This window comes from Constrictibacter sp. MBR-5 (assembly GCF_040549485.1).
GTDB lineage: Bacteria > Pseudomonadota > Alphaproteobacteria > JAJUGE01 > JAJUGE01 > Constrictibacter.
In genome coordinates this window covers 223,839-280,201 of sequence record NZ_JBEPTK010000003.1, presented here as the reverse complement: position 1 = coordinate 280,201, position 56,363 = coordinate 223,839, and the positions used below count along the sequence as shown (strand labels likewise).

Sequence of the window (56,363 nt, the reverse complement as noted above, 5' to 3'; positions counted from 1 at the left end):
GCGCGCCGACGGGATCCCGCTGTTCGTCGAGGAGCTCACCCGGGCGGTCGTCGCCTCGCCGCTGCTGATCGAGCGGAACGACCGCTTCGAGGTGGGGGCAGCCGGCGCGCCGGCGATCCCGATGACGCTGCGCGACTCGCTGATGGCGCGCCTGGACGCGCTCGGCGGCTCGAAGCAGGTGGCCCAGATCGCCTCGGTGCTCGGCCGCTCCTTCCCCGAACTGCTGGTGCGTCTGGTCGCGGACCTCCAGCAGGCGCTGCTCGAGGAGCATCTCCGGACCCTGGTGGGATCGCAGTTCTTCTGCCGCGAGGACGAGCCGGAACTGCCGTCCTATGCCTTCACCCACGCGCTGCTGCAGGATGCGGCCTACGATTCGCTGGTGCGGCAGACGCGCCAACTCTACCACCGCCGCACGGCCATGGCGCTCGAACAGGCGTTTCCCGAGACGACGCGCCAGCAGCCGGAGATCCTGGCGCGCCACCACGCGCTGGCCGGCGACGCGGCGAAGGCGGCAGACCTGTGGGAGGCGGCCGGCAGGCGCTCGGCCGCACGGTCCGCCAACGTCGAGGCCGCGGCGCAGATCGCGAACGCGCTGTCAGCGCTGGCGGAGCTTCCCGACAGCCCCGACCGGCAGCGCCAGGAGCTGCGGCTGCAGATCGCGCTGGGCGGCCAGATGATCATCACCGCGGGCAACGCCGACCCGCGGGTCGAGCGGGCGTTCGCGCGCGCCTTGCTGCTCAGCGAGGTCCTGGCCGAGCCGGGGATGCTGTTCCAGGCGCGGCGCGGCCTGCTCTCCTATTATCAGGTGCGCGGCCGCCCGCGGGTCGCCCGCCGGTTCGGCGAGGAGATGCTGCAGCAGGCGGAGGATCTCGGCGACGTGAACCTGCTGATCCAGGCGCATCGCGCGCTCGGCCTCTGCCGGTTCTTCATCGGCGAACTGTCCGACGCCGCCGATCATCTCTCCCGCGCCCTCGACATGTGCCGCACCAACGGCGCCGGCGGCGAGACCGTGGTGTTCATCTCCGATCCGGCCGTGCTGGCGCAGTGCAACCTGGGCTGGGCGGAGTGCGCTCTCGGCCGCCCCGACAGTGGGCTCGCACATTGCGAGCAGGCGGTCGCCCGCGCCCGGCTGGTCCGGCATCAGCACAGCCTGGCCTACGCGCTCAGCATCGCCGCCGCCGTCAGGCAGATGCGCCGCGAACCGAAGCAGGTGCGTCTGATCGCCGAGGAGATTCTGTCGCTCGCCGGTCGTGGCGGCTACACCTACTGGCGCGGCTGGGCGCAGGGACTGCAGGGCTGGGCGCTCGCCATGCTCGGCAATCCGCGCGGCGGGCTGGAAGCGCTCGACACGGCGCTGACCGAATATGCCGCGACGGGCGCCGAGATCATGCGGCCCTACTTCCTGGCGCTGAAGGCGGAGGTGCTGAATCGCTGCGGCGCCGCGAACGAGGCCGTCACCGCCCTCACGGCGGCGGAGGCGGACATCCAGACGCACGGCATGGCATTCTGTCACGGCGACGTCGTGCGCCGCCGCGCGGTCCTGGCGGCCGGCAGCGGCGACACGGCGACGGCGGAGGCGCTGTTCGCCCGCGCGCGCGCCATCGCCGACGAGCAGGCCGCGGGCCTCCTGCGCCTGCGCATCGCGATCGACCGCGCGCAGGCGTTCGGCGGCGAAGCCCTCGCCGATCTGCAGGCGCTGTACGCGTCGCTCGCGGAGGGGCACGAGACCGCCGACGCGGTCGAGGCGGCGACCCTCCTGAATCATCTCTAGCCGGCGCGGGGCCGCATGTTCGTTCTGTCGAAAGTCCTGGGGTGGCTCGCGTCCGCCGCCAACCTGATCTTCCTTCTGCTTGCGGTCGGCACCCTTCTCCTCTGGACGCGATGGCGCAGGACCGGGCGCGTCCTGGTGACGGTCGCGGCGCTCATCCTCGCGGCCGGGCTGGTACTGCCGATTTCGGACTGGATCGCCTCGCCCCTGGAGCAGCGCTTCCGTGCCGCCTCGGTGCTTCCGGAGCGGGTCGACGGCATCATCGTGCTGGCCGGGGGCACGCGTCCCGACATGACCGCGGCGGTCGGCCAGTCGAGCCTGGGCGAATCGGCGGAGCGGATCGTGACGTTCGTGATGCTGTCGCGCCGGTTTCCGGAGGCGATGCTCGTGTTCGCGGGAGGATCGGGATCGCTCGGCGGAGGGCGGTCGGCCGCGGTGGAGGTGCAGCCTCTCCTGGCGGATCTCGGCGTCGACCTGTCGCGGGTGGTTTTCGAGGGAAAGTCGCGGACGACGTACGAGTCCGCGCGGGCGCTCGCCGCGATGATCGAACCCGGTCCCGAGGAGACCTGGCTGCTGGTGACCAGCGCCCAGCACATGCCGCGGTCGATGGGGGTGTTCCGCAAGGCCGGTTTCGACCTGCGGCCCTACCAGGTGGATTATCGGGTCAATCCGCGGCGGCCGCCGTTCTTCAGGCTGGATCTCACCGAGGAGCTGTGGAACCTGGAAAGTCCGGCGCACGAATGGGCCGGATTGGTCGCCTACCGCCTGTTCGGCTACACGTCGGAGCTGTTCCCCGCTCCCCAGCCGCAGGCCGAAGCGGATCAAGCGCCCGGCCGGACGGCCTTCCGTCGGCCGATTCAGCCCCGGAGCAGGTCGCGGGCGGCCGCGTGCAGCGCGTGGTCGGCCGCGGCTAGAACGCGGCCGTCGCTGTCGGCGCGCAGCGGGCGCCCCGCCCAGTCGGTGATCCGCCCGCCGGCGCCCTCGACCACCGCGACCAGCGGAAGGTGATCGAACGGCTTCATCTTGGCCTCGACGACCAGGCCCATGAAGCCGCTGGCGAGGAGTCCGTAGGCGTAGCAGTCGCCGCCATAGTGCCAGCCGCCGACGGCGGCGCGCAGCCGCGCCGTGGCGGCGACGTCGGGGCCCGCGAACATGTCGGGGCTGCTGCTGTTGACGATCGTCGATCCGATGGGGCCGGGGCGCGTCCGGACCGGGCGGCCGTTGAACGTCGTCGGGCGGCCCTCGATACCGATCCAGCGCTCGGCGAGGGCCGGCGCGTCGATGATGCCGATGACCGGCCGGCCGCGGTGGAGCAAGGCGACCAGGGTGCCGAACAGCGGCTTGCCGGTGATGAAGGCCTTGGTGCCGTCGATCGGGTCGAGGACCCAGACATACTCGGCGTCGGGACGGTCCGAGCCGTGCTCCTCGCCGATGATGCCGTGATCGGGAAAGACGTCGGCGATGAGGCTGCGCATCGCCGTCTCCGCATCGCGGTCGGCGCGGGTGACGGGACTGAGATCCGATTTCGTCTCGACGTCGAGGTGCGCGCGAAACCAGCGCCGGGCGATCGGCCCGGTGGCGTCGACGAGCCGGCCGGCGAAGTCGGCGAGCGCGTCGAGCGTCATTGGTGCGTATCCGCCCGGGCCGTGCTCATCCGTCAGCGCTGCTGCGGCGCCGGGCTGGCGTCCTGGCCTTGCGGCGCAGCCTGGTTGGACGTGCCGGACGAGGCGCCCGGGGTGGGCGACCCGGCGCTCTCGGCCCCCGTGCCGGCAGCGGCGCCGCCCGGGCTGTGGGTGCCGAGGCCCTGCGCGCCCGTTCCCTGGGCGCCGAGGCCGGTGCTGGAACCGCCGCCCGAGGCGTCGCCCGCCGCGGGCGCCTGGGGCTGCACGCCCGGCTGCGCGGGGACCGCGTCGGCCGGCTTCGCGTCCTGGCCTGCGGGTGCGGCACCGGCCGGGGCGGCGTCGCCCGCGGGTGCGGCGGCCGGCGCGGCTTCCGCGGCGGGCGCGGCGACCGGCTCCGGCAGCGGCGGCGGGTTGTCGTTCAGCGTCCGCAGATAGGCGATGATGTCGGCGCGGTCCTGCGGCTTGGACAGGCCGGCGAAGCTCATCTTGGTGCCCGGCGCGAACTCCCGCGGCTTGTACAGGAAGTGGTCCAGCTTGTCGTAGTCCCACGTGCCTTCGAGGCTCGCGAGCGTCGAGGAATAGGAGAAGCCCTCGTGGTGAGCGATGTCCGCGCCGACGACTCCGTAGAGGTTCGGACCGACCTTGTTCGCGCCGCCCTTCTCGAAGCCGTGGCAGGCGGTGCATTTCGACGCCACCTTCTGACCGGCCTCCGGGGAGGCGTCGGCGAGCAGGTTGGCGATCGGCGGCATTTCTTCGGCGCCACCGCCGGCAGGCTGTGCCGCCTCCTGGCCCGTCGCCTTGATGATGCTCTCCACGTGATGCGGCTGGCTGACGAGCAGCTTCGCGATCAGTCCGGTCGTCATCGCGATGACGCCGGCGAGCAACACGGCGGCGGCGACTTTGTTCAGCTCGAAGGCGTTCATCCGGTCACTCTAAGCTTGCTGGTGCGGCGGCGCGAAGCCGCGGGAGATTACCCGCGGCCTGCGGGTCGTTCAACAGCCGCCGGCCGACTTGCGCATGTGGTCCCACACGTCGGAAACTATTTCCTCTCGCGCAGGCATCGCTATGCGGCGATGGGTCGCGCCGCATCTTTAGCCCCTACAGGACCGGAATCCCGTGTCAGCAACAGCCATCGTCGTCATCCCCGCCCGCCTCGCCTCCACCCGCCTGCCGAACAAGCCGCTCGCCGACATCCACGGCCGGCCGATGATCGTGCGGGTGTGGGAGCGCGCCGTGGCCGCCGGAATCGGACCGGTCCTGGTGGCCTGCGCCGAAGAGGCGATCGCCGAAGCGGTGCGGGCGGCTGGCGGCGAGGCCGTCCTGACCGATCCCGACCTGCCGTCGGGGTCGGATCGGGTGGCGGCCGCGCTCCGGGCCTTCGATCCCGCGGGACGCTACGATGCGGTCGTCAACGTGCAGGGCGACCTGCCGGCGATCGATCCGGCGGTGATCCGCGCGGTGCTGCTGCCGCTGTCGGACCCGGCGGTCGACATCGCGACGGTCGCCGCCGAGATCGTCGATCCCGACGAACGCACCAATCCGAACGTCGTCAAGGCGGTGTTCGTCCCGGCCGCGATGGACGGGCGGGGGATCGCCGCCGGGCGGGCCCTCTATTTCACGCGGGCGACGGCGCCGAGCGGCGAGGGGCCGCTCTTCCACCATATCGGGATCTACGCCTACCGGCGCGCCGCGCTCGAACGGTTCGTCGCCCTGCCGCCGGGCGTCCTGGAACAGCGCGAGCGGCTGGAGCAGCTTCGCGCCCTGGAGGCGGGCATGCGGATCGACGTCGCGGTCGTGCGGACCGTCCCGCTGGGCGTCGATGCCCCGGCCGACCTGGAGCGCGCGCGGAGCCTGCTCGCCCCCTGACCCGCCCGCATTCACCCCGCCATGCTTGACCGGCCGCGCGGGATCGCGGCAATAACCGGTTCGACCGACACCGAGGCGGCCCATGACCCGAGACGTCGACCCCGCGCGCACGATCGCCTTCCAGGGCGAACCCGGGGCGTATTCCGACCTCGCATGCCGGGCGGCCTATCCGGACATGACGACCCTGCCCTGCGCCTCGTTCGAGCAGGCGTTCGCCGCCGTCGAGGAGGGTCGCGCGGCGATCGGCATGATCCCGATCGAGAATTCGGTCGCCGGTCGGGTGGCGGACATCCACCAGCTCCTCCCGGAAACCGGGCTGCATATCGTCGGCGAGCATTTCCAGCGGGTGCAGCATCAGCTGCTGGCGCCCCGCGGCACCGCCCTGTCCTCGGTCAAGCGGGTGTACAGCCATGTCCAGGCGCTGTCGCAATGCCGCCGGTCGTTGCGCGCGCTGGGGCTGCAGCCGGTGACCTATCCCGACACCGCGGGTGCCGCCGCCTACGTGGCGCGGCGCGGCGATCCGGAGGAGGCCGCGATCGCCTCGTCGCTCGCCGGCGAGATCTACGACCTCGACGTGCTGAAGCCGGATATCGAGGACGAGAAGCACAATACGACCCGTATGATCGTGCTGTCGCGCGAACCGCGGGTCCCGGATCCGAAGAGCGGGCGCCTGATCACGACCTTCGTGTTTCGCGTGCGGAACGTGCCGGCCGCTCTCTACAAGGCCATGGGCGGGTTCGCGACGAACGGCGTGAACATGACCAAGCTGGAGAGCTACATGGTCGGCGGCGAATTCTCCGCCACGCAGTTCTATGCCGACGTCGAGGGCCATCCGGACCATCCGAACGTGCGGCTCGCACTCGAGGAACTCGACTTCTTCTCGCGCGAGGTGCGCATCCTCGGCGTCTACCCGGCGCATCCCTTCCGCCAGCGCGAATCGCACTGAGCGACTTCCGCGTCGAAAGTTCCGCGAAGGCTTAAGACGCGTTTTACTCCTCTCCGGTACCGTATCACGAGATTTTGACCCGGCCGCCCACCCGAGCGCGAGGCTCGGTGGCTCCGGACGCCGGACAATGCGAGCGTGAGGCGGAACGATGCTGAAGGTCTTCAGGAAGAGGAAAGGGGCTGCGTCGTCAGCCCCGGCCAAGGATGACGTTGCCCCGACGGGAGCCGTCGCGGCGCGCCAGGGCAGGCGGGCATTCGGCATCAACGCGCGTCTCATGCTCGCCTTCGCCGGCGTGGCGACGACCACCGTCGTCGCGTCGGGTGTCGCATGGTGGTCGTTCGGCCGCATCGAGACGACGATCGACAGCGTGACCCGCAACAGCCTGCCGGCGATCACCTCTTCGCTGCAGCTGTCGGAGAAGGCGACGTCCATCACCGGCGCCGCGCCGCGCGTTCTGGCCACGGCGACGCAGGAAGAACGCCAGGCCGCCGTCGCGGCGGTCCAGGAGGGTGTGAACGAGGCCCGTGCGGAATTGGAGGGCCTGGCCGAGACCGGCGTCGACGGCGAGGCGGTCGCTCGCATCGGCACGCATCTCGACACGCTCGAGACACAGATCAAGGAACTCGACCGGCTGCAGGCGAAGCAGATCCAGCTGAACGAGGCCTGGCGGGAGGTGTCCAACACCGCCGTCCAGATCCAGCAGCGGTTCCGCAGCGCCATTACCCAGGTGGCGGACGACGCCTTCTACAACATCACGATGGACCTGGGCGGCGCCGTCACCAGCAGCACCAGCGCCGACGACGGCGCCGCGGGGGGCATCCAGGCGGCGGTTTCGAGCGTCGTCGATCTGCAGCTGCCGATCTACCAGACCAGCTACGAGCTGCGCGCCGCAGCCGACACGCTGGTCAAGTATCTGATGGAAGCCCACACGGCGACGCCGGAAGAGCTGAAGCGGCTGACCGCCGGCTTCGATGCCGAACAGCGCACCTTCATCAATCGGATGGTCCTGATCGAGGATGCGGAAGGCATGGACGCCGCCCGCAAGGTCGGCGAACAGCTGGTCGGCTTCGGCGAGGGCGGCGGCGGCCTGTTCGCACTGCGCGGCCAGGAACTGCAGGTGGCGAGCGACGCGGCCGCCGTGCTGCAGGCGACGCGCGAGCCGGCGGCGGCACTGGATGCGGAAGTCCAGAGCCTCGTGGCCGCCGCGCGCACGCTGGCCGACGACGGTTCCGCCAGCGCGGCCGAGGCGGTCGTCGCCGGCAAGAGCTGGCTGGTCGCGATGGCGGCAGGCTCGATCCTCGCCGCGTTCCTGATTGGCTGGCTGTACGTCCGCCGCAACCTGACGCGTCGCCTGAACGCGCTCGCCGACAGCATGCGGGCCGTGGCGGCAGGCGACCTGCAGGCGCCGATTCCGAGCGGCGGCAGCGACGAGATCACCGACATGGCCCAGGCGCTGGTCGTGTTCCGCGACACGTCGGCCGAGGTCGAACAGACCCGTGCCCGTGCCGAGGAGGAGCGCCGCGAGGCGTCGGCGCAGCGGCGGGCCGAACTGCACCGCCTCGCCACCGCCTTCGAGGAGAGCGTCCAGGGCGTCGTCGAGACGGTGCTGACCGCCGCCCGCGGCATGCGCGGCACGGCGGAGGGCATGGCGTCCCTCGCCGACGAGACCAACGGGCAGGCGAACGCAGTGGCCGCGGCGTCGGCGAACGCCTCCGGCAACGTGCAGACGGTGGCGTCGGCGGCGGAAGAGCTCTCGACCTCGATCGAGGAGATCGGCTCGCAGGTCTCGCAGTCGACGCGCATCGTCCGCCAGGCGGTGGAAGAGGCACAGCGCACCGACGCGATCATCCGCACGCTCGCCGAGGCGGCGCAGAAGATCGGCGAGATCGTCGACTTCATCAACAACATCGCCGGCCAGACCAACCTGCTGGCGCTGAACGCGACGATCGAGGCGGCCCGGGCCGGAGAGGCCGGCAAGGGCTTCGCGGTGGTGGCGAGCGAGGTCAAGGGCCTCGCGAACCAGACCGCCAAGGCGACCGAGCAGATCGCGGCGCAGATCACGGCGATCCAGGGCTCGACCACCAAGGCCGTGGACGCCATCGCCGCGATCGGCCGCACGATCGCCAATGTCGACGAGATCGCGTCCGGCATCGCGGCGGCGGTCGAGGAGCAGGGCGCGGCGACCCAGGAGATCGCCCGCAATGTGCAGCAGGCGGCGATGGGCACGCAGGAGGTGTCGTCGCACATCACCGGCGTCACCGGCGCCACCGAGCGCACGGGTGCCGCGGCCTCCGAAGTGGTCGACGCGGCCGGCAGTCTCGCCGGCGAGTGCGAAAAGCTCCGCACCGAGGTGGAGCAGTTCATCGGGCGGGTGCGCGCGGCCTGATCCGCGAGCACAGTCCATCGGTCGACGATCGGCCCCGGGATCCTGTCCCGGGGCCGATTCTTTTGCGCTCTCAGTTCGTCGACGCGGCGCCGGCTTCGCGCAGGAGCCAGTCGCGGACCATGCGGAACGCGCGCTTCTCCGCGTTGCCCTCGGGGTACATCATGTGGATCGGCCGGCGAGAGCGGCGGACGATCCCGAAAGGTTCGACCAGACGGCCGGAGGCCAGGTCTTCGCGCACCAGGGCCTCGATCGCGATCGCCACGCCCAAGCCTTCGATCGCCGCCTGAATCGCCAGGTTCAGGCTTTCGAAGCGAAGTCCCCGGGTGGGATCGATCGACGCCACGGCCGCCCCCAAGCCTGCCGTCGACAGCCACCGCTCCCAGTCGCGCGGTCGCGGAGCCCCGTGCAGCAGGGTGGCCTGGGCGAGATCGTCGGGTCTGTGCAGGCGCACGGCCACGTCCGGCGCCGCGACCGGGATCAGGTCCACCTCGATCAGCTTCTCACCCACCAGCCCGGCCGGCGCTTCGCCGAGGGGCGGCACGCAGATGGCGATATCCGGCCTGCCGCGCAGGAAATCCACCGGGTCGAGCGAGGTGGTCAGCTGCAGGTCGACCTGAGGGTGCCGGTCGTAGAAGCGGCCCCACCGCGGAATGAACCAGCGGATCGCGAAGGTCGGATAGGCGACGACCGAGACGACGGCGTTGTCGCCGCGCCCGCGTATCCGCTCCGTCGCGGCAGCCAGCTCCGCCAGCGGCAGGCGGATCGCGTCGCGGTAGGACCGGCCGGCATCGGTGAGGGAGACGCGCTTATGGCTCCGTTCGAACAGCTTCACATCCAGCGCCGTCTCCAGCGACTGGATCTGCCGGCTCACCGCCCCCGGAGTCAGGTTCAGCTCCTCGGCGGCCTTGGAGAAGCTCAGGTTCCGTGCGGCCGCCTCGAACACGCTGAGTGACATGGTCGAGGGTATCCGCGGCATGCAGGGGCGCCTTGGTTGCGCAACACTCACACACTGTATCCGGCAAAGTCGTTTGCGCCGTCAACGCCGCGGCGGGATCTTCCTGGTACGGAAACGAACCGAGGGACCGTCGACATGGTCGTCACACGCAGGCTCACCCCCGGACCGGTCGCGCACCGGCCGACGAACAGCGACAGGTTGGCTCCCGATTGCCACGGCCTCGACTTCTTCGAGATCGACACCAGCCTGCGGAGCCTGATGCCTCTCTACATGCCGGCCGATCTCCATGCGCACATGCTGCCGCATTATCGCCGCCTCGGCCGCATCGCCGGCGGGCGGCTCGACGAACTGGCGCGCATCTGCGACCGGCACGCGCCGACCCTTCGGGTCCGCGACGCCTTCGGCCGCGACGAGGACGCGGTGGAGTTCCATCCGGCCTATCACGAGATGGAGCGGATCGCGCTGAGCGAGTTCGGCATCCACTGCATGTCGCGCCGGACCGGCGTGCTGGGCTGGAACGATCGCGTCCCGCCCGTCGGCAAATACATCTTCCAATATCTGTTCGTGCAGTCGGAGTTCGGCCTGATGTGCCCGATCTCCGCCACCGAGACCTCGGCGCTGCTGATCGAGCGGCACGGCGACGAGGCGCTGAAGCGGCGCTTCCTTCCCGGGATGACCAGCCAGACCCAGGGCGAAATCCTCATGGGCGCCCAGTTCATGACCGAGAAGAGCGGCGGCTCGGACGTCGGCGAGGCGGAGCTGGAAGCCAGGTTCGAAGACGGCGAATGGCGCCTCTACGGCGACAAGTGGTTCTGTTCCTGCGCCGACGCCGACGTGGCGATGCTGTTGGCACGGCCGCAGGGTGCGCCGTCCGGCAGCGGCGGGCTCGGGCTGTTCGTGCTGCCGCGCCGGCTCGACGACGGCGCCCGCAACGCCTACCGGATCGTCCGCCTGAAGGAGAAGCTCGGCACGCGCTCCATGGCGTCGGGCGAGATCGTGTTCGAAGGCGCCGTGGCCTATCCGATCGGAGAGGTCGGGCCGCACGCCAACCGCGGCCTCAAGCAGATGATGGATCAGGTCAACATGTCGCGCCTGTCGCACGGGGTGCGCGCCGCCGGCATGATGCGCCGCTGCCTGAACGAGGCGATGGTCGTCGCCCGCGCCCGCCACGCGTTCGGCGGCGCGATCATCGACAAGCCGCTGCTGCGCCGGCAGCTGATGAAGCTGATGGTGCCGACGGAGCAGGCGCTGTCGGTGATCCTCCACATCGCGGTCCAGCTCGAGCGGGCGGAAGCGGGCGATCCCCGCGCCGAACGGCTCACACGGATCCTGACGCCGCTGCTCAAGTACCGCACCGCCCGGGACAACATCGCCGTGGCCACGGGTGCGATGGAAGTGCGCGGCGGCAACGGCTACATCGAGGACTGGGTCGCCGCACGGCTGGTGCGGGACGCGCATATCGGCGTGCTCTGGGAGGGCACGTCCAACATCAACGCGCTCGACATCGTCACCCGCGCCGTGGGCAAGGCCGGTGCCCACGAGGACCTCGGCGACGCCCTGCAGGAGACGCTGGACGGCGCGCGGGCGCTCCCCGGGCAGTTCCGCGGCGAACTCTCCGGACTGGTCGACAGGGCGGTCGCCTTCGCCGAGAAGACCGCCCGCGACGGCGACGAGCCGCTCATGCGGACCGCCTCGAGCGCCCTCTACAACGTGGCCTCCGCCACGCTCCTCGCGTCGGAAGGCGCGGCGCTGGGTGCCGAGGGCGGCGACGCACGGCGGCTGCTGCTCGCGAGGATGGTCATCGACCACCGGCTCCGCCCGGAAGACCCGCTGGCGGGGCGGGCGAGCGACGCGGCGATAGTCGACGCCTTACTCGGCACGGACCCTGTGGGACTCGACCGGGCCCACACGCTGCTCGCCGCGTAGGGGGGCGATTCCCGGCCGGCGGGAGCCGGCCGGGAAGATCGTCAGACGGAGAAGCCGCCGAGCTTCGTCTCGAGATATTCGCCGATGCCCTCGTGGCCGCCCTCGCGGCCGAGGCCGCTCTGCTTGGAGCCGCCGAAGGGTGCGGCCGCAGCGGTCGGGTTGATGTCGTTGATGCCGACGATGCCGAAGTCGAGGCCCTCGAAGATGCGCATGCCGCGGGCGAGGTTCTGCGTATAGACGTAGGAGGCGAGGCCGTAATGGGTGTCGTTGGCCATCTCCAGCGCCTCCTCCTCCTTGTCGAAGGCGATGACCGGAGCGACCGGGCCGAACGTCTCCTCCCGGTAGATCAGCATGTCCGGCCGCACGTCGGCGAGCACGGTCGGGGCATAGAAGGTGCCGCGGTCGAGGCCGTTGTCCATCAGGCGATGGCCGCCGCACAGCAGCTTGGCGCCCTTGGCGACCGCGTCCTTGACCTGGCGGTCGACCTTCTCGATGGCGCCGTCGTCGACGAGCGGTCCGACCGCAACGCCGTCTTCCATGCCGTTGCCGGCACGCATGCGCGTGACGCGCGAGACCAGTTCGTCGAGAAACGGCTCGACGACGCTGCGCTGCACGAACATCCGGTTCGGGCTGATGCAGGCCTGGCCCGTGTTCAGCATCTTCACCATCGCCGCCCCCTTGGCGGCGTGCACCGGGTCGGCGTCGTCGAACACCAGGAACGGCGCGTGGCCGCCCAGTTCGAGCGAGACGCGCTTCATCTGATCGGCCGCACCGCGGGCGAACATCTTGCCCACCTCGGTCGAGCCGGTGAAGGTCAGCTTGCGGATCTTGCGGTTGGAGAGGAACTCCTCGCCGATCGGCGCCGGGTCGTTGGCGGTGACGAGGTTGACGACGCCCTTCGGGATGCCGGCGTCGTGCAGGACCTTGAACATCTCGATGGCGCACATCGGCGTGGCTTCCGCCGGCTTCAGCACGATCGTGCAGCCCGCGGCGAGCGCCGGAGCGATCTTCCGGGTCAGCATCGAGACCGGGTAGTTCCAGGGCGTGACGGCCCCGACCACGCCGACCGGCTGGCGCAGGACGATGAAGCGCTGGTCGCCGCGCGGCGCGGGAATGGTCTCGCCATAGACCCGCTTCGCCTCCTCGGCGTACCAGAGCAGGAAGTCGGCGCCGTACTGCACCTCGTTGCGCGCGGCGCGGATGGGCTTGCCCTGCTCGCGCGTCATCGTCTGGGCCAGATGCTCCTTGCGCTCGAGCATCAGCGTCCAGGCGCGGTAGAGGAACTCGGAGCGCTGATAGGCGGTCAGGCCGGCCCAGCCGCGGAACGCCGCGTGCGCCGCGTCGATGGCACGCACCGTTTCCGCCCGGCCGCCGTCCGGCACGTCGGCCAGCTTCTCGCCCGTGGCCGGGTTCGTCACCGCAAACGTCGCGCCGCTCTCGGCCGGTTCCCACGCGCCATTGATGTACATCGCTCGATCCCGTCGGTTTCACATAGCGGAAAGCGGGGTTTTCGCGCGACACGCCCGCAGGCGCAAGTGCCGGCCGCGGGGCGACGGTCAGCCCATGCGGTTGATGCCGTCGAACGCCGCCGTCTTGTAGCACTCGGCGAGGGTCGGGTAGTTGAAGACCGTCTGCACGAAATAGTCGATCGTCCCGCCCAGGGCGAGAACCGCCTGGCCGATATGGACGAGTTCGGAGGCGCCGGCGCCGATGATCATCACGCCCAGCAGCTTGCGCGTCTCGCGGTGGAAGAGGAGCTTCAGCAGGCCGGTGGCGTCGCCGATGATCTGGCCGCGGGCGATCTCTTTGTAGGAGGCCTTGCCGACCTCGTAGGGAACGCCCGCCTGGGTCAGTTCCTCCTCGTTCCGCCCGACGGTCGAGATTTCCGGGATCGTGTAGATGCCGTAGGGGAAGTGGTCGGGCATGGTCTCCGCGGCCACGCCGAACGCGTGGCACGCCGCCAGCCGGCCCTGCTCCATCGAGGTCGAGGCGAGGCTGGGGAAGCCGATGACGTCGCCGACCGCATAGATGTGGCCGGCCGCGGTGCGGTAGTGCTCGTCCGTGGCGATGCGCCCGCGGTCGTCGGTGGCGACGCCCGCCGCCTCCAGGTTCAGGCTCCCCACCGCGCCGGTGCGCCCGATGCTGTAGAGGGCCTTGTGCGTGACGATCTGCTTGCCGCTGGCGAGCAGGATGCGGACATGGTCGCCGCGCTCGTCGTGGAACGGCTCGATGCCGCTCACCTCCTCGCCCAGCCGCAGCGTCATCCGGTTGTCGCGCATCTGGTAGGCGAGCGCGTCGGCGATCTCGGCGTCGAGAAAGGGCAGCAGGCGCTTGCGCTTGTCGACCAGCGTCACGCGCACGCCGAGGGCCGCGAAGATCGTCGCATACTCGATGCCGATCACGCCGGCGCCGACGACCGCCAGCGTGCGCGGCAGGTCGCGCAGTTCCAGGACGTCGTCGCTGGTGAAGATGTGCTGGCCGTCGAACGGGATGTGCGGATCCCGCGCGGTGCTGGTGCCGACCGCGATGACGATCTTGTCCGCCGAGACGTCGCGGTAGCCCTGGTGCAGGTCGAAGCTCTTCAGGCGGACGGTGTGCGGATCGACGAAGGATGCGTCCGCCTGGAACAGCTCCACGCCGTTGCGCAGGAGCTGGTGGCGCGTCACGTCGATCTCGTTGCGGATCACATGGTCGGCGCGGAACAGCAGATCCTGCATGGTGATCTTCTGCTTGGCCGAGTAGGACGCGCCGTAGACGCTGCGCATGTGATAGCCGGACAGGTCGATCGCCGCCTGGCGTAGCGTCTTGCTGGGGATGGTGCCCGTGTTGATGCAGACGCCGCCGACGACCGCCCGGCGTTCGACCACGGCGACGTGTTTGTCCAGTTTCGCCGCCTGGATGGCCGCCCGCTGTCCGGCAGGGCCGGATCCGATGACCAGCAGGTCGTATTCGCGCGCTTCCATTCAGGCCCTCCGAGACCAACCCCGTGACGTGCGGCCCGCGGCCCGGGCCGCCGCCCAATCATGTTCCTGCCAGAGTCGTGCCGGCCGGATCGTCTACGCATACCATTGGTAAACCGTGCTTCGTGACGGCTCGGTAACGACTCCGGGTCAGAATAGGATCCGGACCCTGGAGTCAGCATCATGTCGCGCAGAAGTTCCCCCCGGCGGAGCGCGGACCGCCGCAGCCACGAACGCTTTCCGGTCGCCGCGCCGTCCGCCTGCGCGGCCGTCTCGCCCTGGACCACGGTCGCCCTGAACGACCTGTCGACCAGCGGCGCGCGCCTGCTGGCCGACATCCGGCCGCCGCTCGGCACCGGCATGCTGGTCAGCGTCGCACCCGACATGATGGCGACCGGCAGCGTCGTCAGGCACACGCAGGACGGCTTCGCGGTCTCCTTTGGTCCCCTGCCGATGCCCGCGTTGCCGACGCCGCGGGACTGAGTCTTCAAGACATCCACTCAGGATCGGCGGCGGCTGCGGCCGAAGACGATGCCGAGGATCAGCAACCCCGGCCCGACGGTCAGGAACACCGGCGCGAAGCCGAGACTGTCGACGACCATGCCGTAGACCTGCACGCCGGCACCCTGGCCCAGGAAGAAGACCAGCGCGAAGAGCGAGACGCCGGCGCCGCGCGCCTCCGGCGCCATCTGGGTGGCGTTGGTCTGCAGGGTGTTGTGCAGCATGTAGAAGCCGAAGCCGACGCCGGCCATCACGACCGCCACGCCCGGCCAGACCGGCATCCAGGCCAGTGCCGCGAAGCTGGCGGCGAGGACGACGCCGCCGGCGGTGACCATGCCGCTCTCGCCGAGCGTCCGCACGATGGGCCGCACGGAGAAGGTGTAGCACAGGCCGCCGATGCCGAAGCAGCCGAGCAGCAGGCCGATGGTCGCGAAGTCGAGTTCGAACCGGTCGTGCACGAAGGCACCGACATAGGCGAGGGCGCCGAAGAACAGGAAGCCCTCGACGAACACGGCCGCCAGCACGACGCGTGGCCGCGGGGCGGCGAGCATGCCGGTATACTGCCGCATCGCTCGGGCGATGCCGCCCTTGCGCCGGTCGGCCGGGGGCTGCGGCCGGCCGGAGAGCAGTTCGTACCAGAGCAGCAGGGCCACCAGCCCGTAGGCGCAGCCCAGGACGACGAAGACGGTGCGCCAGTCGGTCGCCTCGATCAGCGCGCCGCCGGCGGCCTGGCCGAAGACGACGCCCAGGATCTGGCCGGAGAGAAAGTGTGCCAGGACCGCCTGCCGCCGGTCGTAGGGCACGAGGTCGCCGACATGCGCCATGGCGAGCGGGATGACCGCGGCGGTGATCGCCCCGGCGCCGAGCCGCAGCCATGCGAGGGTCCCCATCGATCCGGCCAGCGCGCCGGCGCCGACGATCAGGCCGGAGACGGTCATCGCCAGGGTGATGAGGCGGAACTTGCCGTAGCGGTCGCCGAGCGGGCCGTAGATCAGTTGGCAGAGGCCGTAGGCGATCGTGAAGGTGGTCACGATCACCCCGGCCTCGCCGGCGGTGGTGCCGAATTCGAGGGCGACGCGCGGGATCATCGGATCGGCGACGCGCATCGTCGCGGCGACGCAGAAGGCGGCCATGCTGAGCAGGGCGATCGGCCACCAGGTCGGACGGGTCGTGGAGCGTCGCATCATCAGCCGCCGAACGCCGGATCTGCGGCGCGTGCGGATGGCCGGGCCGGATGGGCGGACGGTCGGCTGGCTGGGGTCAAGCTGTGCACCGGCGGCTGGATGTTCCCGATGGGCATGCGATAGCGGAGCGCCGACGCAGCCGGCAAGGGCGAGGATAGGGCAAAGATCAGGAGCAAGGATGGTACCGCCGCGTCCGGCGTGGCCGGTCTGCCAGCTGCACTGCGCTTTCGGCGCATGGCCGCCGGAACGGCTTGACAAGAATTCCCGCGCGTGCGGACACTGATCGCAATAAAAAAATGGTCAGGGAAGGGAACTCCGAAGATGCGCATCAATGCGAACGTGCGCCGTACCCTGTTGGCCGCCCTCGCCGCGACGGTAATCGCCGGTCCGGCTCTCTCCCAGGACAAGAAGCCGATTCGGGTCGGACTCATCCACGACTATACCGGACCGTTCGCCGGCGGCGGGTCGGAGCCCGCGGCCGTCGGCACCAAGCTGCTGATCGACCGCATCAATGCGGCCGGCGGCGTCGAGGGTCACAAGATCGAGGCGATCTACGCCGACGCCCAGAGCAAGACCGACGTCGCGATCAACGAGGCGGAGCGGCTGGTCAGCCAGGAGAAGGTCGACCTGATCATGGGCATCTATTCGAGCGCCCACTGCGTGCCGCTGGCGCAGAAGATGGACGCGGCGAAGGTGTTCATGTGGGCGAACATCTGCATCTCCTCCGCCGTCTTCAAAGACAAGAACCTGACCTACGTCTTCCGGCCGACGGCGCACAGCGACCAGTTCGGCCAGGTCTCGGTCGACATGATCGCGCACTACGCGAAGGCGAAGCTGGGCCAGGACGCCAAGGGGCTGAAGGTCGCGATCATCCACGAGGACGGTCCCTACGGCGTCGGCGTCGCCGGTTCGAACGAGGCGCAGGCGAAGAAGCACGGCATGGAGGTCGTGCTGAACGAGGGCTATGCGGCGACGTCGCCGGACCTGTCCTCGCTGGTCACCAAGCTGAAGCGGGCGCGGGCCGACGTGATCTTCCACACCGGCTACAATCCCGACATCACGCTGTTCATGCGCCAGGCGCGCGAACTCGGCCTGCGCTGGAAGGCGCTGGTCGGCCACGGCGCCGGCCACAGCCAGATCGACAAGCTGAAGGCGACCTTCGGCGACGACGTCGACCTGCTTTTCACGGTCGATCCGGCACCGGCGCAGATGATGGACCGCTCCAAGCTGGCGGCCGGCATCCCGGAGCTGATCGACGACATGGTCGCGGGGTACAAGCGCGAGAAGAAGGTCGACGCGATCCCGCCGCACACCAGCATGGGCTACAACAACAGCTGGATCTTCTTCAGCGACGTGCTGCCCCGCGCGATCAAGACATACGGCGGCTGGGATGCCGAGGCGCTGCGCAAGGCGGCACTCGACACCGACATCCCCGAGGGCGGGACGATGCAGGGCTACGGCGTGAAGTTCAATCCGCCGGGCGACCCGATGGCCGGGCAGAACGCGCGCTCCTTCCCGGTGGTGATCCAGTTCGTGAAGGGTGAGCCCAGCATCGTCTGGCCGGCGACGATCGCGGCCGCCGAGCCGGTGCTGCCGCTGCCGGCGGCGCACGCCTACGCGGCGCGCTGACCGACGCGGAGGCGACGGACCCTTCCAGGCAGGAGGTCGCGATGCTCTCCGTAGCGGGGCTGACGAAGCGCTTCGGCGGCTTCACGGCGGTGAACGACGTGTCCTTCGAGGTGGCGAAGGGCGAGATCCTGGGCCTCATCGGGCCGAACGGGTCGGGCAAGAGCACCATTTTCAACATGGTCTCCGGCACGCTGAAGCCGACGGCGGGGTCGATCCGGCTCGACGGACGCGAGATCGGCGGCCTGTCGCCCGACCGCATCTGCCACATGGGCATCGGCCGCACCTTCCAGATCCCGCGCCCCTTTCGCCGGCTGACCATCCTGGAGAACGTCGCGCTGGCCGGCTATTTCGGCCAGGGCGGCACCGTCAGCCGCACCAAGGCCTGGGAGGCGGCGGAGCGGGCGATCGAGGCGGTGCGCCTGCCGAACGACCCGAAGGCGGAGGTCGGGCTGCTGGGTGCGGCCGGCCTGAAGAAGCTCGAACTCGCCAAGGCGCTCGCCACCCAGCCGACCCTCCTCCTCGCCGACGAGAGCCTGGGCGGGCTGGACGAGGCGGAGATGGACCAGGCCGCAGACATGCTCGACCGCATCCGGCGCGAACTGGGCATCACGATCATCTGGGTCGAACACATCATGGGCGTGCTGATGCGGGTCGTCGACCGGGTGATGGTGCTCGACCACGGCGAGAAGATCTCCGAGGGCCTGCCGTCCGAGGTGGCGCACGATCCGCGCGTGATCGAGGTCTATCTGGGCCGCGACAGCGCGGCCGCCCAGGCGACCGTCGCCGCCCGCGCCTGAACCGCAGCCTTAACCGGGGCCTGAACCACCCGGCGCCGCAGCCGCGGCACCGGCCGAACGAGAAGAAGCCGCGCCGGGACGACCGGAGGCCGCCAAGGGAGGATCGGAGCGGGCATGCTGCAGTTGCGCAACGTCGACGCCGGCTATGCCAGCTTCCAGGCGCTGTTCGACGTCTCGCTCGACGTGCGGGCGGGCGAAGCGGTCGCCGTGCTGGGCCCGAACGGAGCGGGCAAGACGACGCTGATGCGCGTCATCTCCGGCCTCATCCCGTCGCGCGCCGGCACGATCGAGATGGAGGGGCGGCGTCTGGCCGACGTGCCGCCGCACCAGATCATCGATCTCGGCATCGCGCACGTGCCGGAGAACCGGCGGCTGTTTCCCGGCATGACCGTCGAGGACAATCTGCGCATGGGCGCCTTTCCCTCGGCCGCCCGGTCGAAGTTCCGCCAGCAGCTGGAGTTCGTCTACGAGCTCTTCCCGCGGATGCGCGAGCGCCGCAGGCAGCTGGCCGGCACGATGTCGGGCGGCGAGCAGCAGATGTGCGCGATCGGCCGGGCGCTGATGTCGTCGCCGAAGCTGCTGCTGATGGACGAGCCGTCGGCGGGCCTGGCGCCGGTGATCGTCCAGCAGGTGTTCGACCTGGTCCGGCGCATCCGGCAGGAGGGCTTCACCGTGCTGATCGTCGAACAGAACGTCCGGCAGGTGCTCCAGGTCTGCGACCGGGCCTACCTGCTCGAGGCCGGTTCGATCCGCGCCGAGGGGACGGCGGCCGAACTGCTCGACAGCGAGCATGTCCGCAAAGCCTACATCGGGGTCTGAATCGGGGCGTCTGAATTCGAGGCGTCAGAACTGGGGCGTGCAGACGCCGCGTTCGAGAACAGGGGGCAGGGCTGAGATGGACGCGATCTTCGACATCTATCTGCTGGAGGCCATCCTGAATGGGCTGCTGCTCGGCGGGGTTCTCGCCCTGCTGGCGCTCGGCCTGAACCTCGTCTTCGGCGTCATCGACGTGGTGTGGATCTGCTACGCCGAACTGGTGATGTTCGGCATGTACGCCGTGTTCTTCCTCTACACCGACCACGGCCTGCCGCTGGCGCTGGCGGGACCGCTGGCGATCGCCGGCGTGGCGCTCATGGGGGCAGCGCTGCACTATCTGGTCATCGCCCCGCTGCTCGGCACGCCGCCGATCAACCAGCTGCTGGCGACCGGCGGCGTGCTGTTCCTGCTGCAGAACCTGGCGACCGTCCTGTTCGGCATCGACTTCCGCAATCTGGGCCTGCGCCTGCCGATCCTCGAATTCGCCGACATGTACATCAGCTTCGCCCGCCTGCTCGCCTTCGGCGCGGCGCTGCTCGGCATGGCCGCCCTGTACCTGTTCCTGACGCGCACCTTCATGGGAACGGCGATCCGCGCCATCGCCCAGGATCGCGAGATCATGGTGCTGATGGGCGTGAATTCGCGGAAGGTCTACCTGATCACCTCCGCCATCGGCGGGGCGCTGGCCGGCCTCGCCGCCTGCCTGCTGGTGCTGCAGTACGACGTGCACCCGGCGATCGGCCTGCAGTTCGGCCCGATCACCTTCATGATCTGCGTGCTGGGCGGGCTCGGCAACATGGTGGGCGGCTTCATCGCCGCCTTCATCTTCAGCGAGATCATCGCGATCGGCGGCTTCTACTTCGCGATCGAGTGGGGCTACGTCGTCGCCTTCGCCTTTTTCATCGTGATGATGATCATCAAGCCCGAGGGCCTGCTGGGGAAGAAATCATGAACCAGGGGATGGCGGCCGTCGTCCTGGGCGTCGGGCTCCTGCTCGTGCCGTTCCTGGGCGTGCCCGACTATTACATGCACATGCTGATCCTCATCCTGATCTGGTCGCTCGCCTATACGGCCTGGTCGATCATGGGGCGGTTCGGGCTGGTGTCGCTCGGCCACGGCGCCTTCATGGGCATCGGCGCCTATGCGGTGGCGCTGCTCTGGAACCATTGGGGCGTCACGCCCTGGCTCGGGATACCGGTGGCGCTGCTACTGGCGGCGGGTGCAGCGGTGCTGATCGGCTATCCCTGCTTCCGCTTCCGCATCGTCGGCCACTATTTCGCGCTGGTGACCCTGGCGCTGACCGAGGTGGTGCGCCTGACCATCGTCGCGATGCGGGATTACACCGGCGGCTCGCTCGGCATGACGCCCCGCCAGGACGGGCAGGGCGTCTCGTGGTGGGCGCTGCAGTTCGCCGACAAGGACTATTTCTATGTCCTGGCGCTCGTCTGCTGGGCGTTCGGCCTGTGGGTCTGGTGGAAGGTCGACCGCAGCATGGCGCGCTATGCGATGGAGGCCATCGCCGAGAACGAGGACGCATCGGCGGCCGTCGGCGTGAACGTCATGGCGCAGAAGATCCGCATCACCGTGATCAGCGCCGTGCTGACCGCGCTCGCCGGCATCCTCTACGGCCAGTACCAGATGTACATCAACCCGGAGACCGTCTCCGGCATCGCGGTGTCGTTGCAGATCGTCTTCGCGGTGGTCGCCGGCGGCCTCTACGTCCTGCTCGGGCCGACCGTCGGCGCGGTGTTCACGATCCTGCTCGCGGAGTCGCTGCGCGTGATGATCGGCACCGACATGGTCGGACTGGACGCGACGATCTACGGCTTCCTGCTCGTGCTGTTCATCATCTTCCTGCCGCGCGGCATCCTGGGCACGGCCCTCGCCTGGGCCCAGGGCCGCCCGGACCGTGCGACCACACCGCTGAACGCGACGCGGGCGAAGCAGGCTTGAGGGGGCCTAGTGGCAGTGAACGACGCCGGTTCGCCTGTCCATGTGGCAGCACTGGCCGGGAGGTGAGCTCTTTCGGCAGCCGCCGCCATGTTCGACCCGGGTCGATGCGCCGCTCGGCACGGCAATCGCAGCCGCGGTCACCTGCCCGAAGCCGCATGCCACCGCAAGGGCAACAGCGACCAACACGACCATCTTCATATGCGGTCCCGCCTCATGTCGCGGATACCGGCCAGGCATCTGATCGTCAGCTTCATGCATGACGATCCCGGGTGGAGCGACCCGGAGCATAAGACCCTGCAGCCCCTCGAGAACCCGTTCCGGACCAGGCTGTCACCCATGTCATAGGTACGGGCCGTTACCTATGTCTCCGGGCCGGACACAGCCGACCGTTGGTGCCGGGTGAGGGACTCGAACCCCCGACCTTCGGTTTACAAAACCGTTGCTCTACCAACTGAGCTAACCCGGCGCGCGTGAGGCGATGGGCAAGGTTCTAGGTCAGGGCGCGGGGCCCCGCAAGCGGGGCGTCAGGTTTTGCGGTGGCGGGCGACGAAGTCCTCGTCGATGGTGACGCCCAGGCCTGGGCGGTCCGGGATGTCGACCCAGCCGTCGATCACCGGGAACTTCTCGACCGCCAGCTCGTGCAGCATCGGGTTGGCGCCCAGGCTGTACTCCAGGATGAAGCCGGTCGACGCCACGGCGGCGACGTGCAGGCCGGAGGCGAAGGTGAGCGCGCCGCCCCAGAGGTGTGGCGCGAAGCGGAGCTGGTGCGCCGAGGCGAGCGCCTCGATGCGCATCGCCTCGGTGATGCCGCCGGCGATCGACAGGTCGGGCTGCAGGATGTCGACGGCGCGCAGCTCGATGAGGTCGCGGAAGTCGAAGCGGGTGAACTCGCTCTCGCCGGCCGAGATCGGGATGTCGGTCGAGGCGCGCACCTCGGCCTGGCCGCGCTTGTCGTCGGCTGTCACCGGCTCCTCGAACCAGGCGATGTTGCAGTCGGCGACCTGGCGGCAGAAGCGCTTGGCCTCGACCACCGTATAGGTGCCGTGCGCGTCGCACATGATGTCGATGTCGGGGCCGAGCGCCTTGCGCGCCGCATGGACGCGCGCCACCGAATGCGACAGCTCGCCGTCGCCGGAGCCGACCCGCATCTTCACCGCCTTGAAGTTGCCGCGATCGATGAAGCTCTGCAGTTCGGCGCCGATCCGGTCGACGGGCGCCCAGCCGCCGGAGGCGTAGGCCGGCATCTTCTCCCGCCGCCGGCCGCCGAGCAGGCGCCAGACCGGCGCATTCAGCGATTTGCCGAGGATGTCCCAGAGCGCCATGTCGATGCCGGCGATGGCGGACACCGTCAGGCCGCGCCGGCCGAGCACGGGGAAGACATGGCCGCGGTCGATGGCGAAGTGGGCGCGCGTGCCGTTGTACATGACGTCCCACAGCCGCGAGATGTCGCGCGCATCCTGCCCGATCAGCAGCGGCGCCATCTCCTTCTCGATGCAGACGACGAGCGCGTGGTTCGTGCCGCTGCTGCCGACGGCCGCCTTGGACTCGCCCCAGCCGACGAGGCCGCTCTCCGTCTCGATCCGCACCAGGGTCGAATCGAAGGACAGGGTCGGGCCGAAATCGCTGACGTGCTGCTTCTCCTTGGGGATCGGCACGTGCAGCCAGGTGGCGGTGACGGACTTGATCTTCATCGGCGGCGTTCTCCCGGGACGGCCGGCTTCTCTCGGACCGCGGTCTTTTCCTCGTGGGGCGGTCCCGGCCGGCGTTCGTGACGGAAGGTTCCTATGCCGTCCGCGCCACGTCAATCGCGGGTCCGTCTGCCGGCGCGTGGCGCCGTGTTCCCAGGCGGCGGTCGGGTCTCGGCGCCCCGCGGCGCCATCCGTGACCGGAGAGGAACCCGGGCGTGGACGGCGCGCGGCCCGGCATAGCGCGTGCATGGAGATCCGTTATACTCTGAGGCTCAATCAGGCTCCGCGAGGAGGTTCCCATGGCCCTGGCAGCTGTTTCCACCGAGGGTAAGTCCATCCGCGACCGTGTCAGCCCGGAGGAGTGGCAGACGCGGGTCGATCTCGCGGCGCTTTACCGGCTGGTCGCCAAGCACGGCATGACCGACCTGACCGCCACTCACATCTCGGCCCGCGTTCCCGGCACGCAGGACCAGTTTCTGCTGAACCCGCACGGCCTGCTGTTCAGCCAGGTCACGGCGTCGAACCTCGTCAAGATCGACCTGGACGGCAAGGTCATCGACGGCGAGTACGGCGTGAACGCGGCGGGCTTCACCATCCACTCGGCGGTGCACTCGGCGCGCCACGACATCGACTGCGTCGCGCATACGCACACGCCGGCCGGGATGGCCGTGGCCGCGCTGCCCGACGGGCTGATGCCGCTGACCCAGGCCTCGATGCGCTTCTACGGCCGCACGGCCTATCACGACTTCGAGGGCGTGGCACTCGACCTGGACGAGCGCGAGCGGCTGATCGCCGACCTGGGCGAGGCCAGCGTCATGATGCTGAAGAATCACGGCATCCTGGTCTGCGGCAAGACGATCCGGAACGCCTGGGTGCTGCTCTACCGGCTGGAGAAGGTCTGCCAGGTGCAGCTGGCCGCGATGGCGACCGGCGCGGAACTGCTGACCCCGTCGCAGGAACTGTGCGAGAAGGCGCTCGGCCAGTTCGACCGCGGCGACAACACCTATCGCCAGGATGGCTGGGAATCGCAGCTGCGGCTGCTCGACCGCGCCGACCCGAGCTGGCGGCACTGAGGGAGGCGCAGATGACCATCGCCCTGCGCCGCAGCGCGCCCTCGTTCGAGACCCCGTCGCTCCGCGACAAGGTGAGCCCGGAGGAGTGGAAGATCCGCGTCGATCTCGCGGCCCTCTACCGGCTGGTCGCGAAGTACGGCATGACGGATCTGGCCGCCACGCACCTGTCGGCGCGCGTGCCCGGTCCCGACCATCACTTCCTCATCAATCCCTACGGGCTGATGTACGAGGAGGTCACGGCCTCCAGCCTCGTGAAGGTCGACATGGACGGCGAGATCGTCCTCGACACCGGATTTCCGGTGAACCCGGCCGGCTTCACCATCCATTCCGCCGTGCACATGGCGCGGCCGGAAGTGGTCTGCGTCGCGCACACGCACACGGTCGCCGGCATGGCGATCGCGTCGATCAAGGACGGCCTGCTGCCGATCAGCCAGTCGTCGATGATGTTCTACAACCGTATCGGCTATCACGACTGGGAGGGCATCGCGACCGACCTGAGCGAGCGCGAGCGGCTGGTGCGCGACCTGGGCCCGCACTTCGCGTGCATCCTGCGCAATCACGGCCTGCTGGCGCTGGGCGTGACGGTCAACATGGCCTGGAACATCCTCTATCACCTGGAGAAGAGCTGCGCGTCACAGCTCGCGGCTATGGCCGCCGCACACGGCCAGGGAAAGACGGTGTCGCTGCCGTCGAAGGAGGTCTGCGAGCACACCGGGCAGCAGTTCGACGCGTTCCGGGAGAGCCTCGCGACGAGCGAACGGCACTGGCCGACCTTCCTCGCCGAACTGGACCGCGAGGACCCGTCCTACCGCAACTGACTTGGCATATATGGCTCGGAGGAAGGGCCGACGGCCCGCCTCCGGCCGTTGGCCCGGTATCGGTTTCATCAGGCGCGGAACTGCCCGGCGTGGCGGCGGCCTTCGGCCCGCGACCTGGGCGCGGCGGTGGGTGAAGCGCGTCGGCATCGCCGGCGTGCTGCTCGCGGCCGTCCTGGGCGTGCGCCAGAACGAGATCTTCTATCCGGTTTCCGTCCCCTACGATCGCGCGCTCTATCCGCACTGGTCGGACACGGACGGCGATTGCCGCGACGCGCGCCAGGAGACCCTGGCGGCACAGAGCCTGGTGCCGGTGCGATGGTCGGCGGACGGCTGCCGCGTGACCGCCGGCCTGTGGCTGGATCGCTGGTCCGGCAGCGAGACCCAGGATCCGGGAGCGGTGGACGTCGACCACATGGTGCCGCTCGGCGAAGCCCACCGGAGCGGTGCGCACGCCTGGAGCCCGGCGCGCCGGGAAGCCTTCGCCAACGACCGGACAGGTGGTCAGCTCATCGTCCTCTCGGCGCGGACGAACCGGTCGAAAGCCGACGGCGACCCGCTCTCCTGGATGCCGCCGCGGCTCTCGACGTGGTGCCGCTATGTGGACGGCTGGCTGGCGGTGAAACGGCGCTGGGCGCTGGAAGCCGATCTGCTGGAGCGGGCCTGGACGGCCGGGCTGGACGCCGCCTGCGGCGCCGGCGGCCGGCTGCGGGTGCGGCTCAGCGCATCGTCCTAGGCTGTGGGCCGAGGGTGGCGCTGGCGTCTTCCGCCCTCTCGCGGATCAGTTCGACGTCGTTCCGGGCCCGTTCGACATAGGCCGTGATGCACTCGGAATAGACCTGCAGCTGCGAATTGTAGGCATCCACCTCGCGGTTGTAGTCGTTGACGGCGCGCGACGAGGTCATGCTGGACGGCCGGACCGGAAGCACCGGCGCGCCGCCGCAGCTGTGCGACGGATAGGCGAAGGACCCGAAATTGGTGGCGGGGCCGTAGCCGCTGCCAGCGCGGGTGCCGTAGGACTGGGCTGAGGACGACGTGGCCGCCGCGCCGCCGAGGGCGACACAGGCGAGCGCCGCCGCAATGAGATCGATCCGCACATCATGCTCCCTGACTGGACTCCGCCGCATATGGCGAGGGCCGCGCGGTTTGGCGACAGCGCGCGAAGGGAGTGCGCTTCATGCGGCCCTCTGCGGGCTTCCGCGATAACGCCGCAGCAGGTCGGCCCGCAGCGCGTCCGGCTCCGTCAGGGGCAGCGAGCAGACCGGCCCCTCGCAGACATAGGCGGTCGCGCGGCCGCCGACCGCACCCTTGCCTGCCGCGGGATGATTCGCCGGCAGCGGCGCGCGGTCGTCCGAGAGGGTCACCACCGCATTCGGCAGCGACAGCGACCATACCGTGCGCAGCATCGCATCGGCACCGTCGGCACCCGCGATCACGATCTGCAGGCCCGATTCGAGCAGTTCCGCCGCGTTGATCAGCGTCGCGAGCGGATAGAAGTTGCGCTCGATCTCACCGGAGACCGACGCAATGGTCCGGCCGGCGCGCTCCGCCCATGCCATCTCGCCGGTGAGCAGCCAGAGCCGCGCCTCGACCTCGGCCATGGTACCGCTGCCGCCGGGGGTGGCATTGTCGGCGGTGCTCTTCGGCCGCACGATCAGGCCATCCGCATCGTCGGCGCTCATGAAATAGCCGCCGGCGGGGTCGGCGAAGTGCCGTTCCGCGGCCTCCGCCCAGTTCCGTGCATGATCCAGATAACGCCGGTCGCCGACGATCTCGAACAGGGTGAGCGCGGCCCGCGCCATCTGGGCATGGTCGTCCAGCGTCGCCGGATGGCGCAGGCGCCCGTCCCGCCAGGAGTGGCGCAGGCGTCCATCGCCGTCGACCATATGGCGTGCGACGAACGCGAAGGCGTCCCGGGCGGCATCGAGCCACGGCGGTTCGTCAAGGGCGACGGCCGCCCGCGCCAGAGCCGCGATCGTCAGGCCGTTCCAGTCGGCGAGAACCTTGTCGTCGCGCTCCGGTGCCGGGCGTTTCGCGCGCGCCCGCAGCAGCGTCTCCCGGGCGGCGGCGAGCCGGGTCTCCTCCGCGTTGGACAGGAGGTCGGGTCGCTCCAGGCGGTTCAGGATGGTGCGGCCTTTCCAGTTGCCGGTGGCCGTCACGTCGTAGATCGACTTGAACGATGCGCTCTCGGGGCCGAGCAGCGCGTCGATCTCGGCCTCCGTCCAGACGTAGAAGCGCCCCTCCTCGCCTTCGCTGTCGGCATCGACGCTGGCGGCGAACCCGGCACTGCCGTCGTCTGCGGCGCCGGCACGCATCTCCCTGAGCAGCCAGGCGGCGGTCTCGCGGATGCGCGCCTCCAGCAGAGGATCGCGCTCGTCCTGCCAGACCGTCGTCAGCAGCTCGAGCATCTGCGCATTGTCGTAGAGCATCTTCTCGAAGTGCGGCACGAGCCAGCGCTCGTCGACGGAATAGCGGGCGAAGCCGCCGCCGAGATGGTCCCAGATGCCGCCCTGGCTCATCTGCGTCAGGGTCGTCAGGACGGCGCGGCGGAAGGGCTCCAGTCCCGTCCGTTTCCAGGCCCGCCAGAGCAGCAGGAATACCGGGACGCTGGGAAACTTCGGTGCCTCGCCGATGCCGCCGTGGAAGGGATCCGTCTCGCGGACCAGCCGGCGCGCGATCCTGTCGATCAGTGGTACCGTCAGCGTCGCGTCGCCGGCCTTGGACGCGGTTGCCTTGTCGAGCGCGTCCCGGATCGCCTTGACGTTCGCCTGCACCTTGTCGGGATCGGTGCGCCACGCCTCGGCCATCGTCCGCAGCACGTCGGCGAAGCCCGGCCGGCCCCAACGGGACTGGGGCGGGAAATAGGTGCCGCCCCAGAAGGGCTCCCCAGCCGGGGTGAGGAACATGGTCAGCGGCCAGCCGCCCTGCTGCCCGAGCAGCGCCAGGGATTGCTGATAGATGGCATCCACGTCCGGGCGTTCCTCGCGGTCGACCTTGATGCAGACGAACAGGTCGTTCATCACCGCGGCGATCGCCGGATCCTCGAAGCTCTCGTGCGCCATGACGTGGCACCAGTGGCAGGCGGCATAGCCGACCGACAGGAGGATCGGCTTCCGCGCGCTTTCGGCCTCCGCCAGGGCGGCCTCGCCCCACGGCCGCCAGTGCACGGGATTGTCCCTGTGCTGGAGCAGGTAGGGGCTCGTTTCGTCGCGGAGCAGGTTCTCGGTCATCGCCGGTCCTCGCAGGCGTCGGTTCAGCTGTTAAGCTGTGGCCTTGGGCGCAGCGTCTCAAGGCACCGGCCGGGATTGACGACAGTTGTTCGGTGCCACGCGATGAACCACATGAGACAGGTGTCCAGCCGCCGGCAGGAGTATCCGATGAAGGTCAGCATCGACATCGACTGCACGCCCGAAGAGGCGCGCCACTTTCTCGGCCTGCCCGATGTGCAGCCGATGCAGCAGGCGGTGATGCAGGAAATGCAGGACAGGCTGCTGTCGAACCTCCGTTCGATGGATCCGGAAGCCCTGTGGAAGGCATGGATGCCTGCCGCTGCCACCGGCCTCGACCAGATGCAGCGCTTCTGGTCGCAGTTCCGCACGGCGGCGGAGGGCAAGCCGCGCACCGAATGAGGTTTCCCGAGCAGGAGGCCTCCCTGGCCGTCGGCTCGGCGGCGGATGCGGCGGCGGTGGGCTGGCACCCGGACATCGGTGCCATCTACGCCTATTGGGACGCCCTTCGCCCGGCGCCGGGACTACTTCCAGCGCGCCGAGACCTGGATCCCGCGCGGATCGTGCGCCTGCTGCCCGACATCTGGATGCTCGATATCCACCGCGACCCGTTCAGGATGCGCTACCGGCTGGTGGGCACCGCCGTGGTCGCCGCGCACGGGCGCGAGTTGACGGGACAGTGGTTCGACGAGGCGCACCCGAACCTCGATGCAGGATATTATAAGCGATATCAAGATGTTGTCGAAACGCGCCGGCCCAGCTGGCGGCGCGGGCCGCCATTCCTGGACCAGCGCAGCCGGATGCTCCGGATCCTCGAGAACATCGTCCTGCCGCTGGCGGAGGACGGTGCCACGGTGGACATCCTGCTGTGCCTGACGCGGATCTACGGCCGCACCGGCGAGGTCAGGTTCTGAGGGAAGACACGATCTTCGCGGTGGCGACGGCCCCTGGGCGTGCGGGGATCGCCATCCTCCGCGTCTCCGGCCGGGAGGCGGTGCACGCGCTGCAGCGGCTGCGCGGCCACGGTGGCGCGGGACCGCAGCCGCGGCGGGCGACCCTGTGCAGGTTCCGCGACGGTGCCGGAGGCGTGATCGATGAGGGGCTCTTCCTCTGGTTCCCGCGGCACAACAGCTTCACCGGCGAGGACGTCGTCGAGCTGCACGTGCATGGCGGCCGCGCCGTGGTGTCGGCAATGCTGGACGAACTCTCCCGCATGCCCGGCCTGCGTCCGGCCGAGCCGGGCGAGTTCACCCGCCGCGCCTTCGAGAACGGCCGGCTCGATCTGACCGCGGTGGAAGGCCTGGCGGACCTCGTGGCAGCCGACACACCGGCGCAGCGCAGACAGGCCCTGCGTCAGCTTTCTGGCCGCCTGGCGGGGGTCTACGACGACTGGACGGGGCGCCTGACGCGTGCTCTGGCGTGGCTGGAGGCGGAGATCGATTTCGCCGACGAGGACTTGCCCGACGGAATCGGCGCGGCGACGCGGACCGCGGTCGCGGCGGTCCGCACGGAGATGGCGGCACATCTGGCGGACGGGCGGCGCGGCGAGATCGTGCGGGACGGTTTCTCGATCGCCATCGTCGGCCCGCCGAACGCCGGGAAGTCGAGCCTGCTCAACGCCCTGGCGCAGCGCGATGCGGCGATCGTCGCGGAGACCGCCGGTACGACGCGCGACGTGGTGGAGGTGCGTCTCGACATCGGCGGCTACGCGGCTGTGGTGGCCGATACCGCGGGTCTGCGGTCCGGCGCCGACCCGGTGGAGGAAGAAGGCATCCGCCGGGCGCTCGCCCGGGCGTCGCAGGCGGACCTGGTGCTGGTGCTGGTCGACGCGACCGACCCCGGAGCCGCTGCCGGGATCCGGGATCGTCTTCGCGATGCGGGCGTCGCGGACATGATGGTTTGCGCCAACAAGGTCGATCTGGTCGCCCTTGAGGGGAAGTCGGCGATCGACGATCACGCGGCGCATCCGCTGTCGGTGCGCACCGGCGCGGGCATGGCGGAACTGCTGGCCGCTTTGGCGCACCGCATCGCCGACCATGTGGGCAAGGAGACCGAGGCGCCGGTGCTGTCGCGGCTCCGGCACCGGCTGGCGATCGAGGCCTGCGTGGACCATCTGTCGCGCTTCGCCGGCGTCACGCAGCCGGACCTCGCGGCGGAGGACGTCCGGCTGGCGGTTCGGGAACTGGGCCGGATCACCGGGCGTGTGGACGTGGAGGACCTGCTGGACGTGATCTTCCGCGATTTCTGCATCGGGAAGTGAACGTTTCACGTGAAACATGCCGGGCCGCTTTGACAGCGTAGCGCCCCGCCCATACATTCCGCCCATGAGCGAAGCCTGGGATGTAATTGTCGTCGGCGGCGGGCACGCCGGCTGCGAAGCGGCTGCGGCGTCGGCGCGCCTGGGCGCGCGGACGCTTCTGATCACGCACAAGATCGAAACGATCGGCGAGATGTCATGCAACCCGGCCATGGGCGGCCTGGGGAAAGGCCATCTCGTCCGCGAGATCGATGCACTCGACGGGATCATGGCGCGCGCCATCGACCGGGCCGGAATACAGTTCCGCATGCTCAACCGGAGCAAGGGGCCGGCGGTCCGCGGCCCGCGAGCCCAGGCGGACCGGAAGCTCTACCGTGCGGCGGTCCAGGCGCTGCTGGCGGAGCAGGCGAACCTCCAGATTCGCGCCGACGCGGTCGAGGACCTGCTGCTCGACGCCGCGGGCAACGCGTGCGGTGTGGTGACCGGCGACGGCATGGGAATTCGCGCCGGGGCCGTCGTGGTGACCACTGGCACCTTCCTGCGCGGCCTGATCCATATCGGGGAGGAGCGCTACCCGGCCGGGCGTGTCGGTGACGAGCCGTCCGACGGCCTCTCGCAGACCCTGTCGCGCGCCGGGTTCACCCTTGCGCGGCTGAAGACCGGAACGCCGCCGCGGCTCGACGGGCGAACGATCGACAAGGCGGCGCTCCAGGTGCAGGAGGGCGAGGATCCGCCCACGCCCTTCTCCTATCTGACCGAGCGCATCGATACGCCGCAGACCGTCTGCCACGTGACGGAGACGACCGAGGCGACCCACGCGATCATCCGCGCCGACATCCACCGGGCGCCGATCTATTCGGGACAGATCCAGTCGACGGGGCCGCGCTACTGTCCCTCGATCGAGGACAAGGTGGTGCGGTTCGCCGACAAGCAGCGGCACCAGATCTTCCTGGAGCCTGAAGGGCTCGACGACGATACGGTCTATCCCAACGGCATCTCGACCTCGCTGCCGCGCGAGGTCCAGGCGCGGCTGGTCGCGAGCATTCCCGGCCTCGAACGGGCGACGATCCTGCGGCCCGGCTATGCCATCGAATATGACTGCGTCGATGCGCGCGAACTGATGCCGACACTGGAGACGCGCCGGATCCCGCGGCTCTTCCTCGCGGGGCAGATCAACGGCACGACGGGCTACGAGGAAGCGGCGGCGCAGGGCTTGTATGCCGGCGCGAATGCCGCGCTCGCTGCCGCCGGGAGCCGGCCCTTCCTGCTGGACCGCGCGGACGCCTATCTCGGCGTCATGGTGGACGACCTGATCACCCGCGGCGCGGACGAGCCGTATCGCATGTTTACGTCGCGGGCCGAGTACCGGCTGCTGCTGCGTGCCGACAACGCGGACCAGCGCCTGACGCCGCGGGCGGTGGCGGTGGGATTGGCGGGCGCGGCCCGGCAGGCGGCATGGGCGGCGCGTTCGGCGGCACTTGATGGGGCAAGGACCGCATTGTCGGCGGTCGGCGGATCGCCCGAGTCGCTGGCGCGCCTGGGGTTTCCGATCAATCGGGACGGCCGGCGCCGGTCCGGCCTGGACCTGCTGGCGCTGCCGGACTGCGACGCGGGGCGGATGGCGGCGGCGTGGCCGGAACTTGCGGAAATCCCGGCCGACGTCCTGGAGCAGCTGCAGATCGAGGCGCTGTATGCCGGCTATGTGGAGCGCCAGGCGGCCGACATTCGGGCTTTCCGGCGCGACGAAGCGCTGGGCCTGCCGCCGGACCTGGACTATCGCAGCGTCGGCAGCCTGTCCAACGAGATCCGCGAAAAGCTGAACCGGGCGCGCCCCGCAACGATCGGCGCCGCCGCGCGCATTCCCGGCGTGACACCAGCTGCCGTCAACGCGTTGCTGCGTTTCGTGCGGCGCGACGCGCCGCGGCGGACGGCCTGAGATGGTCGCGGACCCGGCTCCCGGCGGCTTGGCCGCTACGGGCGATCATGGCCCCGAATGGTTCGCCGAAACGGCGGGCGTTTCACGTGAAACACTCGACAAGCTGACCGTGTTCGTCGACCTGCTCAATACATGGCAGGAACGGAAGAACCTGGTGAGCGCCGCGAGCCTCGGCGACGTCTGGCGCCGGCACATCTTCGATTCGGCGCAGCTGTTTCCGCTGCTCGACGAGGATGACGAGATCGTCGATCTGGGCTCGGGTGCCGGTTTTCCCGGCCTGATCCTGGCGATCATGGGCATGCAGAACGTCCGTCTCGTCGAGAGCAACCACGGAAAGTGCGCGTTCCTGCGCGCCGCGGCGGAGGCGACGGGTACGCCGGTGGAGATCTGGACCGAGCGGCTCGAGACGCTCGGCAAGGGCGCACTGGCCGGCGTCGCCGACGTCGTCACCGCGCGGGCCGTGGGCCCGCTGACGCGGCTCCTCCCCTGGATCGCTCCCGTGATCCGACCGGGTGGCTGCGCCCTCCTCCTGAAAGGTGCCCGAACCGACGAGGAACTGGCGGATGCACGGGTGGGGTGGCGCATGCGGGCCACCCGCCTGCCGAGCCGCTCCGACCCGACGGGCACCATACTCCGATTGGAAGACATCAGGCGTGTCGACACGAAACCCCGACGCCACCGCTGAGCGCCGCGCCGCGCCACGGGTCATCGCGATCGCCAACCAGAAGGGCGGCGTCGGCAAGACGACGACCGCGGTCAATCTGGCCGCTGCGCTGGCGGCGAGGGACCATGATGTCCTGGTGATCGATCTCGATCCCCAGGGGAACGCATCGACGGGCCTGGGCGTATCGCGCGTCGACCGGAGCCTCGGCAGCTACGAGGTGCTGCTCGACGAGACGAGCCTGGATGCGGCCCTGGTCGAGACGGCCTTTCCCGGCTTCTGGCTCATTCCGTCCACCCCCGAGCTCGCCGGCGCCGAGGTCGAACTGGTGCAGGCGCCGCGGCGCGAGCAGCGGCTCCGCGACGCGTTGCGCGAGAGCCGCGCAGCCGTCGACTACGTGCTGATCGACTGTCCGCCGGCACTGGGCCTGCTGACGCTGAACGCCTTCGTGGCGGCCGACGCGGTCCTCGTCCCGCTCCAGGCGGAATTCCTGGCGCTGGAAGGCCTGTCGCAGCTGATGCGCACCATCGACCGCGTCCGCGAGAGCCTGAACGTGCGGCTGCGCCTGCAGGGCATCGTGCTGACCATGATCGACCGGCGCAACAACCTGTCGATCCAGGTCGCCGACGACGTCCGCGCGCATCTCGGCCAGAAGATCTACAGCACGGAGATCCCGCGCAACGTGCGCCTGTCGGAGGCGCCCTCGCACGGGCTGCCGGTGCTGTCCTACGATCCGCGTTCCGCCGGCGCCGTCGCCTATGTGCGTCTGGCGGAAGAATTCATCGCCCGTGAGGAGGCCATTCGATGACCGGCAATCGTCGTCAGCTGGGACGCGGCCTCTCCGCGCTGTTGGGCAACGGTACCACGGAGGCCGCCGCGGCGGATGAACGCGCCCGTCCCTCGCGCACGGTGCCGGTCGAGGCCCTGCGCCCCGGCCAGTTCCAGCCGCGGCGCCGCTTCGATGCGGATGCGATCGAGGCCCTGTCGCAGTCGATTCGCGAGAAGGGCATCCTGCAGCCGATCCTGGTGCGGCGTCCCGCCGACGGCTCCGACGGGTACGAGATCGTCGCGGGCGAGCGACGCTGGCGCGCCGCCCAGCGGGCGCAGCTGCACGAAGTGCCGGTCATCGTGCGCGACCTGTCCGACCAGGACGCGCTCGAGATTGCGATCGTCGAGAACGTCCAGCGCGAGAGCCTGTCGCCGGTCGAGGAGGCCGAGGGCTACAACCGCCTGATCGCCGATTTCAGCTACACCCAGGAACAGCTGGCCCAGACGGTCGGCAAGAGCCGCAGCCACATCGCGAACACGCTGCGCCTGCTCGGCCTGCCGGGCAGCGTGCGCGAGCTGCTCGACAAGGGCGCGATCAGCGCCGGCCACGCGCGGGCCTTGGTGGGAGCGGCGAACCCGGCCGTGCTGGCGGCACAGATCGTCGCGCGGGGCCTGTCGGTACGGGCGACGGAGCGGCTGGTCCAGGGCGCCAAGGCGGACGGTGCCGGGCGCCGCACCGCGCCGCCGAAGACGGCCGATACGGTCGCCCTGGAGCGCGACCTGGCGGACCTGCTCGGTCTGCGGGTCAAGATCAACTGGGACGGCAAGGCCGGGTCGGTGACGCTGCGCTTCTCCGACCTCGACCAGTTCGACGGCCTGCTGTCCCGCCTGAAGGCGCGCGAGACGGGCTGAACGCCGCGCGGACCGCTATTCGTAGCCGGGCGGCGGCACGAAGCCGCCGCAGGTCCGCTCGATCAGCCGCGCCACGTGGATGGCCGTGCGGTCGTGCAGGTGCGGCGCCAGGATCTGGATGCCCACCGGCAGCCCCGATTTCGTCAGGCCGGCCGGCGCCGCCGTCGAGGGCAAGAAGACCACGCCGCCGATGCCGGCCCAGAACATCTGGTCGGTTGTCGGAACCTTCTTCCCGTTGACCAGGATCGTGCGTTGCGCACGATCGCCCGCTTGGTCGTGCGGCCAGGCAGCCGAGGCGCCCACCGGGCAGAGCAGGACGTCCCAGTCGCGAAAGAAGTCGGCCCAGGCGAGCCGCATCTGCCCCCGCTCATTGTTCCAGCGGTGCCAGTCGCGGTGCCGCATCGTGTTGGCGCGCGCCATCATCGCGTAATAGCTCTTGTCGTCGGCGAGTCGTTCGGCGTCGCGCAGATGCTGGTCGAACACGGCCGGCGGCAGCCGGCCGGAGGTGGCCGCGCGAAGCAGGGTGATGTAGACCTCGTGCTGCCGGGCGAGGTCGATCGCCGGCCTTGCCCGGTCGTCCACCCGGGCACCCGCGGCCGCGAGGCGGTCGACCAGCGCCTGCAGGACGTCGAGCATCTCGCCGTCGCTCTCCGCGCAGGGATGGTCGAGCATCACGGCGACGCGCAGGTCCTTCAGCGTCTCGCCGCGCGGGCCCGGCAGGTCCAGTTTCCAGCCCGCCCCGTCCATCTCGTCCGGCCCGGCCATGACCGACAGCGCGAGATCGAGATCGTCGGCGCCACGGGCCAGCGGGCCGATGACGGAGATATCCGACGGCACGACGACGCCGGGCAGCGCGTGGCCGCGCGACGGGCAGATGCCCCAGGTCGGCTTGTGGCCGAAGACACCGCAGTAATGCGCGGGGTTGCGGATGGAGGCGCCGATGTCGCTGCCGGCCTCCAGGCCCGTCAGGCCCGCCGCCAGGGCGGCCGCGGAACCGCCCGACGAACCGCCCGGCGTGCGGGAGAGGTCCCACGGGTTGTTCGTCGTGCCGTAGACGGGATTGAAGCTCTGCCAGTCGGCGAGCATCACGGGAACGTTGGTCTTGCCGAAGGGAATGGCGCCGGCGTCGACGAACCGCTGCACGGGCAGCGAATGGCGTTCCGCCTTGGTATCCTTGTATTCCGGCAGGCCCCAGGTGGTGGGGGCGCCGGCGATGTCGTAGGATTCCTTAAACGTCATCGGCAGGCCGTGCAGCGGCCCCCAGCTTTCGCCTCGCACACGCGCATCGTCCGCTGCTTTCGCCCGTGCGCGGGCACCGTCAATATCCGTCCAGATCAGTGCATTCAACCTTGGGTTGAATCTCTCAACCCGGGCGAGATAGTGATCCAGCAGTTCCAGGCTGCCCACGCTCCCGTCGCGGAGGGCCGCGGCGAGGCTGGTGGCTGTGTCGAAGGCACGATCGGTCATGGAGCACCCCGCATGGTCGGATGTCCCGCTGGGCGGGATCGATGACCGATCGAACCACGCCCTGACCCGACACGGAAGCGGCAGACACGCCGCCGGTCAGCGGCGCTTCGGTTTCGGAGCGTTGCTTGGCCGGCCGGAGGCCGGTTCGTCGAGATCCGGCTTGATGATGTCCGCGCGGACCGTGAACGAGTCCGGATCCACCCGATCGGGCCCCGGTGCGTCGTAGATGACGAGGAGGCTGCCGTCGCGCGCGTCGGAGGCGTGCTCCAGGCCTTCGGGATGATCGGTTTCCAGGCCATAGTGCAGTTCGGCGACGACGCCGATCCGTTGCGGCGCCACGACGCCCGAGCGGATGTCGCGGACCGCGTCGCGCCAGCGCAGGACCAAGGCCGTGCCGTCCAACGCCATCGTCGGCCCGACCAGCAGCAGCAGGTCGTCGCCGCAGAGCCGCAGGTCGCGGACGCCGAGGCCCTGGGTGTCGAGCAGGTGCTTGCGGTACCGGGCCTTGCCCTCGATCCGCCGCGCCGTGAGACGGCCGCTGGACGGCTCCTTAAGCGAGAGTTCCAACACTACGGCATGGCCGCGCAGCACCGGCCCGCGCAGTCCGAGCCAGACGCGGTCGCCGCGCACCGCTATGCCCTCGATGTCGAAGCCGTTCTCCTTCGACGGGATCGAGAGGAAGGCGGCCAGATGCGGATCCTCCTCGAGCCATTCATGCAGCGTCGAGCGCGACTTCCTCAGCTTCAGGCAGGCGGCCTTCCGTCCTCCGACGTCGTCGCAGAGACCGAACATGCCGGCGCCCTCGTCGCGCAGCGGCACCCGTCCGAGAAAGTAGCGGTTGGGGTCGCGGCCGATCTCGGCCATTCGCTCCAGAGCGTCTTCATGGCCGTGCTCGTCCCGCTTGGCCTTCTTGCGCTTCAGCGCGTGCGAACCGACGATCCAGAGATAGCCGTCCGCGGCAGCCAAACCCTCGATGTCCATCTCGCCGGACTGTCCTTCGGGGAGATCGAAGAAGTCGCCGAGCCGGATGCTGGTATGCGCCGCGAAGTCGCCGGCGGCGTTCTCGACGAGACGCTCCACGCTCGCCGTCTCGTCGCATGCGACGAACAGGCAGCGTCCGACCCGGGCGACGGCCGACAGATCCTTGCTCAGCGGATCGTCGATGTGGCGGATCGGCCGCCAGTCGGAAAAGACGAGATCGACCTGGTCGATGGGATCGAGCGGCACCCGGCACTCCTGCAGCAGCGGTCTCCCGTCAACGCCGCCGCGGACGCGATGTTGCCGGCATCCCGCATCGCGCTTGCGCCACCGGGCGCCGCCCTGCACCTTGGTCCGCGCCCGCCCGTCGCTTCGGAGACCATCCTTGTTCGTCCCCACCTCCGACTATCTCGGCACGCTTCCCTTCTTCGCGCTCTTCTTCGCGGCCGCCTGCCTGCTGCTCGCCGTGTTCGCGCTGATCTACACCTTCGTGACGCCGTTCAACGAGCTCCGGCTGATCCGTGCCGGCAACAGCGCCGCCGCGATCAGCTTCTCCGGTGCGATGATCGGCTTCGCCATTCCGCTCGCCGGGGTGATCGAGAACAGCGTCAGCATCGCGGACATGCTGGTGTGGGGCGTCGTGGCCCTGGTCATCCAGCTTCTCGCCTTCCTCGTTGCGCGCCTGCTGCTGCCGGAACTCGTCCGGCAGATCGAAGGCGCGGAGGTGGGCCCGGCCATCGTCGTCGGCGCCTTCTCCATCGTCATCGGAATCCTCAACGCCGCCTGCGTGACCTACTGAGGTAGGGGCGCCGGTGTCGCCGCTGGTTGTAAGGGAACCATAGGCGCCACATCTCTTTTCCCTGATCGCATCCGCGAGGGAAGACAATGCCGCCACGCACGCCCGGCGTCTGGATGTGGGACGAAGCCTGCGAGAGGATCGACCGCGCCGAGCGGTTGCACCGCCAGTTCTTCATGCCCGCGCCCGCCCAGGCCCGCCGCCCCGCCTGGGAGCCGCCGCTCGACATCCTGGAGACCGAAGAGGCGCTGTGGATCGTCGCAGCGCTGCCGGGTGTCTCGTCCGATCACCTGGAGGTGGTCGTCGATTCGGGTGTGCTGATCGTGCGCGGGGAGCGCCGCCTGCCGCCCGGCCTGCGCCGCGCCGCCATCCACCGTCTCGAGATCCCGCACGGCCGGTTCGAACGCCGCATCGTCCTGCCCACCGGGCGGTACGAGGCCGGGCGGCCCGAACTCGAGGACGGCTGCCTCATCCTGAGTCTTCGCAAGCTGGGCTGACATCATGAACGGCGACCAGACGCAGACCTCTCCCGCGGCCGAGCTTCCCGCGGACGCCATGATCATCCTGCCGGTGCGCAACATGGTCCTGTTTCCGGGGATCGTGCTGCCGTTCGTCATCGGACGGCCGCGCTCCGTCGCCGCCGCCCAGGAGGCCGCCCGCTCCGAACGCCCTCTCGGCGTGCTCGTGCAACGGGACGCCAGCGTCGAAGACCCAACCAGCGCCGACCTGCACACGATCGGCACCGTGGCCGCCGTGATGCGCTACGTCACCGCGCCGGACGGCTCGCACCATGTCGTCTGCCAGGGCGAGCGCCGCTTCCGCGTCATCGAGTTCCTGGACGGATATCCGTTTCTCGTGGCGCGCGTCGAGCAGATCGGCGAGAGCGAACTCCGCACGGCGGAAGTCGAGGCGCGCGTCCATCGCCTGAAGGAGCGCGCCGTCGAGGCCGTCCAGCTTCTGCCCCAGGCGCCCGGCGAACTCGCGGGCGCGATCCAGTCGATCCAGTCCGCCTCGGCGCTGGCGGACTTCGTCGCCGCATTCCTCGACCTGCAGCCGGAAGAGAAGCAGCAGGTCCTGGAGACGCTCGATGTCCAGGCGCGCCTCGACATGGTGCTGGAGCGCCTGTCCTATCGCATCGGCGTGCTGAAGCTCTCGCAGCAGATCGGCCAGCAGACCAAGGACACGCTGGAAGCGCGCCAGCGCGAGCACCTCCTGCGCGAACAGCTTCGCCAGATCCAGAAGGAGCTGGGCGAGGAGGACGAGCGCGCGGCCGAGATCGCCGAGCTGAAGGAGGCGATCGAGAAGGCTGGCATGCCCGACGAGGTGCGCCAGCAGACCGACAAGGAGCTGCGGCGCCTGGAGCGCATGCCGGAAGCGGCCGCCGAGTATGGGATGACGCGCACCTATCTCGACTGGCTGATCGGCCTGCCGTGGAAGATCGAGGCGGAGCCGGAGATCGACATCGCCGAGGCCCGCCGCATCCTCGACGAGGATCACTACGGCCTCGACAAGATCAAGCGGCGCATCCTGGAATGGCTGGCGGTGCGCAAGCTGGCGCCGCACGGCCGCAGCCCGATCCTCTGCTTCGTCGGCCCGCCCGGCGTCGGCAAGACGTCGCTCGGCCAGTCGATCGCGCGGGCCACGGGCCGCAAGTTCACGCGCATCGCGCTCGGCGGCGTGCACGACGAGTCGGAGATCCGCGGCCACCGGCGCACCTATATCGGCGCGCTGCCGGGCAACATCATCCAGGCGATCCGCAAGGTCGGCGCCCGCAACGGCGTCTTCATGCTGGACGAGATGGACAAGCTGGGCCGCAGCCATCAGGGCGACCCCTCCTCCGCACTGCTTGAAGTGCTCGACCCGGAGCAGAACTCCACCTTCCGCGACACCTATCTCGGGGTGCCCTTCGACCTGTCGAAGGTGATGTTCATCGCGACGGCGAACGTGCTCGACCAGATTCCGGGCCCGCTGCGCGACCGGATGGAGGTCATCGAGCTGGCCGGCTACACGCAGGAAGAGAAGCTGGCGATCGCCAAGCGCTATCTGGTGAAGCGGCAGCTGGAGGCGAACGGCCTGAAGCCCGAACAGGTGGAGATCGGCGACGACGTGCTGGCGGCGATCATCGCCGACTACACGCGCGAATCCGGCGTGCGCAATCTGGAGCGGGAAGTCGGCACCGTCTTCCGCCATGCGGCCATGCGCATTGCCGAGGGCAAGGACGCGAAGGTCGTGGTGACGGTCGACGATCTCGCCGCGATCCTGGGACCGAAGCGCTACGAGGGCGAGCTGGCGATGCGGACCAGCGTGCCGGGCGTGGCGACCGGGCTCGCCTGGACCCCCGTCGGCGGCGACATTCTGTTTATCGAGGCGACGCGGACCCCGGGCGCGGGCAAGCTGATCCTCACCGGCCAGCTCGGCGACGTGATGCGCGAGAGCGTCCAGGCCGCATTGACGGTGGTGAAGGCGCGCGCCGCCTCGATCGGTATCGACCCGGCGATCTTCGAGAAGAGCGACATCCACGTTCACGTGCCGGCGGGCGCCATTCCCAAGGACGGGCCGTCCGCCGGTGTCGCGATGTTCACGGCGCTCACCTCGCTGCTGACCGACCGCACCGTGAAGAGCGACCTGGCCATGACCGGCGAGATCAGCCTGCGCGGCCTCGTGCTGCCCGTGGGCGGCATCAAAGAGAAGGTCATCGCCGCGCACCGGGCGGGCATCCGCACCGTCATGCTGCCGGCGCGCAACCGCAAGGACTATGAGGAGATCCCGGAAAGCACGCGGAACGCGCTGAAGTTCGTCTGGCTGGAGAAGGTCGACGACGCGCTCGCCGCGGCGCTCGAACCTTCGGCGGCGGAGGCGGCGGCCTAGGACGACTACGGCTCATGTTCGAGCGGATCGACATCGTCGAAGGCGACATCACGCGCCAGCAGGTCGATGCGATCGTGAACGCGGCGAACGAGAGCCTGCTGGGCGGCGGTGGCGTGGACGGTGCGATCCACCGCGCCGCCGGTCCGGAGCTGCTCGCCGAATGCCGGACCCTCGGCGGCTGCCCGACCGGCGAAGCGCGCATCACCGCCGGCTATCGGTTGCCGGCACGGCACGTCATCCACACCGTGGGCCCCGTCTGGTCGGGCGGGCGGAACGACGATCCGCTGCTGGCGTCCTGTTATCGCAATGCCCTGCGGCTCGCCGCGCGACATGACGTGCGCAGCATCGCCTTCCCGTCGATCAGCACCGGCGTCTATCGGTTCCCCTTCGACCGCGCGGCGCGGATCGCGCTGCTGACCGTCGAACACACGCTGCGCGAACTGCCGCAGATCGAGCGGGTCGTGCTGGTCTGCTTCGGCACAGAGGCCGAGCGGGACTATCGCCGGATCGCCCGGGAGTTCACCGACAGATGACCGTACGCAACCTGGACGCGGCGTTCCGGCCGCAATCGATCGTGGTCGTCGGCGCCGGCACCCGGCAGGGTTCCGTCGGCGCGGTCCTCGCCCGCAATCTCGCCCAGGCCGGGTTCCGCGGCAGCATCCGCGCCGTCCACCCGCGCGAGACGTCGATCGAGGGGCTGGAGGCGTTTCCGTCGATCGAGGCGCTGCCGGACGTCCCCGACCTCGCCGTCATTGCGACGCCGCCCGAGTCCGTGCCCGGACTGATCCGGCAACTCGGCGACAGGGGCACGCGTGCCGCCATCGTGATCACCGCCGGCTTCGGTGAAGGCGGGGGCGACGGTGGCGGAGATGGGCACCGGCTGCGCCAGGCGGTGCTCGACGCCGCGAAGCCGCATCTGCTCCGCGTCGTGGGACCGAACTGCCTGGGCGTCCTGGTGCCGGGCAGCGGGCTGGACGCCAGCTTCGCGCACATCCGGCCGCAGCGCGGCGGCGTCGCCTTCGTCGCGCAGTCGGGCGCCATGGTGACCTCGATCCTGGACTGGGCGGTGCCGCGCGGCATCGGCTTCTCGCACCTCGTCTCGCTGGGCGACATGATCGACGTCGACTTCGGTGACATGCTCGACTGGCTCGCGACCGACCGCGAGACCACGGCGATCCTGCTCTACATCGAAGCCATCACGCACTCGCGGAAGTTCATGTCGGCCGCACGCGCCGCGGCCCGGGTGAAGCCGGTGATCGCCATCAAGGCGGGCCGCTTCGCCGAGGGCGCGCGGGCGGCCTCCTCGCACACCGGCGCACTGGCCGGCGTCGATGCGGTCTACGACGCGGCGTTCGCGCGCGCCGGCATTCTGCGCGTGCGCAGCATCGAGGAGCTGTTCGGCGCGGTGGAGACGCTGGCGCGCGTCCGCGACATCGCGGGGAGCCGGCTCGGGATCCTGACGAACGGCGGCGGCATGGGCGTGATGGCGACCGACGCCCTGATCGGTGCCGGCGGAACCCTGGCGACGCTCGGTGCCGAGACGATCGAACGCCTGGATACGGTGCTGCCGCCGACCTGGTCGCGGGCGAACCCGGTGGACATCATCGGCGATGCGACGGGCGAACGCTATGCGGCCGCGCTCGACATCCTTCTCGACGATCCGGGGCTCGACGCGCTTCTCGTGCTCAACTGCCCGACGGCGGTCGCCTCCAGCGGCGATGCGGCCCAGGCCGTGGTGGATACGCTGGCGGCGCGTAAGGAAGGGCGCGGCCGGCGCCCCGTCGTGCTGACGAGCTGGGTGGGCGAGCACGCCGCGGCCGCCGGTCGCCGGCTGTTCATTCGCAGCGACGTTCCGACTTTCGCCACGCCGGAGGACGCCGTCCGCGCCTTCATGCATCTCGCCCGGCGGCGACAGCGGCGCGAACTGCTGATGGAGACGCCGCCGTCCCTGCCGGAATCCTTCGTTCCGGACCGCGGGGCGGTGCGAGCCGAACTCGAACGGGCGCTCGTGGACGGGCGGGACTGGTTGACCGAGCCGGAGGCCAAGCGCGTCCTCGCCGCCTACGGCATTCCCATCGTGGCGACGGAAACGGCGGCGACCCCGGCCGAGGCGCGCGCGGCGGCGGCGCGCATCGGCGGCGCCGTCGCGCTGAAGATCCTGTCGCCCGACATCACGCACAAGACCGACGTCCAGGGCGTCGCGCTCGATCTGGAGACACCGGCCGAGGTCGAGGCCGCGGCGCAGCGGATGCTGGAACGGGTGGCGGCGGTCCGGCCGGACGCGCGCATCGAAGGCTTCACCGTGCAGGCGATGATCCGCCGCGCCGCCGCGCACGAGGTGATCCTCGGCATGATCGAGGATCCGCAGTTCGGCCCGGTCATCCTGTTTGGCCGCGGCGGCACCATGGTCGAGATCGCCAACGACCGCGCGCTCGCCCTGCCGCCGCTCAACATGAAGCTGGCGCGCGAGCAGATCGCCGCGACGCGCATGGCGCGATGGCTCGGCGGCTACCGCGGGCGGCCGCCGGCCGACATCGACGCCATCGCCTTCTGTCTGGTGAAGCTGTCGCAGCTGGCGGCGGACTTCGCCGAGATCGTCGAGATCGACGTCAATCCCCTGCTCGCCGACGACCAGGGCGTCATCGCGGTCGACGCGCGCATGCGCGTCCGCGCGACCGCCGCCGACCCGTCGGCACGGCTGGCGATCCGGCCGTACCCGACCGAACTGGAGCAGCATGTGGCGCTGCCCAACGGGCGTACCTTCCTGCTCCGCCCGGTGCGTGCCGAGGACGAGCCGAGCTTCCACGAGATGTTCCGCCGCCTCGACCCGCAGGATATCCGGATGCGCTTCTTCGCCCCCAAGGGCCAGCTCACACATGAGGCGGCGGCCCGGCTGACGCAGATCGACTACGACCGCGAGATGGCGCTGGTCGCCGTGGAAACCGGTTCCGACGGGCAGGATACGGTCTTCGGGGTCGTGCGCATCATCTCCGACCCGGACAATGCGCGCGCCGAGTACGCCATCCTGGTCGACAGCGCGATCAAGGGCGACGGGCTTGGGCGGCTGATGATGCTGCGGATCATCGCCTATGCGCGGGCGCGCGGCATCCGCGAGATCTGGGGCGCCGTGCTGCGCGAGAACCGCAGGATGCTCGCTCTGTGCGACGAGCTGGGCTTCCGGCGCCAGCCGCACCCGGAGGAGACGAGTGCTCTCCGGGTGGTACTGGCGCTGTAGGTCACGCGTCCGGCATCACGGCGATGTCCGTCAGCGCGCCCGGCAGTCCGCCGATGACGCCGACGCCGGTCGCCTTGCCGGTTTCCAGGTCGACCGTGTAGAGCATGTCGCCTGCCGCCAGCCACGCCGTGTTGCGCCCCTGGGCGTTGGTCTGGACATCGAAGGCATAGGTCGGCGCCGCCTCGATGCCAAGCTTGCCGACGGCGGCGAGCGTGCCGTCGTTCGGCGACACCTGCTGGATCAGGGCCACGATGGTCGCGTCGATGTCGTACATCGCCGTCTTCGCCGGATTGCCGTAAGAGTTGGTATAGGCCGCCGCGGCGATGGCCGGCTTCTCGCCCGCATGCATGTCTTCCGACCGGAAGGCCAGGGTGCCGTCGGTCGTGACCTTGCCGGTGTCGACGTCGGCGCGCAGGTTGGTGCCGTCCATGCCCATGAAGCGCAGCTTGTCCGCCGCAGGGTTGAAGTCGACGATTGCTGTGGCCGAGGGCGAGGCCGGCGGCATCTTGTCCAGCTTCGACACCATCTTGGCCATTCCCGTGGCGGGATCGATGGTCACGACGGTCCCGTCTGTGGCGACCCCGTAGAGCATGCCGTTGGAGGGGCGCACGTCGATCCCGAGCAGCGGCCCGGTTCCGGTGACCTTCATCGTCCTCGCCACGGTCGGCTTCATGGTGTCGAACATGACGAGCGTTCCGCCGTCGACCAGGCCGACGACCATGGCGGCGTTCGCCGAGGCGGCGAAACCCAGCACCGTGCCGGCGGCGAGGGCGAGCTTGAGCGATTTCATGCGTGTCTCCTGAAGGGTGGCTCCGCTTCGAACCACCCTTCCGCTACACGCGGGCAGCGTCCCGTGGATGCGCTCTGCGCGTTTTTTTCTTTGCCGCTGCGTCCGGAACCGGCCGCGGCGCGTAGATCGTCTGCTGGCTTTCTGCGGGCGGGGCGCCGCGCAACGGGATGGGTCGCGTGAGAGACGGGACGACCGGGCAGTTCGACTATGCCGGTGCGATCGGACGCTGCGCTTCGGGCGACCGTGCCGCGCTCGAAGCGCTCTTCGCCGTGGAAGCGGGGCGGCTCCTCGCGGTGGCGAAGCGGTTCCTCCACCGGCGCGATCTGGCCGAAGAGGCGGTGCAGGACGCGTTCATCCAGATCTGGCGCAAGGCCGGCACCTTCGATCCGGCGCTGGGGTCGGGCCGCGGCTGGATCTACGCGATCGTCCGCAACCGGGCGCTTAACATGCTGCGCGACGGCGCCCGCGAGGATCTGGTCGGTGACGAGCATCTGGCTGCGTGGCGCGACGGCGAAAGCACCACGCGGGACGCCTTCGAGCGGCTGCCGCTGGAAAGCCGTCTGCGCCGCTGCCTCGAGGGCCTCGATGCGGAGAAGCGTTCGAGCATCCTCATGTCGTATGTCGCGGGCTATTCCCACGGTGAGATCGCGGGGCGCCTCGCCGTACCGCTCGGGACGGCGAAGGCCTGGGTCAGGCGCGGCCTGGCCGCCCTGCGGGAGTGCATGTCGTGAGCCCCGCCGAACGGAACGAGACGGCGACGCGCGCCGAAGAATATGTGCTGGGCCTGCTGACGCCGCACGAAGCGGCGGAGGTGGAGGCGCGCCTCGTCGACGATGCCGACCTGCGCACAGACGTCGCCGCGGCACGCGACCGCTTTCTCGAACTCGACCTGCATGCGGAGCCGTTGCCGGTCGATCCGGCGCTCTGGGATCGCATCGTCGCCGGGCTGGATGGCCGATCCGAAGCCGACATCGTTCCCTTCGCGCCCCCGTCGGTTCGGGCCGCCCGTCGCCGCGGGCTCTGGCAGGGCGCCTTGGCAGCGAGCGTCGCTGCCGTCCTGCTCGCGGGGGCCGCCATCCTCGGGCTGCCGTCCCTGCGCGAGCCGCCGCCGCCCATCGTCGTCGCCGTCCTGCTCGATCCGGACACCAACAATCCCGGAGCGGTCGTGGAAGCGTTCGCCGACGACCGGGTGCGCATCGTCCCGCTGGCGGACATCCCGATTCCGGAAGGCCGCATCCTGCAGGTCTGGACCCTGCCCGACGCCGAGACGGGACCCGTCTCGCTCGGCCTGATGCCCCAGGCGCAGCTGACGAGCCTGCTGGGTCCCGACCTGCCGCGGCCGCAGGCGCGCCAGCTCTACGAGATCACGCTGGAGCCGGCGGGCGGCTCGCCGACCGGCCGGCCGACGGGGCCGATCCTCTACAAGGGCTTCGCGGAGCCGACGCGCTGACCGTCCTGCGGGGCCGCCTCGAGCACCAGAAGGCGCACGGTATCACCGAAGAACAGCTGTCGCCGGACGATGCGCAGCCCGGCCACGGGGATGGCCTCCTCGGTCCCGGCGTCGTAGCGTGCGGCGAAGGCCCAGTGAAGCCAGGGCGAGAGCAGCCGCATGCCGAGCCGTACCAGCGGCTTTTCGGAGAGTCCGTAGTCGAGCAGCAGGATGCGCCCGCCCGGCGCGCAGACCCGGCGCAACTCGCGCAACGCCTCGGCCTGCCGGTCGCGCGGCAGGCAGCACATCGTATAGGTGGCGGTGACGGTATCGAAGGCGCCGTCGGGCAGGCCGTTGGCGAACACGTCACGCTCCAGGAGCGTGACCGTGCGCCCCTGCCGCTCGGCCCGCTTTCCGGCGCGCCGCAGCATGGCCGGGCTGTTGTCGATTCCGACCGCCTCGCTGTCCTCCGGGTAGAACGGGATATTGCAGCCGGTGCCGACGCCGACGTCCAGCAGGCGGCCACGGGCGCGGGCGAACACCTCGCGCCGCAGGCGCCGCTTCCAGGTGAGCTCGTAGATGCCGTCGAGGAGATCGTAAACGCCCGCCATGCGTTCATAGGTGTGGCGGCTCGATCCGGCGGTCGAGCCGTCCGCCGTGCCCGGGTGACCCGTCTGCATCGCGTCGCTTCCATGCGCCAGCATTCGACGAGGCGAAGCTAGCGGCGTGGTGCGACAGGCGGGTGTCCGCCGTACGACAGGTTCGTGACCGGTGGTCCGGTTCGTGCACTCGCCAGCTCGGAATCGGCCGCCTCGGGGAAGCGGGCGGCGTCGCGATATCCCGCCCGTCCCGTCGACATGCAGCCCACGGGGAATTGTAGCGTGCCAGAAACCGAAGCCGACCCGGCCGTAGAAACCGGTTATGCACCCGTCTCTCTGTCGCTCGCGGAGCGGTCCCGCGACCTCTGGCCGGCCCTGGAGGCGGCGCAGTTCGCACGCATCGTCAACCGGGACCCGCCGTCGGGCGACGCGCAGGATGATGCGATGCGGCGCTTCATCGCCATCTTCGCGGAACTGGCCGAGAGTTGGGAGACCGTGCCTGTCGCAAGCCGCGTGCCGGCCCTGGACGGCATCAACCGCTATCTGGTCAGCATGCGGGAAAACGGCATCTACGTGCATGCCGCCGCCGTCGAGTGCGCCTTCTCCTCGGAGGGAAATGCCGCGCAGTCGTTCCCGATGGCGGTGCTGAACCTGGGGCGCGACGGCCTTCCCGTCGTCACGCTGATGATTCCGCAGTCGATCGACGTCACCGGCAGGTGACAACCGCCGGGGCTTGAGGCAGTCTCCGCGGCCACCGGAGAACAAGGCCCATGATACCGCAGTCCCAGACGAAGGCGCGCAACGAGGCGACCCTGCGCAGGATCGTGCTCGACATGCCCAGGCAGAAGATCGGCGAGGTGTCCCGCCTCGGCATGGGCAAGCCGGAAACGATTCCCCTCTGGTACGGCGAGTCGGACATCCCGACGCCCGCCTTCATCTGCGACGCCGCCGCCGCGGCCCTGCGCGAGGGACGGACCTTCTACACGCACAAGCGCGGCCTGCCGGAACTGCGTTCGGCGCTCGCCAGCTATATGAGCGGCCTCTACGGCACGACGATCGACATGGAGCGCGTGACCGTGACCATGTCGGGGATGGCCGCGATCTCGCTGGCGATGAACGCGATCCTCGATCCGGGCGACAATGCGGTGAACGTCACGCCGGTCTGGCCGAACTGCATCAGCGCGGCGGAATCGCGGGGAGCGGAAGCCCGCCGCGTGCCGCTCGACCTGGAGAACGGCGTCTGGCGCCTGGACCTGGACCGGCTGTTCGCCACCTGCGACGACCGTACCCGCATCATCTTCATCAACTCGCCGGGCAATCCGACCGGCTGGACGATGGACCGCGCCCAGCAGCAGGCCGTCCTGGACTTCGCGCGCGCCAACGGCATCTGGATCATCGCCGACGAGGTGTATGCGCGGATCGTCTACGACGGCAACGTGGCACCTTCCTTCCTGGAGATCGCCGAGCCCGACGACCCGCTGCTGGTCATCAACAGCTTCTCCAAGACGTGGGCGATGACCGGCTGGCGGGTGGGTTGGCTGACGCACCCGGCCGGCATCGGCGAGTATCTGACGAGCCTGATCGAGTACACGACCGCGGCGGTCTCGGAGTTCACCCAGATCGCCGGGCTGGCCGCGGTCACCCAGGGCGAGCCCTTCGTCAACGAGATGCGCGAGAAGTTCCGGCGCGGCAAGGACGCGGTGGTGCCGCGCCTGCGCACCATACCGGGGGTGACGATCGACGAGCCGCGGGCGGCGTTCTACGCCTTCTTCCGCGTCGCCGGCGTCGAGGATACGCTCGAATACTGCAAGCGGCTCTACCGCGAGACCAATGTCGGGATCGCGCCGGGCGCGGCGTTCGGACCCGAGGGCGAAGGCTGGCTGCGGCTCTGCTTCGCGAGCGACGTCGACCGGCTGTCCATCGCCATGGACAGGCTGGAGCAGTTCATGGCCGCAAACCGCTGACGGGGGCGGATGCCGCCCGATAGGGCGGCTCCAGCTCCGTCAGGCGGGCAGCCTCGCGGCAGTCGGCGCCGCGCCCACGGCGAGCGTCGGAACGGCACGCATCTCGTCCAGCGGGCGGTCGACCCATACGTCGATCTCGCTCATGCGTCCGTAGACGCGCCGCGGCCCGATGGCCGTCATTCCCGCGAGCACGCTCTCGCCGGCCTGGGCGCGCGCGGCGGCCGCGAGTTCCTCGCTGATGACGAGCCGGCAGCCGAGTTCGCGGGTCAGCGTCTCCAGACGGCTGGCGACGTTCACGACATCGCCCAGCACGGCGTATTCGAGGCGCCGGTCGGAGCCGATGTTGCCGAGCACCGCCTCGCCATAGTGGATTCCGACCGAAAGACGGATCGGCGCCTCGCCGTCGGCGGTCCGCTCGTCGTTCCAGGCGTCGATGGCGCGGAGCATCGCCCGGCCCGCGGCCAGGGCGTTCGCGGCGTCCTGCGGCCCCGGCTCCGGCGTTCCGAACGTCGCCATGACGCCGTCGCCGAGAAACTTGTCGAGGGTTCCTTCGTGTTCGAACACGGCGGTCTCCAGCCGCCCGTGCAGGCCGCGCAGCAGGCCGATCACCGTGGTCGGCGCCGCCCCTTCGGTCATTCGCGTGAAGCCGACCACGTCGGCGAACAGTACGGCCACGCGGCTGGCACCATACTCGTGCAGCATCTGCTGGCCGCCCGTCAGCCGCGCGACGGTGCCCGGCGCGAAATAGCGGGCGAGGGCCGCCCGGTCGCGCGCCGCGGCGGCCTGCCGGATGATCAGGCGCCGCCCGCGGGCGACGGCCACCGACGCGATGGCGGCGACCAGCATCAGGATGACCGCATCCTGTCCGACCCGATAGAGGTCGACATAGAAGGGATCCAGCCGCACCGCGAGGTAGGCGCTCACGTCCGGCAGCAGGTCGTCCACCACCACAAGGGAATCCGGCAGGTTCGCCAGATAGACGCCGCCGACCATCCAGGCGGCCGCGGCGCAGGCGCCCGCCCAGAGGGTGAGCGACGGCATGTAGCTGAAGCCGGTGACGGCGATGAGGATGTAGAAATAGACCGAGAGGCCGTCGCGCAGCGACATCTGCGCCGGCAGGTAGGGCGAACCGAAATAGGTCCACCCGAACATCGCGCCCGCCATCAGGCAGACGTCGATCAGGACCGTCAGATAGGCGAAGACGACGGACCGCGAGCGCCGCCGCAGGGCGTAGTGCGCCATGCCGTTGAGCGCGACCAGTCCCATGATCCCGATGACGAAGACGGTGACCATGCCGGTCGTCGCGAACAGGGCCCATACGCTGGTGACCGCCAGCGCGGCGAGCCGCGCTATCGTCGCGACCTTGAGGCCCCACACCTCCGCGGCCCGGAAGGCGAGATCGATCTCCGGGTCCGCCTGCGGTCTCGCCATGCGCCGCTGTCGCCTCAGCCGAGCCGCTCGGGTCCGACCCGGACGACCATCTTGCCGAAATTGTCGCCCTTGAAGAGGCCGAGGAAGGCCTCGGGCGAGCGGTCGAGGCCGTCATAGACGGTCTCCTTCCACTTCACCTTGCCCGCACGGATCCAACCGCCGACGTCGCGCTGGAAATCGCCGATGCGCTCGGCATGGTCGGACACGATGAACCCCTGCATGCGCAGCCGCTTGCCGACCACCAGGAAGAGGTTGTGCGGACCGGGCTGCGGTTTGCCGTCCGCGTCGTTGTAGCGGCTGATCATGCCGCAGGCGGCGATGCGGCCGTGCATGTTCATCAGGTTGAGCGCCGCGACCAGATGCTCGCCGCCGACATTCTCGAAATAGACGTCGATGCCGTCGGGGCAGTGCTGCGCCACCGCGGCTTCCAGGTCGCCGCAGGTCTTGTAGTTCACCGCCGCGTCCACCCCGGCCTCGTCCAGCAGCCAGCGGCACTTCTCGTCCGACCCGGCCGAGCCGACGACGCGGCATCCCTTGATCTTGGCGATCTGGCAGACCAGCGCGCCCACGGCACCGGACGCGGCCGAGACGAACACCGTCTCGCCGGGCTTGGGCTGGCCGATGTCGAGCAGGCCGACATAGGCGGTCATCCCCGGCATGCCGAGCACGCCGATCCAGGCCGGCAGCGGCGCCAGGTCGGGATCGACCTGCAGCAGGCCCTTGCCGTCGGCGACGTGATACTCCTTCCAGCCGCCGCCGAAGCCGGCGACATAGGCGCCCTTCTCGAAGCGGCCGCCCTTGGACTCCATGACCTCGCCGACGAAGCGGCCGTCCATCGCCTTGCCCAGTTCGAAGGGCGGCGCGTAGCTCTTACGGTCGGACATCCGCCCGCGCATGTACGGGTCGACCGACATGTGGACGGTGCGGATCAGCATCTGGCCGTCGCCCGGCACGGGCATCGGCACCTCCGCGATCTCGAAATCGGTCGCCTGGGGCATGCCCTGCGGCCGGCTCTTCAGGCGAACCTCGCGCACGGTCTTCGGCAGTGGCGTCATGTCGGTGTCTCCGTTTCGTCTCGCCGCGTACATAGTGTCCTGCGTAACGCTTGTCGCGGCCATCGCGGTCGCAGGTCGCCGGCCGTGTCCGCCGGTCATGTTCGCCGTGCATCGTCGCACTGCTGCGCCGCGGGTGCACAGGGCCTCCCCGCAAGTGCTAGAGAACGCGCGGTCTGTGCGGGAGCGATGATGTCCGAGGCAACGGGAGCGGCGGTCGACGCGGCGGGGGGAATCCGCTTCGAGGGGGTCGTGCTCGCGCGCGGCGACCGCGCCGTGTTCGAGGGGTTGACCCTCGACCTGTCGGAGCGGCGGATCGGCCTGATCGGGGACAACGGCTCGGGCAAGAGTTCGCTGCTGCGGCTGGCCAACGGCCTGCTGCTGCCGGACGAAGGGCGTGTCCTCGTCGGCGGGCGCGATACGGCCGCGCACCGCCGCGCGCTGCCGGCGGACGTCGGCTTCGTCTTCCAGAATCCCGACCACCAGATCCTGTTTCCGACGGTGGCCGAGGAGGTGGGGTTCGGTCTTTCCGAGGCCGGCTTGCGTCGCGACGCCGTCGCCGCCAGGGTCGCGGATCTGCTCGCCGCGCATGGCTGCGCCGGCTGGGAGGATCGCGCCATCCACGAACTGTCGGAGGGTCAGAAGCAGCTCGTCTGCATTCTCGCCGTCATCGCGCCGGAGCCGCGCTTCCTCCTGCTCGACGAGCCATTCGCGAGCCTCGACCTGTCGACGCGCTTCGCCCTCGGCGCCCGGCTCGCGGCGCTGCCGCAGCGCATGGTCATGGCCAGCCACGACCTCGACCTGCTCGCCGGGTTCGACCGGGTCGTCTGGCTGGAACAGGGTGCGGTGCGCGCGGACGGGCCGCCCGGAGACGTGATCGCCGCCTACCGGGACCACGCCCGGCGCCGCGCCGCGGCGGAACTGCCGTCGTGATCTCGACCTATCTGGCCCGGCGCACCTGGCTTCACCGCGTCCCGGCCGGTGCCAAGCTCGCCGCACTGGCGGTCGCCAGCACGGCGCTGCTCCCCGTGGAGGGTGCAGGATGGCTCGGGGTCGCCTTCGCCGGCACGCTCGCCCTCTATGCCTCCGCCGGACGGCAGGCGCTTCGCCACATCGCGCTCCTGCGGCCGCTGCTGCCGCTGCTCGCCGTCATCGGGCTGCTGCACGGACTGACCGGCGCGTGGATCGACGGGCTGACCGCCGTGCTTCGCCTCGTCACGATGGTGCTGCTGGCGAACCTCGTCACCATGACGACGACGATGCAGGCCTTGATGGATGCCGTGGTGCCGCTGCTGCGGCCGCTCCGGGTCGTCGGGCTCAATCCGAAGAAGCTGGGGCTGGCGGTGGCGCTCGTGGTGCGCTTCGTGCCCGTGCTTCTGTCCAACTGGGACCTGCGCTGCGAGGCGTGGCGGGCGCGCACCGGGCGGCGGCCGTCGTGGCGGCTGCTTGTGCCCTTCATGGCGGAGACGCTACGACTGGCCGATCAGGTGGCGGACGCGCTCGACGCCCGAGGTTTCGACGCCCAGGGTTTCGACGCGCACCGCGGCCAGCCCACCCCCAGACGTTAGAGGTTCCCGCGTGGAAACACGGTCCATCGCCCGCATCGCGCTCTTCGCCGCGATCATCGCCGCTCTCGGCCTGCTCCCCCGCATCGACCTGCCGCTCGCCGGCGGCGTGCCGATCACCGCCCAGACGCTGGGCGTGATGCTGGCCGGCGTCGTCCTCGGCGCCCGTCAGGGGGCGCTCGCGGTGCTGCTGTTCGTCTTCGTCGTGGCGCTGGGCGCTCCCTTCCTCGCCGGCGGCCGCGGCGGGCTCGGCGTGTTCTTCGGGCCGTCCGCCGGCTTCCTGGTCGGCTTCATCCCCGGCGCGTTCGTGTGCGGCCTCGTGGCGCGCCGGCTGGCCGGCCTGCCGGTCTTCGTCGGGTCGGCCGTGGCGGCCGTCATCGGCGGCGTCATCGTCATCTATGCCTTCGGCATACCGGTCCTGGCGTGGAAGGCCGGCATGACGCTGGTGCAGGCGGCCATCGCCAGCAGCACCTTCCTGCCCGGCGACATGCTGAAGGCGATCGCGACGGGCCTCGTCGCGGCCGGCCTGCGCAAGGCGATGCCGGCACCCCGCCGAGCCTAGTCCCATGGCGGGCGTCACGTCCCGGATTCCGGCGCATGCCGACGCGCGGCCCGAGCGGCCGGCGCTCCGGGTCGGCGACGACGTTTTGACCTGGGGCGAACTCGCTGCGGCGCTCGACCGCCTGGCGGCGCACGTCGCCGCGTGCGTTCCGGCCGGCGGCGGTGTCGCGCTGCACCTGCCGACCGGCCCGGCGCTGGCGCTGCTCGTGCTCGCCGTCGCCCATGCCGGGCGCGAGGCGCAGGTGCTCGACCCAGACTGGCCCGCGGCGACGGTCGACGCGGTGCTGGACGCCCTGGCGCCGGCGCTGCTCGTCACCGGGTCGCCGCATCGGGGCGGGCCGAAGGCGATCCGCCTCGACGATCACCTGCCGTTCGCCGCCGTGGCGGACGCCGTCGGTGCGCCCCTCCGCTACCAACGCCCGGCGGAGCCCGCCGACCGGTCGCGCTTCTATGTCGGCTTCACCTCGGGCTCGACGGGCCGGCCGAAGGGCTACGGCCGCGACCATCGCTCGTGGACCGAGAGTTTCGCCGGCGACGCGGTCGAATTCGGCATCGGTCCGCAGGACGTGGTCGTGGCGCCGGGCACGCTGACGCATTCGCTGTTCCTCTATGCGCTGATGCAGGGCCTGCACGCCGGCGCCACCGTCATCCTGTCCACCGGCTTTCGGCCCGCTTCCGTCCTGCGCCAAGTCCGCACCCATGAGGCCACGGTCCTCTACGGCGTGCCCACCCACCTGCGGCTGGTGCTCGAGGCGGCGGCGGGGCACGCACCGTGTCCCAGCCTGCGCTGGATCCTGTCCTCCGGCGCCAAATGGGCCGCGGACGCCCTTCCCGCCCTGCGCCGCGCCTTCCCGAACGCCCGCTTCGCCGAGTTCTACGGCGCCTCCGAGCTCAGCTTCGTGACCGTGGCGAAGGACGGCGAGCCCGTGCCGCCGGGCTCGGTCGGGCGCGCCTTCCACGGCGTAGACCTGACCGTCCGCGACCGCCTCGGCCGGCGTCTGCCGCGCGGACGCACGGGCCTCGTCTTCGTCGACAGCCCGCTCGTCTTCTCCGGCTACGTCCTCGCCGACGGTGACGACGTGCTGCGGGCGGGACAGGCGATGTCCGTCGGCGACGTCGGCCATCTCGACGCCGACGGCTATCTCCACCTGGTCGGACGCGCCAGACGGATGATCGTCGCTGCCGGCCGGAACGTGCATCCCGAAGCGGTCGAGCGGGTGCTCGAAGCGCATCCGGCCGTCGCCACCGCCGGCGTCTTCGGCGTCGCCGACGCGGTGCGCGGCGAACGGCTCGCGGCCCTCGTGTCGCTCCGCTCCGGACAGGCGGCGACCGCGGCCGGCCTGATCGCCCATGCGCGGGCGCTGCTACCGCCCTACAAGGTTCCCCGCCGCTACGGCGTCGTGCGTGACTGGCCGCTGACGCCCTCCGGCAAAACGGACTTCGCCGCGCTGCAGGACCGCTGGGCGGCCGGCGCGTACGAGCCGCTGCCGTGACCGGTGCGGTCATCGCCGGCGCGTGCCGGACGGCGGTGGCGCCGCGCGGCGGTGCCTTCCGGGCGATCGAGGCCTGGGACCTCGCCGCCGCGCCGATCCGCGCGCTGCTCGCCAACACGGGCATGCCCGCCGGCGATGTGGACGCGGTCATCCTCGGCAATGCGCTCTACGGCGGCGGCAATCCGGCCCGCCTCGCCCTCCTCGCCGCGGGCATTCCCGAGGACCAGCCGGCGCTGACCGTCGACAGCCAGTGCTGCGCCGGCCTCGATGCCATCGCCCTCGCCGCCGCGCGCATCCGCGCCGGCGAGGCGGACGTCGTCGTCGCCGGCGGGGTCGAGAGCTTCAGCCGCGCGCCGGAACGGCGCTACCGGCCGCCGACGCCGGGCGAGCCGTCGGTGCCATACGACCGGCCGCCCTTCTCGCCCTGGCCGGCGCGCGATCCCGACATGATCCCGGCCGCCGCCGACCTCGCCCGCGTCTGCGGCATCACGCGGGCGCTGCAGGAGGACTATGCGATCGCCAGCCATGCCGCGGCGCGTGCCGCACCGCCGTCGCCCGGCGAGATCGTCGATCTCGCGGGCCTGACCCGGGACGCCTTCGCCCGGCGGCTCACACCTGCCCTCTGCGCCCGCCTGCCCGCGCTGGCCGGGGATGCCGGGCATGCCGTCACGGCGGCGACCGTCGCGGTCGAGGCGGACGCCGCCGCCGTCGTGCTGGTGGTGTCCGACCGGGTCGCCGCCCGGCTGAACCCGCACGGCCGAACGGTTCGCATCGCAGGGACGGCGAGCGCCGGGGGGGACCCCGCCATGCCCGGCCTGGCGCCTATCGCCGCCAGCCGGCGGCTTCTCGACCGTTGCGGCATCGCGCCGGGCGACGTGAGCGTCGCCGAAGTGATGGAAGCCTTCGCCGTCCAGGCCATCGCCTGCATCGAGGGCATCGGCCTCGATCCCGCCCGGGTCAACCGCGGCGGCGGCGCGCTCGCCCGCGGCCACCCGATCGGCGCGTCCGGCGCCATCCTCGCCGTGCGGCTCTGGCATGAGTTGCAGACGACGCCGCCCGGCAGCCTCGGCCTCGCCACCATCGCCGCCGCGGGCGGTCTCGGGTCGGCGATGCTGCTCGAAGGCTGACTCAGCGTGACGTGGTCACCGGCGGCAGGTTGGCGGGATCGAACGGAATCGGGCGCTCGATGACGACGCCCGCCGGGGTGACGGCGCAGACGCAGCAGGCCACCTCGACGCCGCGGGCCAGGGCGCGCGCCATGGCGGCGGCGAAGGCCGGGTCGAGGTCGGTGGCGAGGCGCAGGCGGTCGCAGTCTGCGCGCTGGACGACGAACAGCACGACGGCGCGGCAGCCCTGCTCGGCCATGTTGCCGAGCTCGTCCAGGTGGCGCGCGCCACGGGCGGTGACGCAGTCGGGAAACTCGGCCCATCCGACGCCGCCCCCCTGGTCGTTCCGGTCGTCGCCGTGGCCGTCGCGGCGCAGGTGGACG

General features: G+C 70.3%; 51 protein-coding genes, 1 tRNA gene and 1 pseudogene (2 of these 53 cut by a window edge). 36 read left to right on the top strand and 17 right to left on the bottom strand.

Annotation, left to right across the window (positions count from 1 at the left end; all coding sequences use genetic code 11):
- A protein-coding gene (locus tag ABIE65_RS08320) for an AAA family ATPase (RefSeq protein WP_354077037.1) crosses the window boundary here: on the top strand, positions 1-1,771 show its 3' portion. The gene continues 1,445 nt to the left of window position 1, outside the view; only the last 1,771 of its 3,216 coding nucleotides appear in the window; the start codon falls outside the window, past its left edge; it ends in the stop codon at positions 1,769-1,771.
- A gap of 15 nt (positions 1,772-1,786) precedes the next feature.
- Positions 1,787-2,503, top strand: a pseudogene (locus tag ABIE65_RS08315) (YdcF family protein); the annotation flags it as partial.
- Positions 2,504-2,625: 122 nt separating this feature from the next.
- On the opposite strand, the gene ABIE65_RS08310 reads toward ABIE65_RS08315, so the two are convergent.
- Positions 2,626-3,393, bottom strand: coding sequence for an inositol monophosphatase family protein (locus ABIE65_RS08310; RefSeq protein ID WP_354077035.1), 768 nt, complete (start codon positions 3,391-3,393; stop codon positions 2,626-2,628).
- Between the two features lie 32 nt (positions 3,394-3,425).
- A complete protein-coding gene (locus tag ABIE65_RS08305) occupies positions 3,426-4,313 on the bottom strand; it encodes a c-type cytochrome (protein ID WP_354077034.1) in 888 nt (295 codons plus the stop codon).
- Positions 4,314-4,506: 193 nt separating this feature from the next.
- On the opposite strand from ABIE65_RS08305, the gene ABIE65_RS08300 reads away from it, so the two are divergent.
- The 3 genes from ABIE65_RS08300 to ABIE65_RS08290 all read left to right on the top strand — a co-directional run bounded on the left by ABIE65_RS08300 (position 4,507) and on the right by ABIE65_RS08290 (position 8,588).
- Positions 4,507-5,256 carry a 3-deoxy-manno-octulosonate cytidylyltransferase gene (locus tag ABIE65_RS08300; RefSeq protein ID WP_354077033.1) on the top strand — a complete coding sequence of 250 codons (750 nt, stop codon included), beginning with the start codon at positions 4,507-4,509 and terminating at the stop codon, positions 5,254-5,256.
- Positions 5,257-5,338: 82 nt separating this feature from the next.
- The gene (locus ABIE65_RS08295) at positions 5,339-6,202 is read left to right on the top strand and encodes a prephenate dehydratase (RefSeq protein WP_354077032.1); all 864 of its coding nucleotides are present in this window, start codon (positions 5,339-5,341) and stop codon (positions 6,200-6,202) included.
- Between the two features lie 148 nt (positions 6,203-6,350).
- Entirely contained in the window at positions 6,351-8,588 is a 2,238-nt protein-coding gene (locus ABIE65_RS08290) for a methyl-accepting chemotaxis protein (protein WP_354077030.1), read from the top strand.
- A gap of 70 nt (positions 8,589-8,658) precedes the next feature.
- Here ABIE65_RS08290 and ABIE65_RS08285 read toward each other — a convergent pair whose 3' ends face one another.
- Complete coding sequence (locus ABIE65_RS08285) at positions 8,659-9,543, bottom strand: LysR substrate-binding domain-containing protein (protein ID WP_354077028.1); 885 nt, start codon at positions 9,541-9,543, stop codon at positions 8,659-8,661.
- A gap of 135 nt (positions 9,544-9,678) precedes the next feature.
- Between ABIE65_RS08285 and ABIE65_RS08280 the strand changes: the two genes are divergently transcribed.
- Positions 9,679-11,469 carry an acyl-CoA dehydrogenase family protein gene (locus ABIE65_RS08280; RefSeq protein WP_354077027.1) on the top strand — a complete coding sequence of 597 codons (1,791 nt, stop codon included), beginning with the start codon at positions 9,679-9,681 and terminating at the stop codon, positions 11,467-11,469.
- A 41-nt stretch (positions 11,470-11,510) separates the two neighbouring features.
- Here the strand turns inward: ABIE65_RS08280 and ABIE65_RS08275 are convergent, their stop codons facing one another.
- Together ABIE65_RS08275 and sthA are read right to left on the bottom strand one after the other, a co-directional pair.
- Positions 11,511-12,938 (bottom strand): NAD-dependent succinate-semialdehyde dehydrogenase, encoded by a 1,428-nt coding sequence (locus tag ABIE65_RS08275; protein ID WP_354077025.1) that lies wholly within the window; start codon positions 12,936-12,938, stop codon positions 11,511-11,513.
- An 87-nt stretch (positions 12,939-13,025) separates the two neighbouring features.
- Complete coding sequence (sthA, locus tag ABIE65_RS08270) at positions 13,026-14,432, bottom strand: Si-specific NAD(P)(+) transhydrogenase (protein WP_354077024.1); 1,407 nt, start codon at positions 14,430-14,432, stop codon at positions 13,026-13,028.
- Between the two features lie 180 nt (positions 14,433-14,612).
- Between sthA and ABIE65_RS08265 the strand changes: the two genes are divergently transcribed.
- Positions 14,613-14,912 carry a PilZ domain-containing protein gene (locus tag ABIE65_RS08265; RefSeq protein WP_354077022.1) on the top strand — a complete coding sequence of 100 codons (300 nt, stop codon included), beginning with the start codon at positions 14,613-14,615 and terminating at the stop codon, positions 14,910-14,912.
- Positions 14,913-14,929: 17 nt separating this feature from the next.
- On the opposite strand, the gene ABIE65_RS08260 is transcribed toward ABIE65_RS08265, so the two are convergent.
- Positions 14,930-16,114, bottom strand: coding sequence for an MFS transporter (locus ABIE65_RS08260; protein WP_354077020.1), 1,185 nt, complete (start codon positions 16,112-16,114; stop codon positions 14,930-14,932).
- A 321-nt stretch (positions 16,115-16,435) separates the two neighbouring features.
- Here ABIE65_RS08260 and ABIE65_RS08255 point away from each other — a divergent pair, with 321 nt between their 5' ends.
- The 5 genes from ABIE65_RS08255 to ABIE65_RS08235 all read left to right on the top strand — a co-directional run bounded on the left by ABIE65_RS08255 (position 16,436) and on the right by ABIE65_RS08235 (position 21,309).
- A complete protein-coding gene (locus ABIE65_RS08255) occupies positions 16,436-17,743 on the top strand; it encodes an ABC transporter substrate-binding protein (protein ID WP_354077019.1) in 1,308 nt (435 codons plus the stop codon).
- A 41-nt stretch (positions 17,744-17,784) separates the two neighbouring features.
- Complete coding sequence (locus ABIE65_RS08250; protein WP_354077018.1) at positions 17,785-18,540, top strand: ABC transporter ATP-binding protein; 756 nt, start codon at positions 17,785-17,787, stop codon at positions 18,538-18,540.
- 114 nt (positions 18,541-18,654) lie between these two features.
- Positions 18,655-19,359, top strand: a complete 705-nt coding sequence (locus ABIE65_RS08245) for an ABC transporter ATP-binding protein (protein ID WP_354077016.1) — start codon at positions 18,655-18,657, stop codon at positions 19,357-19,359.
- A 76-nt stretch (positions 19,360-19,435) separates the two neighbouring features.
- Positions 19,436-20,308, top strand: coding sequence for a branched-chain amino acid ABC transporter permease (locus ABIE65_RS08240; protein WP_354077015.1), 873 nt, complete (start codon positions 19,436-19,438; stop codon positions 20,306-20,308).
- Positions 20,305-21,309: a branched-chain amino acid ABC transporter permease gene (locus tag ABIE65_RS08235; RefSeq protein WP_354077013.1), complete on the top strand. Its 1,005-nt coding sequence runs from the start codon at positions 20,305-20,307 to the stop codon at positions 21,307-21,309. The genes ABIE65_RS08240 and ABIE65_RS08235 overlap by 4 nt, the downstream gene beginning before the upstream one ends.
- A gap of 390 nt (positions 21,310-21,699) precedes the next feature.
- Here ABIE65_RS08235 and ABIE65_RS08230 read toward each other — a convergent pair.
- Together ABIE65_RS08230 and ABIE65_RS08225 are read right to left on the bottom strand one after the other, a co-directional pair.
- Positions 21,700-21,775, bottom strand: a tRNA-Thr gene (locus tag ABIE65_RS08230).
- Between the two features lie 58 nt (positions 21,776-21,833).
- The gene (locus tag ABIE65_RS08225) at positions 21,834-23,000 is read right to left on the bottom strand and encodes a mandelate racemase/muconate lactonizing enzyme family protein (protein ID WP_354077012.1); all 1,167 of its coding nucleotides are present in this window, start codon (positions 22,998-23,000) and stop codon (positions 21,834-21,836) included.
- 296 nt (positions 23,001-23,296) lie between these two features.
- On the opposite strand from ABIE65_RS08225, the gene ABIE65_RS08220 reads away from it, so the two are divergent.
- From ABIE65_RS08220 to ABIE65_RS08210, 3 genes are all read left to right on the top strand, one after another.
- On the top strand, positions 23,297-24,070 hold the full coding sequence (locus ABIE65_RS08220; protein ID WP_354077010.1) for a class II aldolase/adducin family protein: 774 nt from the start codon (positions 23,297-23,299) through the stop codon (positions 24,068-24,070).
- Between the two features lie 11 nt (positions 24,071-24,081).
- The gene (locus tag ABIE65_RS08215) at positions 24,082-24,888 is read left to right on the top strand and encodes a class II aldolase/adducin family protein (protein ID WP_354077008.1); all 807 of its coding nucleotides are present in this window, start codon (positions 24,082-24,084) and stop codon (positions 24,886-24,888) included.
- Positions 24,889-25,018: 130 nt separating this feature from the next.
- Positions 25,019-25,621: a GmrSD restriction endonuclease domain-containing protein gene (locus tag ABIE65_RS08210; protein ID WP_354077006.1), complete on the top strand. Its 603-nt coding sequence runs from the start codon at positions 25,019-25,021 to the stop codon at positions 25,619-25,621.
- On the opposite strand, the gene ABIE65_RS08205 is transcribed toward ABIE65_RS08210, so the two are convergent.
- Together ABIE65_RS08205 and ABIE65_RS08200 are read right to left on the bottom strand one after the other, a co-directional pair.
- Positions 25,605-25,982, bottom strand: coding sequence for a hypothetical protein (locus tag ABIE65_RS08205; protein WP_354077004.1), 378 nt, complete (start codon positions 25,980-25,982; stop codon positions 25,605-25,607). The two genes, ABIE65_RS08210 and ABIE65_RS08205, sit on opposite strands and share 17 nt — an antisense overlap.
- A gap of 78 nt (positions 25,983-26,060) precedes the next feature.
- Entirely contained in the window at positions 26,061-28,115 is a 2,055-nt protein-coding gene (locus ABIE65_RS08200; RefSeq protein ID WP_354077002.1) for a thioredoxin domain-containing protein, read from the bottom strand.
- Between the two features lie 147 nt (positions 28,116-28,262).
- Between ABIE65_RS08200 and ABIE65_RS08195 the strand changes: the two genes are divergently transcribed.
- The 7 genes from ABIE65_RS08195 to ABIE65_RS08165 all read left to right on the top strand — a co-directional run bounded on the left by ABIE65_RS08195 (position 28,263) and on the right by ABIE65_RS08165 (position 34,646).
- Positions 28,263-28,514 (top strand): DUF6489 family protein, encoded by a 252-nt coding sequence (locus ABIE65_RS08195; RefSeq protein WP_354077000.1) that lies wholly within the window; start codon positions 28,263-28,265, stop codon positions 28,512-28,514.
- Complete coding sequence (locus ABIE65_RS08190) at positions 28,511-29,026, top strand: PAS domain-containing protein (protein ID WP_354076998.1); 516 nt, start codon at positions 28,511-28,513, stop codon at positions 29,024-29,026. The genes ABIE65_RS08195 and ABIE65_RS08190 overlap by 4 nt, the downstream gene beginning before the upstream one ends.
- Positions 28,981-30,372 (top strand): tRNA uridine-5-carboxymethylaminomethyl(34) synthesis GTPase MnmE, encoded by a 1,392-nt coding sequence (gene mnmE, locus ABIE65_RS08185; RefSeq protein WP_354076997.1) that lies wholly within the window; start codon positions 28,981-28,983, stop codon positions 30,370-30,372. The genes ABIE65_RS08190 and mnmE overlap by 46 nt, the downstream gene beginning before the upstream one ends.
- 64 nt (positions 30,373-30,436) lie before the next feature.
- Positions 30,437-32,305, top strand: coding sequence for a tRNA uridine-5-carboxymethylaminomethyl(34) synthesis enzyme MnmG (gene mnmG, locus ABIE65_RS08180; protein ID WP_354076995.1), 1,869 nt, complete (start codon positions 30,437-30,439; stop codon positions 32,303-32,305).
- A gap of 1 nt (position 32,306) precedes the next feature.
- Entirely contained in the window at positions 32,307-32,990 is a 684-nt protein-coding gene (rsmG, locus tag ABIE65_RS08175) for a 16S rRNA (guanine(527)-N(7))-methyltransferase RsmG (protein WP_354076993.1), read from the top strand.
- Positions 32,959-33,774, top strand: coding sequence for a ParA family protein (locus ABIE65_RS08170; protein WP_354076991.1), 816 nt, complete (start codon positions 32,959-32,961; stop codon positions 33,772-33,774). Before rsmG ends, ABIE65_RS08170 begins: the two co-directional genes overlap by 32 nt.
- Positions 33,771-34,646 (top strand): ParB/RepB/Spo0J family partition protein, encoded by an 876-nt coding sequence (locus ABIE65_RS08165; protein WP_354076990.1) that lies wholly within the window; start codon positions 33,771-33,773, stop codon positions 34,644-34,646. The genes ABIE65_RS08170 and ABIE65_RS08165 overlap by 4 nt, the downstream gene beginning before the upstream one ends.
- Before the next feature lie 15 nt (positions 34,647-34,661).
- Here ABIE65_RS08165 and ABIE65_RS08160 read toward each other — a convergent pair whose 3' ends face one another.
- Together ABIE65_RS08160 and ABIE65_RS08155 are read right to left on the bottom strand one after the other, a co-directional pair.
- Positions 34,662-36,113, bottom strand: coding sequence for an amidase (locus ABIE65_RS08160; RefSeq protein WP_354076989.1), 1,452 nt, complete (start codon positions 36,111-36,113; stop codon positions 34,662-34,664).
- 96 nt (positions 36,114-36,209) lie between these two features.
- Positions 36,210-37,340 (bottom strand): DUF3616 domain-containing protein, encoded by a 1,131-nt coding sequence (locus ABIE65_RS08155; RefSeq protein ID WP_354076987.1) that lies wholly within the window; start codon positions 37,338-37,340, stop codon positions 36,210-36,212.
- A gap of 136 nt (positions 37,341-37,476) precedes the next feature.
- Here ABIE65_RS08155 and ABIE65_RS08150 point away from each other — a divergent pair, with 136 nt between their 5' ends.
- The 5 genes from ABIE65_RS08150 (at position 37,477) to ABIE65_RS08130 (ending at position 43,990) form a co-directional block, all read left to right on the top strand.
- On the top strand, positions 37,477-37,890 hold the full coding sequence (locus ABIE65_RS08150; RefSeq protein WP_354076986.1) for a DUF350 domain-containing protein: 414 nt from the start codon (positions 37,477-37,479) through the stop codon (positions 37,888-37,890).
- An 86-nt stretch (positions 37,891-37,976) separates the two neighbouring features.
- Positions 37,977-38,384, top strand: a complete 408-nt coding sequence (locus ABIE65_RS08145; RefSeq protein ID WP_354076985.1) for an Hsp20/alpha crystallin family protein — start codon at positions 37,977-37,979, stop codon at positions 38,382-38,384.
- 4 nt (positions 38,385-38,388) lie between these two features.
- Entirely contained in the window at positions 38,389-40,755 is a 2,367-nt protein-coding gene (lon, locus tag ABIE65_RS08140; protein WP_354076983.1) for an endopeptidase La, read from the top strand.
- Between the two features lie 14 nt (positions 40,756-40,769).
- A complete protein-coding gene (locus ABIE65_RS08135; protein WP_354076981.1) occupies positions 40,770-41,288 on the top strand; it encodes an O-acetyl-ADP-ribose deacetylase in 519 nt (172 codons plus the stop codon).
- Positions 41,285-43,990 carry a bifunctional acetate--CoA ligase family protein/GNAT family N-acetyltransferase gene (locus ABIE65_RS08130; RefSeq protein ID WP_354076979.1) on the top strand — a complete coding sequence of 902 codons (2,706 nt, stop codon included), beginning with the start codon at positions 41,285-41,287 and terminating at the stop codon, positions 43,988-43,990. Before ABIE65_RS08135 ends, ABIE65_RS08130 begins: the two co-directional genes overlap by 4 nt.
- Before the next feature lies 1 nt (position 43,991).
- On the opposite strand, the gene ABIE65_RS08125 is transcribed toward ABIE65_RS08130, so the two are convergent.
- The gene (locus ABIE65_RS08125; RefSeq protein WP_354076977.1) at positions 43,992-44,780 is read right to left on the bottom strand and encodes a DUF4394 domain-containing protein; all 789 of its coding nucleotides are present in this window, start codon (positions 44,778-44,780) and stop codon (positions 43,992-43,994) included.
- A gap of 176 nt (positions 44,781-44,956) precedes the next feature.
- On the opposite strand from ABIE65_RS08125, the gene ABIE65_RS08120 reads away from it, so the two are divergent.
- Positions 44,957-45,511, top strand: a complete 555-nt coding sequence (locus ABIE65_RS08120) for a sigma-70 family RNA polymerase sigma factor (RefSeq protein ID WP_354076975.1) — start codon at positions 44,957-44,959, stop codon at positions 45,509-45,511.
- A complete protein-coding gene (locus tag ABIE65_RS08115) occupies positions 45,508-46,230 on the top strand; it encodes an anti-sigma factor (RefSeq protein ID WP_354076973.1) in 723 nt (240 codons plus the stop codon). The genes ABIE65_RS08120 and ABIE65_RS08115 overlap by 4 nt, the downstream gene beginning before the upstream one ends.
- On the opposite strand, the gene ABIE65_RS08110 is transcribed toward ABIE65_RS08115, so the two are convergent.
- Entirely contained in the window at positions 46,200-46,889 is a 690-nt protein-coding gene (locus ABIE65_RS08110) for a class I SAM-dependent methyltransferase (protein WP_354076971.1), read from the bottom strand. The genes ABIE65_RS08115 and ABIE65_RS08110 overlap by 31 nt on opposite strands.
- Positions 46,890-47,090: 201 nt before the next feature.
- Here ABIE65_RS08110 and ABIE65_RS08105 point away from each other — a divergent pair, with 201 nt between their 5' ends.
- Positions 47,091-47,528, top strand: coding sequence for a hypothetical protein (locus ABIE65_RS08105; protein WP_354076969.1), 438 nt, complete (start codon positions 47,091-47,093; stop codon positions 47,526-47,528).
- Between the two features lie 50 nt (positions 47,529-47,578).
- Positions 47,579-48,772: a pyridoxal phosphate-dependent aminotransferase gene (locus ABIE65_RS08100; protein ID WP_354076968.1), complete on the top strand. Its 1,194-nt coding sequence runs from the start codon at positions 47,579-47,581 to the stop codon at positions 48,770-48,772.
- Between the two features lie 39 nt (positions 48,773-48,811).
- On the opposite strand, the gene ABIE65_RS08095 is transcribed toward ABIE65_RS08100, so the two are convergent.
- Positions 48,812-50,203: an adenylate/guanylate cyclase domain-containing protein gene (locus ABIE65_RS08095; RefSeq protein ID WP_354076966.1), complete on the bottom strand. Its 1,392-nt coding sequence runs from the start codon at positions 50,201-50,203 to the stop codon at positions 48,812-48,814.
- Between the two features lie 14 nt (positions 50,204-50,217).
- On the bottom strand, positions 50,218-51,258 hold the full coding sequence (locus tag ABIE65_RS08090) for an NADP-dependent oxidoreductase (protein WP_354076965.1): 1,041 nt from the start codon (positions 51,256-51,258) through the stop codon (positions 50,218-50,220).
- 189 nt (positions 51,259-51,447) lie between these two features.
- On the opposite strand from ABIE65_RS08090, the gene ABIE65_RS08085 reads away from it, so the two are divergent.
- From ABIE65_RS08085 to ABIE65_RS08065, 5 genes are read left to right on the top strand one after another with little or no spacing between them, the layout of a single operon-like run.
- Entirely contained in the window at positions 51,448-52,188 is a 741-nt protein-coding gene (locus ABIE65_RS08085; protein WP_354076963.1) for an energy-coupling factor ABC transporter ATP-binding protein, read from the top strand.
- A complete protein-coding gene (locus ABIE65_RS08080; RefSeq protein WP_354076961.1) occupies positions 52,185-52,823 on the top strand; it encodes an energy-coupling factor transporter transmembrane component T family protein in 639 nt (212 codons plus the stop codon). The genes ABIE65_RS08085 and ABIE65_RS08080 overlap by 4 nt, the downstream gene beginning before the upstream one ends.
- A 10-nt stretch (positions 52,824-52,833) precedes the next feature.
- Positions 52,834-53,382, top strand: a complete 549-nt coding sequence (locus ABIE65_RS08075) for a biotin transporter BioY (RefSeq protein ID WP_354076959.1) — start codon at positions 52,834-52,836, stop codon at positions 53,380-53,382.
- 4 nt (positions 53,383-53,386) lie between these two features.
- A complete protein-coding gene (locus ABIE65_RS08070) occupies positions 53,387-54,874 on the top strand; it encodes an AMP-binding protein (protein ID WP_354076957.1) in 1,488 nt (495 codons plus the stop codon).
- Positions 54,871-56,001, top strand: a complete 1,131-nt coding sequence (locus tag ABIE65_RS08065) for an acetyl-CoA C-acyltransferase (RefSeq protein ID WP_354076955.1) — start codon at positions 54,871-54,873, stop codon at positions 55,999-56,001. The genes ABIE65_RS08070 and ABIE65_RS08065 overlap by 4 nt, the downstream gene beginning before the upstream one ends.
- A gap of 1 nt (position 56,002) precedes the next feature.
- Here ABIE65_RS08065 and sfsA read toward each other — a convergent pair whose 3' ends face one another.
- A protein-coding gene (sfsA, locus tag ABIE65_RS08060; RefSeq protein WP_354076953.1) for a DNA/RNA nuclease SfsA crosses the window boundary here: on the bottom strand, positions 56,003-56,363 show its 3' portion. 407 nt of this gene lie beyond the right edge of the window; only the last 361 of its 768 coding nucleotides appear in the window; its start codon lies off the right edge, out of view; its stop codon occupies positions 56,003-56,005.

Excerpts from the sequence above, each read along its gene's own strand:
- ABIE65_RS08310 (WP_354077035.1), bottom strand. The coding sequence starts at position 3,393 with ATGACGCTCGACGCGCTCGCCGACTTCGCCGGCCGGCTCGTCGACGCC.
- ABIE65_RS08305 (WP_354077034.1), bottom strand. The coding sequence starts at position 4,313 with ATGAACGCCTTCGAGCTGAACAAAGTCGCCGCCGCCGTGTTGCTCGCC.
- ABIE65_RS08295 (WP_354077032.1), top strand. The coding sequence starts at position 5,339 with ATGACCCGAGACGTCGACCCCGCGCGCACGATCGCCTTCCAGGGCGAA.
- ABIE65_RS08290 (WP_354077030.1), top strand. The coding sequence starts at position 6,351 with ATGCTGAAGGTCTTCAGGAAGAGGAAAGGGGCTGCGTCGTCAGCCCCG.
- ABIE65_RS08285 (WP_354077028.1), bottom strand. The coding sequence starts at position 9,543 with ATGTCACTCAGCGTGTTCGAGGCGGCCGCACGGAACCTGAGCTTCTCC.
- ABIE65_RS08280 (WP_354077027.1), top strand. The coding sequence starts at position 9,679 with ATGGTCGTCACACGCAGGCTCACCCCCGGACCGGTCGCGCACCGGCCG.
- ABIE65_RS08275 (WP_354077025.1), bottom strand. The coding sequence starts at position 12,938 with ATGTACATCAATGGCGCGTGGGAACCGGCCGAGAGCGGCGCGACGTTT.
- sthA (WP_354077024.1), bottom strand. The coding sequence starts at position 14,432 with ATGGAAGCGCGCGAATACGACCTGCTGGTCATCGGATCCGGCCCTGCC.
- ABIE65_RS08265 (WP_354077022.1), top strand. The coding sequence starts at position 14,613 with ATGTCGCGCAGAAGTTCCCCCCGGCGGAGCGCGGACCGCCGCAGCCAC.
- ABIE65_RS08260 (WP_354077020.1), bottom strand. The coding sequence starts at position 16,114 with ATGCGACGCTCCACGACCCGTCCGACCTGGTGGCCGATCGCCCTGCTC.
- ABIE65_RS08255 (WP_354077019.1), top strand. The coding sequence starts at position 16,436 with ATGCGCATCAATGCGAACGTGCGCCGTACCCTGTTGGCCGCCCTCGCC.
- ABIE65_RS08250 (WP_354077018.1), top strand. The coding sequence starts at position 17,785 with ATGCTCTCCGTAGCGGGGCTGACGAAGCGCTTCGGCGGCTTCACGGCG.
- ABIE65_RS08245 (WP_354077016.1), top strand. The coding sequence starts at position 18,655 with ATGCTGCAGTTGCGCAACGTCGACGCCGGCTATGCCAGCTTCCAGGCG.
- ABIE65_RS08240 (WP_354077015.1), top strand. The coding sequence starts at position 19,436 with ATGGACGCGATCTTCGACATCTATCTGCTGGAGGCCATCCTGAATGGG.
- ABIE65_RS08235 (WP_354077013.1), top strand. The coding sequence starts at position 20,305 with ATGAACCAGGGGATGGCGGCCGTCGTCCTGGGCGTCGGGCTCCTGCTC.
- ABIE65_RS08225 (WP_354077012.1), bottom strand. The coding sequence starts at position 23,000 with ATGAAGATCAAGTCCGTCACCGCCACCTGGCTGCACGTGCCGATCCCC.
- ABIE65_RS08220 (WP_354077010.1), top strand. The coding sequence starts at position 23,297 with ATGGCCCTGGCAGCTGTTTCCACCGAGGGTAAGTCCATCCGCGACCGT.
- ABIE65_RS08215 (WP_354077008.1), top strand. The coding sequence starts at position 24,082 with ATGACCATCGCCCTGCGCCGCAGCGCGCCCTCGTTCGAGACCCCGTCG.
- ABIE65_RS08200 (WP_354077002.1), bottom strand. The coding sequence starts at position 28,115 with ATGACCGAGAACCTGCTCCGCGACGAAACGAGCCCCTACCTGCTCCAG.
- ABIE65_RS08195 (WP_354077000.1), top strand. The coding sequence starts at position 28,263 with ATGAAGGTCAGCATCGACATCGACTGCACGCCCGAAGAGGCGCGCCAC.
- ABIE65_RS08190 (WP_354076998.1), top strand. The coding sequence starts at position 28,511 with ATGAGGTTTCCCGAGCAGGAGGCCTCCCTGGCCGTCGGCTCGGCGGCG.
- mnmG (WP_354076995.1), top strand. The coding sequence starts at position 30,437 with ATGAGCGAAGCCTGGGATGTAATTGTCGTCGGCGGCGGGCACGCCGGC.
- rsmG (WP_354076993.1), top strand. The coding sequence starts at position 32,307 with ATGGTCGCGGACCCGGCTCCCGGCGGCTTGGCCGCTACGGGCGATCAT.
- ABIE65_RS08165 (WP_354076990.1), top strand. The coding sequence starts at position 33,771 with ATGACCGGCAATCGTCGTCAGCTGGGACGCGGCCTCTCCGCGCTGTTG.
- ABIE65_RS08160 (WP_354076989.1), bottom strand. The coding sequence starts at position 36,113 with ATGACCGATCGTGCCTTCGACACAGCCACCAGCCTCGCCGCGGCCCTC.
- ABIE65_RS08145 (WP_354076985.1), top strand. The coding sequence starts at position 37,977 with ATGCCGCCACGCACGCCCGGCGTCTGGATGTGGGACGAAGCCTGCGAG.
- lon (WP_354076983.1), top strand. The coding sequence starts at position 38,389 with ATGAACGGCGACCAGACGCAGACCTCTCCCGCGGCCGAGCTTCCCGCG.
- ABIE65_RS08135 (WP_354076981.1), top strand. The coding sequence starts at position 40,770 with ATGTTCGAGCGGATCGACATCGTCGAAGGCGACATCACGCGCCAGCAG.
- ABIE65_RS08130 (WP_354076979.1), top strand. The coding sequence starts at position 41,285 with ATGACCGTACGCAACCTGGACGCGGCGTTCCGGCCGCAATCGATCGTG.
- ABIE65_RS08125 (WP_354076977.1), bottom strand. The coding sequence starts at position 44,780 with ATGAAATCGCTCAAGCTCGCCCTCGCCGCCGGCACGGTGCTGGGTTTC.
- ABIE65_RS08110 (WP_354076971.1), bottom strand. The coding sequence starts at position 46,889 with ATGCAGACGGGTCACCCGGGCACGGCGGACGGCTCGACCGCCGGATCG.
- ABIE65_RS08100 (WP_354076968.1), top strand. The coding sequence starts at position 47,579 with ATGATACCGCAGTCCCAGACGAAGGCGCGCAACGAGGCGACCCTGCGC.
- ABIE65_RS08095 (WP_354076966.1), bottom strand. The coding sequence starts at position 50,203 with ATGGCGAGACCGCAGGCGGACCCGGAGATCGATCTCGCCTTCCGGGCC.
- ABIE65_RS08090 (WP_354076965.1), bottom strand. The coding sequence starts at position 51,258 with ATGACGCCACTGCCGAAGACCGTGCGCGAGGTTCGCCTGAAGAGCCGG.
- ABIE65_RS08085 (WP_354076963.1), top strand. The coding sequence starts at position 51,448 with ATGTCCGAGGCAACGGGAGCGGCGGTCGACGCGGCGGGGGGAATCCGC.
- ABIE65_RS08070 (WP_354076957.1), top strand. The coding sequence starts at position 53,387 with ATGGCGGGCGTCACGTCCCGGATTCCGGCGCATGCCGACGCGCGGCCC.